48 protein-coding genes are annotated in these 42,183 nt (G+C 58.0%); 46 read left to right on the plus strand and 2 right to left on the minus strand.

Going from position 1 to position 42,183, the window contains the following annotated elements; all coding sequences use genetic code 11:
* Positions 1 to 609 precede the first annotated feature (609 nt).
* The 27 genes from RBR25_RS11925 to ahcY all read left to right on the plus strand — a co-directional run bounded on the left by RBR25_RS11925 (position 610) and on the right by ahcY (position 23,409).
* On the plus strand, positions 610 to 1,275 hold the full coding sequence (locus tag RBR25_RS11925; protein WP_432819777.1) for a DUF3047 domain-containing protein: 666 nt from the start codon (positions 610 to 612) through the stop codon (positions 1,273 to 1,275).
* 209 nt (positions 1,276 to 1,484) lie between these two features.
* On the plus strand, positions 1,485 to 1,706 hold the full coding sequence (locus RBR25_RS11930) for a VTT domain-containing protein (RefSeq protein WP_432819822.1): 222 nt from the start codon (positions 1,485 to 1,487) through the stop codon (positions 1,704 to 1,706).
* Between the two features lie 188 nt (positions 1,707 to 1,894).
* On the plus strand, positions 1,895 to 2,572 hold the full coding sequence (locus RBR25_RS11935) for a TIGR04283 family arsenosugar biosynthesis glycosyltransferase (RefSeq protein WP_432819778.1): 678 nt from the start codon (positions 1,895 to 1,897) through the stop codon (positions 2,570 to 2,572).
* Complete coding sequence (locus tag RBR25_RS11940) at positions 2,569 to 3,228, plus strand: TIGR04282 family arsenosugar biosynthesis glycosyltransferase (protein WP_432819779.1); 660 nt, start codon at positions 2,569 to 2,571, stop codon at positions 3,226 to 3,228. The genes RBR25_RS11935 and RBR25_RS11940 overlap by 4 nt, the downstream gene beginning before the upstream one ends.
* A gap of 213 nt (positions 3,229 to 3,441) precedes the next feature.
* On the plus strand, positions 3,442 to 3,948 hold the full coding sequence (locus RBR25_RS11945; RefSeq protein ID WP_432819780.1) for a CreA family protein: 507 nt from the start codon (positions 3,442 to 3,444) through the stop codon (positions 3,946 to 3,948).
* 71 nt (positions 3,949 to 4,019) lie between these two features.
* Entirely contained in the window at positions 4,020 to 4,778 is a 759-nt protein-coding gene (gene kdsB / locus RBR25_RS11950) for a 3-deoxy-manno-octulosonate cytidylyltransferase (protein WP_432819781.1), read from the plus strand.
* 111 nt (positions 4,779 to 4,889) lie between these two features.
* On the plus strand, positions 4,890 to 6,494 hold the full coding sequence (locus RBR25_RS11955; protein ID WP_432819782.1) for a CTP synthase: 1,605 nt from the start codon (positions 4,890 to 4,892) through the stop codon (positions 6,492 to 6,494).
* Between the two features lies 1 nt (position 6,495).
* Positions 6,496 to 7,320 carry a 3-deoxy-8-phosphooctulonate synthase gene (gene kdsA / locus RBR25_RS11960; protein WP_432819783.1) on the plus strand — a complete coding sequence of 275 codons (825 nt, stop codon included), beginning with the start codon at positions 6,496 to 6,498 and terminating at the stop codon, positions 7,318 to 7,320.
* A 12-nt stretch (positions 7,321 to 7,332) separates the two neighbouring features.
* Entirely contained in the window at positions 7,333 to 8,295 is a 963-nt protein-coding gene (locus RBR25_RS11965) for a KpsF/GutQ family sugar-phosphate isomerase (protein ID WP_432819823.1), read from the plus strand.
* A complete protein-coding gene (locus RBR25_RS11970) occupies positions 8,295 to 8,816 on the plus strand; it encodes a KdsC family phosphatase (protein ID WP_432819784.1) in 522 nt (173 codons plus the stop codon). Before RBR25_RS11965 ends, RBR25_RS11970 begins: the two co-directional genes overlap by 1 nt.
* A 91-nt stretch (positions 8,817 to 8,907) precedes the next feature.
* On the plus strand, positions 8,908 to 9,480 hold the full coding sequence (lptC, locus tag RBR25_RS11975) for an LPS export ABC transporter periplasmic protein LptC (RefSeq protein ID WP_432819785.1): 573 nt from the start codon (positions 8,908 to 8,910) through the stop codon (positions 9,478 to 9,480).
* On the plus strand, positions 9,477 to 9,992 hold the full coding sequence (lptA, locus tag RBR25_RS11980) for a lipopolysaccharide transport periplasmic protein LptA (protein ID WP_432819786.1): 516 nt from the start codon (positions 9,477 to 9,479) through the stop codon (positions 9,990 to 9,992). The genes lptC and lptA overlap by 4 nt, the downstream gene beginning before the upstream one ends.
* A complete protein-coding gene (gene lptB / locus RBR25_RS11985) occupies positions 9,989 to 10,717 on the plus strand; it encodes an LPS export ABC transporter ATP-binding protein (protein WP_432819787.1) in 729 nt (242 codons plus the stop codon). Before lptA ends, lptB begins: the two co-directional genes overlap by 4 nt.
* Positions 10,718 to 10,778: 61 nt before the next feature.
* A complete protein-coding gene (gene rpoN, locus RBR25_RS11990) occupies positions 10,779 to 12,230 on the plus strand; it encodes an RNA polymerase factor sigma-54 (protein WP_432819788.1) in 1,452 nt (483 codons plus the stop codon).
* 91 nt (positions 12,231 to 12,321) lie between these two features.
* Positions 12,322 to 12,870 (plus strand): ribosome hibernation-promoting factor, HPF/YfiA family, encoded by a 549-nt coding sequence (hpf, locus tag RBR25_RS11995; RefSeq protein ID WP_432819789.1) that lies wholly within the window; start codon positions 12,322 to 12,324, stop codon positions 12,868 to 12,870.
* Between the two features lie 84 nt (positions 12,871 to 12,954).
* Positions 12,955 to 13,413 carry a PTS sugar transporter subunit IIA gene (locus RBR25_RS12000; RefSeq protein WP_432819790.1) on the plus strand — a complete coding sequence of 153 codons (459 nt, stop codon included), beginning with the start codon at positions 12,955 to 12,957 and terminating at the stop codon, positions 13,411 to 13,413.
* A 52-nt stretch (positions 13,414 to 13,465) separates the two neighbouring features.
* Positions 13,466 to 14,440, plus strand: a complete 975-nt coding sequence (gene hprK, locus RBR25_RS12005) for an HPr(Ser) kinase/phosphatase (RefSeq protein WP_432819791.1) — start codon at positions 13,466 to 13,468, stop codon at positions 14,438 to 14,440.
* The gene (gene rapZ / locus RBR25_RS12010; RefSeq protein ID WP_432819792.1) at positions 14,433 to 15,311 is read left to right on the plus strand and encodes an RNase adapter RapZ; all 879 of its coding nucleotides are present in this window, start codon (positions 14,433 to 14,435) and stop codon (positions 15,309 to 15,311) included. Before hprK ends, rapZ begins: the two co-directional genes overlap by 8 nt.
* A gap of 1 nt (position 15,312) precedes the next feature.
* Positions 15,313 to 15,714 carry a PTS sugar transporter subunit IIA gene (locus tag RBR25_RS12015; RefSeq protein WP_432819793.1) on the plus strand — a complete coding sequence of 134 codons (402 nt, stop codon included), beginning with the start codon at positions 15,313 to 15,315 and terminating at the stop codon, positions 15,712 to 15,714.
* Positions 15,715 to 15,732: 18 nt separating this feature from the next.
* On the plus strand, positions 15,733 to 16,221 hold the full coding sequence (locus RBR25_RS12020; protein WP_432819794.1) for a PTS system mannose/fructose/N-acetylgalactosamine-transporter subunit IIB: 489 nt from the start codon (positions 15,733 to 15,735) through the stop codon (positions 16,219 to 16,221).
* A gap of 1 nt (position 16,222) precedes the next feature.
* Positions 16,223 to 16,915, plus strand: coding sequence for a PTS sugar transporter subunit IIC (locus tag RBR25_RS12025; RefSeq protein WP_432819795.1), 693 nt, complete (start codon positions 16,223 to 16,225; stop codon positions 16,913 to 16,915).
* Positions 16,915 to 17,649 (plus strand): PTS system mannose/fructose/sorbose family transporter subunit IID, encoded by a 735-nt coding sequence (locus RBR25_RS12030; protein ID WP_432819796.1) that lies wholly within the window; start codon positions 16,915 to 16,917, stop codon positions 17,647 to 17,649. The genes RBR25_RS12025 and RBR25_RS12030 overlap by 1 nt, the downstream gene beginning before the upstream one ends.
* A 39-nt stretch (positions 17,650 to 17,688) precedes the next feature.
* Positions 17,689 to 17,955 carry an HPr family phosphocarrier protein gene (locus RBR25_RS12035; RefSeq protein WP_432819797.1) on the plus strand — a complete coding sequence of 89 codons (267 nt, stop codon included), beginning with the start codon at positions 17,689 to 17,691 and terminating at the stop codon, positions 17,953 to 17,955.
* Positions 17,936 to 19,720, plus strand: a complete 1,785-nt coding sequence (gene ptsP, locus RBR25_RS12040; RefSeq protein WP_432819798.1) for a phosphoenolpyruvate--protein phosphotransferase — start codon at positions 17,936 to 17,938, stop codon at positions 19,718 to 19,720. The genes RBR25_RS12035 and ptsP overlap by 20 nt, the downstream gene beginning before the upstream one ends.
* A 98-nt stretch (positions 19,721 to 19,818) precedes the next feature.
* Positions 19,819 to 20,988 carry a methionine adenosyltransferase gene (metK, locus tag RBR25_RS12045; RefSeq protein ID WP_432819799.1) on the plus strand — a complete coding sequence of 390 codons (1,170 nt, stop codon included), beginning with the start codon at positions 19,819 to 19,821 and terminating at the stop codon, positions 20,986 to 20,988.
* Between the two features lie 175 nt (positions 20,989 to 21,163).
* Positions 21,164 to 21,895, plus strand: a complete 732-nt coding sequence (locus RBR25_RS12050) for a hypothetical protein (protein ID WP_432819800.1) — start codon at positions 21,164 to 21,166, stop codon at positions 21,893 to 21,895.
* A 68-nt stretch (positions 21,896 to 21,963) separates the two neighbouring features.
* Positions 21,964 to 23,409 carry an adenosylhomocysteinase gene (gene ahcY / locus RBR25_RS12055; RefSeq protein WP_432819824.1) on the plus strand — a complete coding sequence of 482 codons (1,446 nt, stop codon included), beginning with the start codon at positions 21,964 to 21,966 and terminating at the stop codon, positions 23,407 to 23,409.
* Between the two features lie 70 nt (positions 23,410 to 23,479).
* Here the strand turns inward: ahcY and lptG are convergent, their stop codons facing one another.
* Both lptG and lptF read right to left on the minus strand, forming a co-directional pair.
* A complete protein-coding gene (lptG, locus tag RBR25_RS12060) occupies positions 23,480 to 24,562 on the minus strand; it encodes an LPS export ABC transporter permease LptG (RefSeq protein ID WP_432819801.1) in 1,083 nt (360 codons plus the stop codon).
* Complete coding sequence (gene lptF / locus RBR25_RS12065) at positions 24,559 to 25,728, minus strand: LPS export ABC transporter permease LptF (protein WP_432819802.1); 1,170 nt, start codon at positions 25,726 to 25,728, stop codon at positions 24,559 to 24,561. The genes lptG and lptF overlap by 4 nt, the downstream gene beginning before the upstream one ends.
* Positions 25,729 to 25,951: 223 nt before the next feature.
* On the opposite strand from lptF, the gene rpsB reads away from it, so the two are divergent.
* From rpsB to RBR25_RS12160, 19 genes are all read left to right on the plus strand, one after another.
* A complete protein-coding gene (gene rpsB / locus RBR25_RS12070) occupies positions 25,952 to 26,719 on the plus strand; it encodes a 30S ribosomal protein S2 (protein WP_432819803.1) in 768 nt (255 codons plus the stop codon).
* Positions 26,720 to 26,850: 131 nt separating this feature from the next.
* Positions 26,851 to 27,765, plus strand: coding sequence for a translation elongation factor Ts (tsf, locus tag RBR25_RS12075; RefSeq protein ID WP_432819804.1), 915 nt, complete (start codon positions 26,851 to 26,853; stop codon positions 27,763 to 27,765).
* Between the two features lie 56 nt (positions 27,766 to 27,821).
* Positions 27,822 to 28,547, plus strand: a complete 726-nt coding sequence (pyrH, locus tag RBR25_RS12080; protein WP_432819805.1) for a UMP kinase — start codon at positions 27,822 to 27,824, stop codon at positions 28,545 to 28,547.
* A gap of 5 nt (positions 28,548 to 28,552) precedes the next feature.
* Positions 28,553 to 29,110, plus strand: a complete 558-nt coding sequence (gene frr / locus RBR25_RS12085; protein WP_432819806.1) for a ribosome recycling factor — start codon at positions 28,553 to 28,555, stop codon at positions 29,108 to 29,110.
* Positions 29,111 to 29,151: 41 nt separating this feature from the next.
* Complete coding sequence (locus RBR25_RS12090) at positions 29,152 to 29,310, plus strand: DUF362 domain-containing protein (protein WP_432819807.1); 159 nt, start codon at positions 29,152 to 29,154, stop codon at positions 29,308 to 29,310.
* A 168-nt stretch (positions 29,311 to 29,478) separates the two neighbouring features.
* The gene (gene rimP / locus RBR25_RS12095) at positions 29,479 to 29,967 is read left to right on the plus strand and encodes a ribosome maturation factor RimP (protein ID WP_432819808.1); all 489 of its coding nucleotides are present in this window, start codon (positions 29,479 to 29,481) and stop codon (positions 29,965 to 29,967) included.
* A 92-nt stretch (positions 29,968 to 30,059) separates the two neighbouring features.
* Positions 30,060 to 31,349 (plus strand): transcription termination factor NusA, encoded by a 1,290-nt coding sequence (nusA, locus tag RBR25_RS12100; RefSeq protein WP_432819809.1) that lies wholly within the window; start codon positions 30,060 to 30,062, stop codon positions 31,347 to 31,349.
* Between the two features lie 11 nt (positions 31,350 to 31,360).
* Positions 31,361 to 31,957, plus strand: a complete 597-nt coding sequence (locus RBR25_RS12105) for a DUF448 domain-containing protein (RefSeq protein WP_432819810.1) — start codon at positions 31,361 to 31,363, stop codon at positions 31,955 to 31,957.
* On the plus strand, positions 31,957 to 34,812 hold the full coding sequence (gene infB / locus RBR25_RS12110) for a translation initiation factor IF-2 (protein ID WP_432819811.1): 2,856 nt from the start codon (positions 31,957 to 31,959) through the stop codon (positions 34,810 to 34,812). Before RBR25_RS12105 ends, infB begins: the two co-directional genes overlap by 1 nt.
* A gap of 13 nt (positions 34,813 to 34,825) precedes the next feature.
* The gene (locus RBR25_RS12115) at positions 34,826 to 35,113 is read left to right on the plus strand and encodes a DUF503 domain-containing protein (RefSeq protein ID WP_432819812.1); all 288 of its coding nucleotides are present in this window, start codon (positions 34,826 to 34,828) and stop codon (positions 35,111 to 35,113) included.
* A gap of 12 nt (positions 35,114 to 35,125) precedes the next feature.
* Positions 35,126 to 35,503 (plus strand): ribosome-binding factor A, encoded by a 378-nt coding sequence (locus RBR25_RS12120; RefSeq protein ID WP_432819813.1) that lies wholly within the window; start codon positions 35,126 to 35,128, stop codon positions 35,501 to 35,503.
* The gene (locus RBR25_RS12125; protein ID WP_432819814.1) at positions 35,475 to 36,431 is read left to right on the plus strand and encodes a DHH family phosphoesterase; all 957 of its coding nucleotides are present in this window, start codon (positions 35,475 to 35,477) and stop codon (positions 36,429 to 36,431) included. The genes RBR25_RS12120 and RBR25_RS12125 overlap by 29 nt, the downstream gene beginning before the upstream one ends.
* A complete protein-coding gene (gene truB / locus RBR25_RS12130) occupies positions 36,432 to 37,346 on the plus strand; it encodes a tRNA pseudouridine(55) synthase TruB (protein WP_432819815.1) in 915 nt (304 codons plus the stop codon).
* A 97-nt stretch (positions 37,347 to 37,443) separates the two neighbouring features.
* On the plus strand, positions 37,444 to 37,710 hold the full coding sequence (gene rpsO / locus RBR25_RS12135) for a 30S ribosomal protein S15 (protein ID WP_432819816.1): 267 nt from the start codon (positions 37,444 to 37,446) through the stop codon (positions 37,708 to 37,710).
* A gap of 223 nt (positions 37,711 to 37,933) precedes the next feature.
* Positions 37,934 to 40,033 (plus strand): polyribonucleotide nucleotidyltransferase, encoded by a 2,100-nt coding sequence (gene pnp, locus RBR25_RS12140; protein WP_432819817.1) that lies wholly within the window; start codon positions 37,934 to 37,936, stop codon positions 40,031 to 40,033.
* A gap of 117 nt (positions 40,034 to 40,150) precedes the next feature.
* On the plus strand, positions 40,151 to 40,609 hold the full coding sequence (dut, locus tag RBR25_RS12145) for a dUTP diphosphatase (RefSeq protein ID WP_432819818.1): 459 nt from the start codon (positions 40,151 to 40,153) through the stop codon (positions 40,607 to 40,609).
* Entirely contained in the window at positions 40,596 to 40,862 is a 267-nt protein-coding gene (locus RBR25_RS12150) for a YbeD family protein (protein ID WP_432819819.1), read from the plus strand. Before dut ends, RBR25_RS12150 begins: the two co-directional genes overlap by 14 nt.
* Before the next feature lie 125 nt (positions 40,863 to 40,987).
* The gene (locus RBR25_RS12155) at positions 40,988 to 41,602 is read left to right on the plus strand and encodes an L-threonylcarbamoyladenylate synthase (protein ID WP_432819820.1); all 615 of its coding nucleotides are present in this window, start codon (positions 40,988 to 40,990) and stop codon (positions 41,600 to 41,602) included.
* Between the two features lie 35 nt (positions 41,603 to 41,637).
* Positions 41,638 to 42,030 carry a hypothetical protein gene (locus tag RBR25_RS12160; protein WP_432819821.1) on the plus strand — a complete coding sequence of 131 codons (393 nt, stop codon included), beginning with the start codon at positions 41,638 to 41,640 and terminating at the stop codon, positions 42,028 to 42,030.
* Positions 42,031 to 42,183: the final 153 nt, after the last annotated feature.

Genomic DNA, 42,183 nt, shown 5'->3' on the forward strand with positions numbered 1-42,183 from the left:
AGCGGGGTTGGTCTCCTTAATTGACCACCACCGTCGCTTTCAGAACGTCACGTGAACCGCCGTGTACGGAACCGTACGCACGGTGGTGTGGGAGGACGGCGGGGGCAACCCCGCCTCCTACCCGATCAGAGGCCTGTTCGTGAATTTTTCGCCGATTTTCGTTTAGAAGGCTCGCTGACTATTACGTTATAACGCCTTCGACAAAACTATCATAAAAGTGAATGGTTTCAGGCTGTCCCGCAATGTAGCACCGTTCTTTCGCAAGTTCTTACGAATTTTTCCGAGAGACTCAAAATCCTGCTGGACGATAAGCAGAAGGTCATTCTGGTGGACATCCAGCCTGCCGCCGACTTTGAAACAGCATCTGCCCGCGTCCATCGAGACCAACGCGTTTCCCGACAAGACCGCCGGAGGACAAGGCGCGTCTGGACGAGGCGCTGGCGGTTGTTCAGGTGTCTGCTGATGCGGTCGTCATCCTCTGTCCCCGGGGGAAATCCGGGGCGCAAAACAGCTACGACTATTTGTGGCGGACCTGCTGGCCGGTTTCACGGACTTTTCCTCCAGCCCGACATCAGCGCTTCAACGTTGGCTCAATCGACTGAAGTTACAATGGGGGAAAATCATCTGAAACATCTGTGCCTGATCCTTCTGACTTGCTTGCTGGGGGTGTTGCTCCCTTCCGCTGCTTGGGCCGATGACCTGGTCGTTTCCCGTTTTGCCACGGAAGGGACTGCGGGTTGGGAAAGCAAGCGTTTCAAAGGGACAACCCGTTATCGCATCGTCCAGGCGGATGGCCGTACCGTGCTCGAAGCTCGGGCTGAAGCGGCTGCTTCTGGCCTGACCAAAAAAATAACGTTCAACCCTCGTACGCATCGCTACCTAAAGTGGCGCTGGAAAATCTCCGCCACCGTGCCCGGTGGCGATGCAAGAATGAAGCAGGGGGATGATTATGCCGCCCGGCTTTACGTGATTTTCCCGGATCGTTTCTTCTGGCGGACCCGGGCGCTCAATTACATATGGGCCAACAAACTGCCTGTGGAAGAATTCGTTCCCAACGCCTTCACGGCGAATGCTATGCTCCTGGCTGTGGAGTCGGGGCCCGCCAAGGCCGGTCGGTGGGTTGAGGAAAAACGGGACATCTTGGCGGACTTCCGGCGGGTCTTCGGGGAAGATCCCCCCGAGGCCGGCGGCATCGCCATCATGACCGACACGGACAATACGGGCGCTGAAGCAACCGCCTGGTACGGTGATATTCTGATTTCAACCGAGCCATGAATCAAAAGAAATGGATGATTCTGCTGTTGATCCTGTTCGGGCACTGGCTGGGAACCGTCTATGCGGTCTCGGTCGCCACCCTGGGAGCCGTTCTTTCGTTTTTGACGACACGTTAGCTTCTGCGCGAGGCGGTATTCCGGTGCTTTGGTCACCGACTGGAGAGGCTCAATGCCGAGCTTGACCAGCGTGGGCTCAGCTATCTGCTCTTTCTGCGGCTGATCCCTTTTTTCCCGTTTTTTCTCATCAATCTGGCTGCCGGTCTGACGTGGCTGCCTCTTCGCACCTTTATGCTGGGTACTTTCTTCGGTATCATCCCGGTGGATTTGTCTATGTCAATGCCGGCGTCGGTTTGGCCACCATTCATGCGCTCAGAGATATCGCCTCACCGCTTGTGCTCGGCTCCTTTGTCCTGCTGGGACTGTTTGCCCTGATCCCGGCGTTGTACGCAAAATTCAGAATCAGGAACGTCGCTTCTCATGACCTTTTACCCCTCCCGCTGGACCCGTTTTGCAGTGCAAGATGCCGCCATTTGGCTCTGCCCGGATCGGCCGGAGGTCCGGCCTTTTGCCTGCGCACAGCGAGACCGCAACCCTGAGTGCCTGGGCTGGGAATGTCCGCTGTGGCCTTGAATCTTTCCGTCGTCATCCCCGTATGGCACGAGCAGGAACGGATCAACGACCTGATAGGCCAGCTTCGCGATCAGGATGCCGCCAGCGAAATTATCGTGGTGGACGGGGATCGCGCCGCTTCCACCCTGGCGGTCATTGGGGATCCTGATGTCCTTCGGCTGACCGCGGTGAAAGGGCGTGGTTCACAGTTGGCTGCCGGTGTCGCGGCAGCCACTGGCGATACGATTCTGCTGCTTCATGCCGACTCCCGACTGCCGGACCAGGGCTTGTCCCTGGTTGGGAAGGCCGTTGTCCAAGGGGCCGCCTGGGGAGCGTTCCGCCTCGGGATTGAGGCCGGCGGGTTGCATTTCCGGCTTATTGAGCGCGGTGTTGATCTGCGCTGTCGGATTTTTTCCTTGCCCTACGGTGATCAAGGTATTTTTGTGCGGCGCTCGGTTTTGCATCAGGTAGGGGGGATCCCGCCACTGCCCATCATGGAGGATGTGGCTCTGGCGCGGCGTTTGCACCGGTCATGCGGCCCCTGCCGACTGCTGGCCGCACGCCTGCGAACCTCGGCCCGGCGCTGGCGGCGGGATGGCCCTGGGCGACGCACACTGAAAAACTGGTGGCTGCTACTGCGCTACCTGGCCGGCGCCGATCCCGTCGAGTTGGCACGGGAGTACCGATGAGCGCGTCGGCGGTCATCTGTCTTTTTGTCAAGCCGCCTGTACCGGGTCGGGTCAAAACCAGGCTGGCTTCCGATGTGGGCGTTGAGCCGGCTTGTCGGATCTACGTGCGGCTGGTTGAACGGATTCTGGCCCAGTTTCGCGCCGGCGGTTTGCCCTGGGCGCTGTTTTACGACGGGGACGATCCGGAAGAACTGCCCAAAACCTGGCGCTCAGACGCCGTCTGTTGTTGTCCCCAGGAGGGGGACGACCTGGGGGCGCGTATGCAGAATGCCTTTCGGCGCCTGTTCGCCGCGGGATATTCATCCGTTCTGCTGTGCGGCAGTGATGTTGTCGGCTTGGATGAGCCCTATTTGCGGCAGGCCGCCGCCGTTCTCGTGCGGGCCGGCATGGTGATCGCCCCGGCCGTCGATGGCGGCTATTGTCTGATCGGCTTTACCGCCGAGCACTTCAGGCCGCAGGTGTTCGACCGGATCGCCTGGAGCACCGGAGAGGTGCTGGCGCAAACCCTCGCACGATGCCGGGAGGTGGGATTGAAGCCCCTGTTGCTGGACAGGTTGCGGGATATCGATACGCTGGCTGACCTGATCCAGGCGCAACAGACCGAGTTGTTGACATTGGTCGAGGGGGACCGTCCCCCGACTTGCGAAGAGCGATGAATCGCGACTTTTCGCGGCATCACGTAAGGGGGAAAAACGTATCGAGATCTACCAGCGGGCCGAAAATTTGAATAGGGTCTTTGCCGAACCCGTGCCGCGGGATTGCGATGAACACGGAACACCGCCACACGATCGTCGCCGGATCCTGCGCACTGTGCGCAGATCAGTGCTATTCTTCAGAAAATCTTTTCTCTGTCCATTTTGAGGTGAACGATGAAACGTCTGGCTCTGTTGTTCGGGGTTTTTCTGCTGCTGGTGCTGGTGGGGTTCGGGGTCTGGATTTTCAGCCGGCCGGAGCGGGGCGAGACGGGGGCGGTAAGTACTCGTTTCCGCTGGCTGGGGCCGAACGATAAGATCGTCATCGATGGCTTCGACGACCCGAAGGTCGAGGGGGTGGCCTGTCACATCAGTCGGGCGCAGACCGGCGGGGTGAAGGGGGCCATGGGTGTGGCCGAGGATGTCAGCGATGCCGCCATTGCCTGTCGGCAGGTCGGACCGATCCGTTTTCTCGGGGAACTCAAGGACGGCGAGGAGGTTTTCGACGAGCGCCGCAGCCTGCTTTTCAAGGAACTGCACGTCGTACGTTTCTTCGACCGCGAGCGCAATGTGCTGGTTTACGTTGCTTACAGCGACCGGGTCATCGAAGGGAGTCCGAAAAACAGCATCAGTACCGTTCCCGTCATGCCCTGGCCGGGCAAGGATGAAGCCTCCGCGCCTTGACTTTGCCGGGGGTTTTTTCTAATTTTCGGGCGCTCCACCCTTCTTTTCCTCTCTTTTGAAAGGATTGTCGCATGCGCGTCACCGCGATCATTCCCGCCCGCTATGCCTCGACCCGTTTTCCCGGCAAACCCTTGGCCGAGATTCTCGGCAAGCCGATGATCCAGTGGGTCTATGAGCGTACCGCTCGGTCAACCCGGGTCGACCGGGTCATTGTCGCCACCGACGATACCTGCATTTTCGAGGCGGTGTCCGCTTTTGGCGGCGAGGCCTGGATGACCCGCGTCGACCATCCCACCGGCACCGATCGCCTGGCCGAGGTCGCCGAGGGGATCGCCACGGATATCGTCGTCAACGTGCAGGGGGACGAACCGCTCATCGACCCGCGCATGATCGACTTGGCGGTGGCGCCCCTTGTGGAGGACGCCTCTATCCCCATGGGGACGCTGATGACCCCCCTCGCTTCGGTGCAGGAGTTTCTCAATCCCAACGTGGTCAAGGTGGTAGTCGATGGCCGGGGTTTCGCTCTCTATTTTTCCCGAGCGCCCATTCCCCATCCCCGTGATCATGCCGAGACCCTGGCTGAGAATTTTCACGCTCTGGGCGGCTACAAGCACATCGGTCTCTATGTCTACCGCAAGGAATTTCTTCTTTCCTATCCCAAGCTGTCGGCCACCCCGCTGGAAAAGACCGAAAAACTGGAACAGTTGCGGGCGCTGGAGCACGGCTATAAAATCCGGGTGACGGCGACCGACCTGGTTTCCCAGGGGGTCGATACCCCCGAGGATCTTGAGCGGGTGCGGGATCTGCTGGCAGCGGGCGGAGGGAGTTAGGTTGGGGGAATTTGGGGTTTTCTTTTTGCGGGCGGCGGTGTAGTATCGGCACTTTGATTTTTCTCTCGCGGGGTGCTCTTCGCCTCCTGCGAGATCGCTAAAGGAGCCAGGATGAAAACCAAGTTCGTATTTGTCACAGGGGGGGTGGTTTCCTCCCTCGGCAAGGGATTGGCCGCTGCTTCCATGGGGGCGCTGCTGGAGGCCCGGGGGTTAAGGGTGTCGATGCAGAAACTCGACCCCTACATCAACGTCGATCCGGGGACGATGAGCCCTTTTCAGCACGGTGAGGTCTTTGTCACCGACGACGGCGCGGAGACCGATCTCGACTTGGGGCATTATGAGCGCTTCACTACCGCGACCCTCTCCCGCAAGTCGAACTTCACCACCGGCCAGGTCTACGATTCAGTCATCCGCAAGGAGCGCCGCGGCGACTATCTCGGCGGCACGGTCCAGGTCATCCCCCATATCACCAACGAGATCAAGGCGAAGATCCTTGAAAACGCCAAAGGGGTTGACCTGGCCATTGTCGAGGTCGGCGGCACCGTCGGCGATATCGAGTCGCTCCCCTTTTTGGAGGCGATCCGCCAGTTCCGCACCGATCTCGGGCATGAGAACACCCTCTACATTCATCTGACCCTGGTTCCCTATATCCCCACCGCCGGCGAGCTGAAGACCAAGCCGACCCAGCACAGCGTCAAGGAACTGCGGGAGATCGGTATTCAACCCGACATCCTCCTCTGCCGCTGCGATCGGGAAATCCCCCGGGAAATGAAAGCGAAGATCGCCCTCTTCTGCAACGTCAAGGAAGAGGCGGTCATTACCGCCCGCGATGTCGGCTCCATCTACGAGGTGCCGGTGGCTTACCACGAGCAGGGGCTCGATGAGCGCCTGGTCGATTACTTGAATATCTGGACCAAGACGCCGGATCTCTCCGAATGGCATCGGATCATCAAGCGGATCAAGGAACCGTCCTCGGAAACGACCATCGCCATCGTCGGCAAGTACGTGGAGCTGACCGAGAGCTACAAGTCCCTGGCTGAGGCGCTGATTCACGGCGGCATTGCGAATGACTGCCGGGTCAACCTTAAATATGTCGATTCCGAGTCCCTGGAGCGACACGGTATCGGCAACGCCTTCGACGGCATCGATGGCATTCTCGTCCCCGGCGGCTTCGGCGAGCGAGGGAGCGAAGGGAAGATCGCCGCCATTGAATTCGCCCGCCGGAACAAGATTCCCTTCTTCGGCATCTGTCTCGGCATGCAGATGGCGGTGGTGGAATTTGCCCGCCACGTCTGCGCCATCGAGGATGCCTATTCCGCCGAGTTTCGCGAAGGGGCGAAGAATCCGGTCATTCATATCATGGAGGGCCAGAAATCGGTCAAGGGCAAGGGCGGCACCATGCGTCTCGGCGCCTATTCCTGCGATTTGGCCGACGGCACCCGGGCGCGGCGTATTTATGGTCAGAAGAAGATTTCCGAGCGCCACCGACATCGTTATGAATTCAACAACGCCTACCGCAAGCCGCTGGAAAAATGCGGCCTGATCTTCTCGGGGATCAATCCTGAAGGGGATCTGGTGGAGATTGTCGAGTTGGCCGATCACCCCTGGTTTCTTGGTTGCCAGTTCCATCCCGAGTTTCGCAGTCGGCCGATGAGCCCGCATCCGCTCTTCGAGTCCTTTGTCGGTGCCTGTCTCAAACAAAAAGGAGATTCCTGACGTGGTGCGTGAAGTCTCCGTCGGCAACGTGATCTTTGGCGGTAATCGGCCCCTGGTGCTGATCGCCGGGCCCTGCGCCATTGAAAATGAGGATCTGACCCTGCGCATCGCTGCCTATCTCAAGGAGCTGACCAGCTCTCTGGGGATCGGCCTGGTCTTCAAGGCGTCTTACGACAAGGCCAATCGGACATCGGTCGATGCTTTTCGCGGACCTGGGATGGAAGAGGGCCTGCGAATTCTCGGCCGGGTCAAGCGTGAGTTCGAGCTGCCGGTCATATCTGATGTGCACGACATCAGCCAGGTCGCTCCGGCGGCCAAGGTTCTCGACATTATCCAGATTCCGGCCTTTCTCAGTCGCCAGACTGATCTGTTGGTGGCGGCGGCGCGCACCGGCAAGGTCGTCAATGTGAAAAAGGGCCAGTTTCTCGCCCCTTGGGACATGAAGAACGCCGTCGGCAAGATCGAAGCTGGTGGCAATCGCAATATTCTGCTCACCGAGCGAGGCGCTTCCTTTGGCTACAACAACCTGGTGACGGATATGCGCTCGCTGGTCATCATGCGCGAAACGGGTTGCCCGGTGATATTCGACGCGACCCATTCGGTGCAGCTGCCCGGCGGTGCCGGGACCGCTTCGGGCGGGCAGCGCCAGTATGTCGGCGCCCTCTCCCGAGCGGCGGTGGCGACGGGCATCGACGGCCTCTTCTGGGAAGTGCATGAAAATCCCGACCAGGCTCTGTGTGATGGTCCCAACTCCTTGCCTCTCGGCGATCTGCCCAGTATGTTGCGGCAGATGCTGGCCATCGACGCCATCGTCAAGGGGCGCTGAACCATGAGTGAGATGATCGAAACGGCCAAACATGTGCTCAGGGTTGAGGCGGAGGCGGTCCTGGCCCTGCTTGACCGCATCGATTCACGCTTTGTCACAGCGGTGGAAATGATGTTGGCCTGCAAGGGGCGGGTCGTCATCACCGGCATGGGCAAGTCGGGGCTGATCTGCCAAAAGGTGGCGGCGACTATGGCGTCTACGGGAACCCCGGCCCTTTTTCTCCATCCGGCGGAAGGGATTCACGGCGATCTCGGCATGCTCATGAAGGGGGATGTCGTGATGGCCGTTTCCAACTCGGGTGAAACCGAGGAGATCACCCGCATTCTGCCGGTGATCAAGCGCATGGGATTACCGCTCATCGCCATGACCGGCAATCCCGCCAGTACCCTGGCCCGGGCCGGCGATGTCCTGCTCGATATCTCCATTAAGGAGGAGGCCTGTCCCCTGGGGCTGGCGCCGACCGCCAGCACTACGGCGACGGTCGCCATGGGGGATGCCCTTGCGGTAGCTCTGTTGGAGCGGCGCGGCTTCAAGGAAGAGGACTTCGCCCTCTTTCATCCCGGCGGTACTCTGGGCAAACGGTTGCTGCTGCGGGTCGAGGATCTCATGCATATCGGGGAGGCCATTCCTCGGGTCTTTCCGGAGATGCCCCTTAAGGAGGCGCTCTTTGAGATCACCAGCAAAAAACTGGGGATCACCGGGGTTTGCGATGACCGGGGGGAACTGCTCGGGGTCTTTACCGACGGCGACCTGCGCCGTTCTATCGAGAAGGGGCTCGATGCCCTTAACCGGCCGATTTGCGAACTGATGGCGGTCAATCCTAAGCGGATCCTCCGTTCCAATCTCGCGGCCAAGGCCATGCAGAAGATGGAGCAGCATTCCATCACCTCTCTGTTTGTTTTCGAGACGGAAGAGAGCCGTGTGCCGGTGGGGATCATTCACCTCCATGATCTGCTCAAAGCGGGGGTGGTCTGATGCTGAAAAATCTTTCCGATATCCGCCTGCTGCTGCTCGATGTGGACGGCGTGCTCACCGACGGGCGCATCATCTACGACCATCACGGGGTGGAGACCAAGGCTTTCGACGTCAAGGATGGTCACGGTATCAAGATGATCCAGCGGGCCGGCATCGAGGTCGGCATTATCACCGGTCGCACCTCCGAGGTGGTTGAAATCCGCGCCCGGGAATTGGGGATCACGATTGTCCGTCAGGGCGCGACGGAAAAGCTTGTTCCCTATCGGCAAATTTTGGCGGAAAGAAATCTGAACGACGCCCAAGTGGCCTACATGGGGGATGACGTAGTCGATCTGCCGATTCTGTGCCGGGTTGGTTTCGCGGCGACAGTGGCTGATGCCGTCGACGAGGTCAAGCCGCTGGTCGACTATGTTGCCAGGCGGCGCGGCGGGCGGGGGGCTGTACGGGAAGTCTGCGATCTGCTTTTGAAGGGGAGCGGCGCCTGGGAGCGGATTACCGCTCGCTATTTCGGCGAAGCATAGACGTGATAACGGTTTCTCTTTCAAGTCTCGTGCCAATGGCCAGGTTTCGTCTTTACTCTGTTCCGGCGAGATGCTATACTGGCGAAAAGTTATGAAAAACAAGATAACTTCCCGAAATCTTTTAGGTTTATTTATCGCCGTGCTGTCGTCGGTGTTGCTGGTGACGGTCCTTGTCAATTACCGGGATCAGGCTCCCGAGGAACTGATCGCGTCCTTGCCGAAGGACGTCGATATCGCGGTTAAAGGGATCGATTACACGGAGACCAGCGACGGCGTCCGTCGGTGGCACCTGTTGGCCGATTCGGCCGATTACAGTGTCAAGGACGGATTCACGCTGATCCGCGATGTCTTTATGACCTTCTTTGATGACCAGGGGGCAGAGGTCGCTACACTAAGGGCGCAAACCGGAGAATTGTCCAGCGAAACTAAGGTAGTCAACGCCAAGGGGGAGGTTGTTATTGAGAGTGTGCGCGGTTATGTATTTTACTCCGACTCTCTCGTTTTTTCCGAAGCCGACCGTCTCGTCAGCACCGATGCCCCGGTTCGCATGCTCTCTGATGAATTGGAAGTGACCGGAACGGGGTTGAAGTTCGATGTAGACAAGCACGTCTACCAGATTTCCGGTCCGGTCAGGGCGCGGATCCAGAAGGTTGTCAAGCCATGAAAGCTTTCATTCCATTGAGAAGCCTGTTGTTGTGTCTCTTTCTTCTGGCCGTGGGTGCTGTTGCCGGCGCCGCCGAAAAGACTTCGGCTCTGGGTGCTTTCGACAATTCCCAACCGATTGAAATCACTTCCGATCGGCTGGAGGGAGATGACCCGGCGGGATTCGCCAAGTTCAGTGGTAGCGTCGTTGCCAAACAGGGGGATGCCACCATCTACGCCGATGAAGTGACAATCCATTATTCCCCAGGGAAAACGCGGGATATCGATCAGGTCGTGGCGGTGGGCAACGTGCGCATCGTCCAGGGTGAACGAACCGCTACCGGAAACAAGGCGGTTTTTTACAATCGGGAAAGTAAGGTGGTTCTGACCGGTTCTCCCAAGGTCCACCAGGGTAAGGATTCCGTCGAGGGGGATGAGATCACCGTCTTTCTCAATGAAGAGCGCAGCGTGGTCACCGGCAAGGAGGGGGGGCGGGTTAACGCCGTCTTTCATCCTCAGGGGGGGGGAAAGTGAAAAGCCGCCGTCTGAGTGCCCGTGAGTTGAACAAGGCCTATCGCGGGCGGCAGGTGGTGCGCGACGTCGATCTGGAACTTGTCTCCGGGGAGGTCATCGGTCTGCTGGGACCGAACGGTGCCGGCAAGACGACTTGCTTTTACATGATGGTGGGCTTGGTTCGACCTGATCGCGGGCAGGTCTTTCTTGACGATCTTGAGATTACCCAGTTTCCCATGTACCAGCGGGCGCGGGCCGGGATTTCCTATCTGCCTCAGGAAGCTTCGGTTTTCCGCAAATTGACGGTGGAAGAGAATCTGCTGGCAATTCTGGAAACCCTGGATCTGACTCCCGGTCAGCGGGTTGAGCGTGTTGCCGAGTTGCTGGAAGATTTCCGACTCGGGCATGTGGCCAAATCCTACGGCTACGCCCTCTCCGGAGGAGAGCGCCGGCGCTTGGAGATTGCCCGGGCGCTGGTTATCGAACCGGTTTTCATTCTCCTCGATGAACCCTTTGCCGGTATTGACCCGATCGCGGTCATGGATATCCAATCGATCATCACCTCGCTGCGCTCCCGGGGGATCGGGGTGTTGATCTCCGATCACAACGTACGCGAGACCCTCGGCGTTTGCGACAAAGCCTATATCCTCAACGAAGGGGCCGTTCTCGAATACGGTGTCCCCGAGGAAATCGCCGCCAGTTCCGCGGCCCGGGCCATCTACCTGGGAGAATCCTTCCAGTTGTGAAAACCGCGCAATGAACAGTCCCGTGTTTCGGCACCCATCCCGTAACCAAGCGAGTCGGTAGATGGCTTTAGAGATCCGTCAACAACTCAAGCTCAGTCAACAACTGGTGATGACCCCCCAGTTGCAGCAGGCGATCAAGCTCCTCCAGCTGTCGCGGATGGAACTGGTCGACATGGTGCAACAGGAGCTGGAGGAAAATCCGGTTCTCGAAGAAGCCACGGAAGTTCCCGAGGAAAAGGAGTTTGAAGAGGTCGCCGCCGGTGAAGTCTCCGCAAGCGATGTCCCCGTCGATGAGGTTCGGGAAGTGTCCGGCGAAAACGAAGGCGTCACCGATATCGACTGGCAGACCTATCTCGAAGGTTACAGTCTTGGTGGCTCGACGGCGGATTTCTATGAAGAAGACGAGGATCGGCCCTCTTATGAAAATCTGCTGACCAAGAAAGGGAGCTTGTCCGATCACCTTCTCTGGCAGCTCAACCTTTCGCGTCTGGATGATGAAATCCGTCGGATTGCCGCCGAAATCATCGGCAACCTCGATGATGACGGCTATCTTCAGGCGTCTCTGGAAGAGATCGCTGCGACCTCCGGCGCTTCCCCGGAAAAGGTCGGTCGGGCTCTAGAGGTGGTGCAGGATTTCGATCCTCCCGGGGTGGCTTCCCGCGATCTGCGCGAGTGCCTCCTCCGTCAGATTCGCTATCTGGGCATGGAAGGGAGTCTGGTCGAGGCGATTCTGCTCAACCACATTCCTGATCTTGAGGTACGTAAATACTCGGCCATTGCCAAGGCCTTGGGGGTGACTCTCGATGAGGTTCTCGGTGCGGCCAAGATCATCTCGGGGCTTGATCCCCGGCCCGGCAGCATTTATACCCAGGAGGAGGTCCATTACATCACTCCCGACATTTTCGTCTACAAAATCAATGACGAATATGTCGTCGTTCTTAACGACGAAGGACTCCCCAATTTGCGCATTAATGCGTTTTATCGCAATGCTCTGGCGGGCGGAGAGGGGATTGACGCCCAAGCCGGGGAGTACATTCAGGACAAGATGCGCGGCGCCATCTGGCTGATCAAGAGCATTCATCAGCGTCAGCGGACCATCTACAAGGTGACCAAGAGTATCGTCAAATTTCAGCGGGAGTTTTTCGACAAAGGGGTGGCTTATCTCAAGCCTCTGGTGTTACGCGATGTGGCCGAGGATATCGAGATGCACGAGTCGACTATCAGTCGCGTTACCACCAACAAGTATGTTCAGACCCCGCAGGGGCTGTTCGAACTCAAGTACTTCTTCAACAGCGGGATCAACACCACCGAGGGGGACTCCATCGCCTCGGAGAGTGTCAAGAGTAAGATCAAGGAGATTATTGCCGGCGAAAATCCCAAAAAACCCTATTCCGATCAGAAAATCGTCGATCTGCTACTGGAGCAGGGAATCGACATCGCCCGTCGGACCGTGACCAAGTATCGCGAGATGCTTGGCCTCGGCTCTTCCACGGAGCGCAGACGACATTTTTAATTCTCCAGGCTGGCTAAGCTTCCAGGAATCGATATACTGGACAACAAGCTGGTTTCACCGGGAGAAACTTAATCATCAGGAGGTTTCAACCATGCAGATTGATGTGACATTCAGACATATGGAAGTCAGCGAGCCGGTTCGCGCCTATGTCGCGGAGAAGCTGGAACGGGTCAAGAAATATATTGACGAGCCGATTGACTCCCAAGCCTTTCTTTCGGTGGAAAAGAAAATCCGTCATAAGGCGGTGGTGACGATCAGCGCCAAGGGCGTCACCATCAAGGCTTCCGAGGAAACCAACGACATGTACGCCGCCATCGACGCGGTGATCGACAAGATCGAGCGGCAGCTCAAGCGCTACAAGGAAAAGCTGAAAAAACACAAGCCGGCCGCCGGTAAGGAGCGGCAGATCCAAAAGACCGTTTTCGCCGCCGAGAGTATCGATCTCGGATCTCCCGAGCCGACCATCATTCGCAGCAACAGTTTTTCGGTCAAGCCGATGGCCGTGGAGGAAGCGGTCATGCAGATGGATCTTCTCCACAAGGACTTTATCGTCTTTACCGATTCGATTACCGACGAGATCAACGTTGTTTATCGGCGCAAGGACGGCAACTACGGTTTGATTGTCCCCCAAACCAAGTAAATTCCTGGCGCGGCCCGACGATGAAACGTTTATTTTTATCGTCGGGCCGTTTCCCGTTTACCAACCCGATATGAAGTGCAGGTCATGAAGATTGCGGAACTACTGAATCCGAAGGCGATTGCCGGCGAGTTGCGGGCATCCGGAAAGGGTGAGGCCCTTGGTGAGTTGACTGACGTTCTCGTCAGCGCTTCCGACAACCTGGACGCCGAGGAGGTTCTGCGCGTTCTCCATGAGCGGGAAGCTTTGGGGAGTACCGGTATCGGCGAAGGCGTGGCCATTCCCCATGGCAAGCTGGCTCGGCTTGACCGGTTGCTTCTCGCTTTTGGGCGCAGCCGCCAGGGGGTTGATTTCGATTCGATGGATGGCCGTCAGGCCCATCTCTTTTTTCTCCTGGTCGCCCCCGAAGAATCGGTGGGGGTGCATCTGAAGACCCTGGCCCGAATTTCCAAACTGCTGAAGAACCCTTCGGTGCGGCGTCGTCTTATCGAAGCTCCTTCGGAACAACTCTATGACATCATCGTCGAGGAAGAAGACCGGATGTAGCAGGTTTTTTCCCTTTTGCTGTTCATCGCGAACCCCAGGTTAGTTCAAAGGCATGGCTGGTCTGAGTATCCAAGAGTTGCTGGCCGAGAAAGAAGCCGGGCTTGATCTCGAATTGTTGGCCGGTGAGCGCGGTCTTGACAAATGTATCCAGGTGCCCCGCATCCAGAAACCCGGCCTGGCTTTCGCCGGCTATACCACCAATCTTCATCCCGACCGCATACAGGTTCTCGGTTCCACGGAATTAAGCTACTTGGATCAGCTTGATCCCCGGATCGCTGAACGTCATCTACGGCGGCTTTGCGAACTCGATATCTCCTGTTTTATCATCACCAAGGGGCAACAGCCCCCCCGGCTGTTGATCGATTGTGCCGAGCAGTACGCCATTCCTCTGCTGCGTTCGCGGCATCAGAGTTCCCGTTTTATCTCCCTGATTACCCAGTTTTTGGAAGAACGGCTGCTTCCTTCCACCACCGTCCACGGGGTTCTGGTGGATATCCTCGGCGTCGGCGTTCTGCTTCTGGGGAAGAGCGGTATCGGCAAGAGCGAATGCGCCCTTGATCTGGTTCTCAAGGGGCACAAGCTGGTGGCCGACGATGTGGTCAAGGTGCGTATGAAGCTGCCGGCCGTTCTTTTTGGCGAGGGCAACGACCTGCTTCATTATCATATGGAGATTCGGGGTTTGGGAATCATCAATATCCGCCACCTCTTCGGGGTTGCCGCCACGCGTGAGCGCAAGAAGATCGATCTGGCCATCGAACTGGTGGAATGGCAGGAGGGCGCCGCATACGACCGGCTTGGACTCGAAGAGTTGCGTTATGAAATTCTCGGGCTGGAAATCCCCTTGATGAAGGTCCCGGTGCGCCCCGGGCGCAACATTACCACCATTATTGAGGTCGCGGCCCGCAATCAACTGCTCAAGGAGATGGGCTACCACAGCGCCCGAGAGTTTCAGGACCGTCTCGAAAAACGTATGGCCGAAACCGCTTGGTTGCATGCCCATTCCATTATTGGAGACAACCTTGAATAACAACCGTAAACGGGTCATCATCATCACCGGGCTTTCCGGTTCCGGCAAGAGTTCGGCGGCTCGTGCCTTGGAGGACGAGGGCTTTTTCGTGGTGGACAACCTGCCTTTGGCGCTGTTACCCAAATTTCTCGGCCTGGTCGAACAGGGGGTGCGTTTTACCTCCGAAGTGGCGGTGGTCATCGACATCCGTAATCGCGGTTTTCTGGCGGAATTCGAAACGACTCTGGAAACGGTGCGACACGCCGGTTATGAACTGGAAATCTTCTTTTTTGAGGCTTCCGATGAGGCCTTGACCCGTCGTTATTCGGAAACCCGGCGTCGTCACCCTCTTGCCTTGGCGGGAGGAGTGGCCGAGGGGATTCGCCAGGAACGCCTTCTGCTGGCTCATTTGCGCGGCCGGGCCACGGCGATCATCGATTCCTCCCGTCTGACGCCCCATCAACTGCGGGATATGGTGGTGCGTCGGGTGCGTGGCACCGGGGAAGCCCTCCCTTTGGTGGTGCATTTGCAGTCCTTCGGCTTTCGCTACGGATTGCCTGCCGAGTCCGACCTGGTGATGGATGTGCGTTTTTTGCCGAATCCCCATTTCGTCCCCGAATTGCAGCCTTTGACCGGGCGCGATCCGCAGGTTCGCGATTATGTCCTCGCGCAGCCGGAGACTCGCGAATTTCTCGAACGATTTGAGTCCCTGTTCGCTTTTTTGCTTCCCCAATACCGGCGCGAGGGGAAGAGTTATCTGACCGTTTCCATCGGTTGCACGGGGGGGCAGCATCGCAGTGTCGCTATCGTCGAGACCCTGCGCGACCGTTTCGCCGCGGCGGAAGTTTCCCTTGAAGTGGTGCATCGCGATATCAGCAAAGGGCAGAAATAAGATGATAGGACTGGTAATCGCTACCCATGCCCACCTGGGTGAGGAGTTTCTTCGTGCGGCGGAGATGATTGTCGGGCCGACTGAACAGGCCCGCGCCGTCAGTATCGACATGGGCGACAGTGTCGATTCCATCCGGGAAAGGATCGCGACGGCGATCGGCGAGGTGGGAAGCGACGGCGAAGGGGTCGTCATCTTGACCGACATGTTTGGAGGAACCCCATCCAATATCAGCCTGGCCTTTCTCGAGCAGCAACGGGTTGAGGTCGTGACCGGCGTCAACCTGCCCATGGTTCTGAAATTTTTCAACAGCGGCGAGGGCCTTGCCCTGGAAGAACTGGCCGCATTGCTCAAGGCTTGCGGCGAACAGGGAATTTTTCTCCCCAGCGAGCTGCTGAAAAAGTAGCCGATGATGTGAAGGACCATGAGCATCGTTCTTGCCCGCATCGACAATCGTTTGATCCATGGTCAGGTTCTGGAATCCTGGGTGCCCCATGTGCATGCCGATTGCCTCCTTGTCGCCAATGACGGCGTCGCGGGTAATCCCATGCGGAAAATTCTTATGGCCGCCGCGGTTCCCAAGGGCCTTGGGGTCTTCATCGAAACCCTTGCCGGCGCCGCCGATCTCTTTGCCGGAGGCAGGCTGATCGACCGCAAGGTTCTGCTTCTTGTCGCCACGTCCGAGGATGCTTTGGCGCTTTATCGGCTCGGCGTGGCTTACGACAAGCTCAATCTCGGCAATCTCCATGGCGGAGAAAACCGCCGCCGGGTTTCCTGCACCATTGCCTTCGCTCCCGAAGACTTCATCAACCTTGGGCACTTGGAAGCGGCCGGAGTCCAAGTTGTCGCCCAGTGTATTCCCGCAGACCGGGAACGGGACTGGAAGAAACTCTCCCCGCAACGGGAGGGTTGAGATGGCCTTTTCGCCGGATTACCTTTACGCCGGACTGATTTCCCTGCTGGTCGGGCTGGATCGCACCGCCGTTCTGCAACTGCTCATCTGTCGGCCGATCGTCGCCGCGCCCCTGACCGGCTGGGTTCTGGGGGATTCCCAACTCGGCCTGCAGGCCGGAATCCTGCTGGAACTCCTGTGGCTGGGGCGGCTGCCGGTGGGAGCGGCGATCCCGCCGGATGACACGCAGATTGCCGTGGGGGGGACGGCTTTGGCCCTGGTGATGGGTGCCGGAGGCGTCGAGGATCTGCCCTTGCTTCTGCTCTCCCTTCTGGTCGCCTTGCCGTTGGGCAAGTGTGGTCAATTCTTCGACCATCTCGCCCGCTTGGGGAATGGCCGGTTGCTGGTTTGGGCGGAGAAGGATCTCCACCTCGGCCGCCCTCTGGCCGCGACCCGTTGGCATCTTTTGGGACTGGTTTTCTTCGCCCTGGCGTCCCTGGGAACCTATCTCGGGATTGTTCTCCCCGGCTCCCTGCTCCTGCCCTGGCTTGCTCCGTACCTTCTGCCCCAGGTCGGGGAAAGTGCTCCCTGGCTGTTTCTGGCCTTTCCGCTGGTGGGGACGGCGGTTTTTCTCGGTACCTTGCGCAGCCGGCGTATCCTGGCCCTGTACCTGCTGGCTTTTTTTGCCGTCTATCTGCTCCGGGAGGGGTTCTGATGCTCCCCCTCGGCGTTCGCGTGCGTGTCCTGTTACGTCTCCCCCTGCTGCAGGCGAGCTGGAATTACGAGCGCATGCAAAGCCTCGGTGTCCTCTACATTCTCTTCCCGGCCTTGCGGCTCATCTATCGCGACGAGGATCTGGTTCGGGCCTGCCAGAGGCATTTGGCCTATTTTAATACCCATCCTTTCATGGCCGCACCCCTTCTCGGTACGGTGCTCGCCCTTGAAGAGGGGGGAGAGACGGCCGTCGGGGGCGCTATGGATGTGGATGAATTCAAGGCGATGTGCATGGCGCCCTTTGCGGCCATGGGGGATGCCCTCTTCTGGGGTGGTCTTCGTCCCTTTGCGGCTGTGTTGGCCCTGTTGCTGGCCGTGAGCGGTTTCTGGTGGGCTCCCCTGGCCTTTCTGTTGCTCTTTAATCTCCCCCATGGCGTTGCCTTTATCGCCGGGCTGGGCGGCGGTTATCGGCAGAGGCTGGGAATGATCGAGCGGATTCAGGGGTATCGTCTTCCTGATCTGGCGGTGCGCTGCAAAGAGGGTACCGGTTTGCTTCTCGGCGCTCTGTCCGCCATCCTTGTCGGCGATACCTTGACCTTGGCGGAAGTCCCGCCGATCTGGGGGGCCGGTGTGCTTCTGAGCGTTCTTCTACTGGGCGGACTTGGCCGCTTGGGCGTCTCTACCCTGATTCTGATCCTGTTTATGTCGGCGGCACTGATGATCGTTTGCGGCTGATTCCGCCGGTGGACCATGTTGCTTTTGGGGATAAAAAAGATGAAAAAACAACGTTTTACCATTGTCAACCGCCTCGGTCTTCATGCCCGCGCCGCCGCCCAGCTGGTGCAGACGGCCAATCGCTATCAGTCAGACGTGACCGTCGAGAAGGAGGGCATGGAAGTCAACGGCAAGAGCATCATGGGAATTCTCATGCTGGCCGCCCCCAAGGGGTCTCAGATCGATATCAGCGTCTCCGGTCCCGATATGGAAGAGGCCTTCGCGGCCATTGCCCAGCTGGTGGAAAATGGCTTTGGTGAAGACTGACATCCCCGAGGATACCCTGCTCGTCGGTGTGGCGGCGTCTCCGGGCATCGCTCTGGGCCGTACCCACGTCATCGACCGGCAGCGTCTTTCCGCCATTGAACGGCGGGTCGCCCCCGGGGAGGTCGCCGGAGAGATCGCGGCGTTCAAGGCGGCGGTAGAAAGTTCCAGGCGCCAGCTCAACGAAGTTCGGGAAATGGCCTCTTCCCGAGAAATGGCCGAGCATCTCTACATCATCGATACTCACCTGCTGATTCTTGAGGACCGTCTTTTGCTGGAGGGCGTCACGAAGTTGATCCGGAACGATTTTCTCAATGCCGAAGGGGCGCTAAAGCGAACCCTTAAGAAGTTTCGAGAGGTTTTTGAGGCGATTGAGGATGAATATCTCCGGGAGCGGCGTTCCGATATCGACTCGGTGGGAGAACGACTGCTGCGCAATCTCAAGGGATATACCCAGCAGCCGATCGCCGTGATTTCCGATCAGGTGGTGGTGATCGCCCACGACCTTTCGCCCGCCGATACCATGCAGATGGACAAGGCCCGGGTGATCGGTTTTGCCACCGATCTCGGCGGGCGGACCTCCCATACGGCGATATTGGCTCGTTCCCTCGGTATTCCCGCGGTGGTTGGCCTGGAAACTCTTACAGTGCGCGTTCCCAGCGGACTCTCCGTCATCGTCGATGGTTTCCTCGGTATTCTCATTCTTAATCCGTCCTCCGCCACCATCGCCGAGTATCGTCGCAAAGAGCAGGCGCAGGCGCTGCGCGAAGAAGAGCTTCTCGGCCTCAGCCAATTGCCGGGGGAGACCTTGGATGGTGTTCGTATCCCGCTGCGGGGAAATGTCGAGCTGACCGAGGAACTGCCCCTGGCCCTGCGCCACGGCGCCGAGGGAGTCGGTCTTTTTCGTTCTGAATTTCTCTATCTTAATCGCTCCGCTCCTCCTTCCGAGGAGGAACAGTTCAATGCCTATCGGGCGGTTTTGGAAGCGATGGCGCCGCAGCCGGTGACTATTCGTTCCCTGGATCTCGGCGGCGACAAGCTGGCTCCGGAAATCAACATCTCCGACGAGCTCAATCCCGCGCTCGGACTCCGCGCCGTGCGTTTCTCCCTGAAGGAGCGGCGGCTCTTCAAGACCCAGCTGCGGGCGATCTTCAGGGCTTCGGCTTTTGGTCGGGCGCGGCTGATGTTGCCGATGGTCTCTGGCGTCGCTGAGCTGCGGGCCTGTCGGGAACTCTGCACCGAGGTTCAGGCCGAGCTGGCTGCGGAAGGGGTGGCGCACGATGCCGCATTGCCCGTTGGGATCATGGTCGAAGTTCCCTCGGCAGCACTCATAGCCGACCTGCTGGCACGGGAGGCCGATTTTTTCTCCGTCGGTACCAACGATCTGATCCAGTATTTTCTTGCCGTCGATCGCGGGAACGAACATGTCGCCTATCTCTACGAGCCGCTGCATCCCGCCATTCTCCGCGCTCTGAAGCTAATCTGCCAGGCGGCCCGACAGGCTTCGATCCCTGTGGGGATGTGCGGGGAAATGGCCGCCGACCCGCTCTATACCCTGATCCTCCTCGGGCTGGGTTTCGATGAACTGTCCATGAATCCGCCAAGTATCCCCCGGGTCAAGGAAGTGCTGCGTCGGATTCGGCGATCTGAGGGAAAGGAATTGCTTGAACGGCTCTTGAGCTTGACGACCGCTTCCGAGATTAATCGCTGCCTGGAGACCGAGATGACCCGACGTTTTCCCGAGCTGTTTCGCCCCCCGGAACCCTGACTGCCCGTTTGTAGTTGATTCTGATGCCGGAGCTTGTTATAAGACGTATTTTCGAACCGGATCATGAATTTCCGTTATTTCAAGGGAGAAGAAAGCCCATGGCTATGACCGATTTCCTTTTTACTTCCGAATCCGTAACCGAGGGGCATCCCGACAAGGTCGCCGACCAGGTTTCCGACAGCATTCTCGACGCAATCCTCGAACAGGATCCCCGCTCCCGGGTGGCTTGCGAAACCCTGGTCACCACCGGCATGGCGATGATTGCCGGTGAGATTACCACCAGTGCCCGCATCGACTATCCGGTCATCGTTCGTGAAGCCATCAAGGAAATCGGTTACAACGATTCGGCCATGGGGTTTGATTGGGAAACCTGCGCTGTTTTGACTTCCATCGACCGGCAATCGCCGGATATTTCCCAGGGGGTGACCGAAGGGGAGGGGTTGCACAAAGAACAGGGGGCCGGCGACCAGGGACTGATGTTCGGCTATGCCTGCAACGAAACCCGCGAGCTCATGCCCATGCCCATTACCTTTGCCCACAACCTAGCCAAGCGTCTCAGTGAAGTGCGTAAAAACGGGCTGCTCCCTTTTTTGCGTCCCGACGGAAAATCCCAGGTTTCCATCCAGTACATCAATGACAAGCCGATTCGCGTCGATGCCATTGTCGTTTCTTCTCAGCATGCCCCCGACGTCAGATACGAGACTCTCAGGGAGGCAATCATCGAAGAGGTCGTCAAAAAGGTTATCCCCGACAATCTCCTGGATGAAAAGACTAAATATTTCATCAACCCAACCGGTCGCTTCGTGGTCGGCGGGCCGATGGGTGACTGCGGACTGACCGGGCGCAAGATCATCGTCGACACCTATGGAGGCCAGGGTTCCCACGGCGGCGGCGCTTTTTCCGGCAAGGATCCTTCGAAGGTCGACCGCAGCGCTTCCTATATGGCGCGCTATGTGGCCAAAAATATCGTCGCTGCCGGTCTTGCCGATAAGTGCGAGGTACAGGTGGCCTACGCCATTGGCGTGTCCGAGCCGGTTTCGGTCATGATCAATACTTTCGGCACGGGCAAGCTCCCCTCCAATGAAATTGCCCGCATCGTCCGGGAAGAGTTCGACATGCGTCCCCGTGCCATCATCGAAACTCTTGACCTGCTCCGTCCTATCTATCGGAAGACCGCCGCATACGGCCATTTCGGTCGTGAACTGCCGGAATTTACCTGGGAACGCACCGACCGGATTGATTCCCTGCGCAGTCGTGCCGGCCTCTGATCGAGACCGGAAAGGAAACCTGAAAAGGCGAACCGCAAGGTTCGCTTTTTCTTTCCCCGTTTCCGCAGTTGATGCCGATCCCCTTACGTTTGGGGCATCTTGGTTTTTCGATTGTCGAAGCGGGGGAAGCTGCTAGACTTTAAAGATAAATGCGTTGATCACGAAGGAGGTCGATATGTCGCATATCAGGACAATCCGCTTGTTTTTTTTGCTCGTCATGTTTGCGCTGGGGGGGTGTGCCTCCTATAAGAGTCAGGAGGTTCCATTCCGTCCGCCCGCTGCTTATGCCGGTATGCAACTGGTGGCGGGAGCCCAAGTCGCCGCCGAGGCTTATGCCGACAGCGCCGTGGCCCGGGAAAATTTCGGCTTCGATATTCGTGGGGCGGGAATTCTTCCGGTGCAGGTCATCATTGACAATGTTGGTATCCATCCTCTGTTGATCGTGCCGGACCAGACCTTCCTGATCGACAGCGAGGGGCGTTACTGGAATGTCCTCGATAACCGCACCGCCTATGAACGTCTTGAGACCAGTTCCGAATTCGGTGAAATCGCCAAAGGCGTGGGTAAGGGTTCATTCATCGGCGCGGCCGGCGGCGCGCTGCTCGGTGCCGCCATCGGGATCGTCGCCGGGGAGAATGTCGGCACCGCCGCGGCTAAGGGCGCGGCTCTGGGCGCAGCCGGAGGTGCGGTCATCGGCGGTACCCAGTCGGGAACATCCGGCGATGCCGGTCGGCAGATATCCCGCGATCTCGCCAACAAGCATCTGGAAAACCGGAGTATCGCCGCCGGTACCCTGGGAAGGGGGTTTCTGTTCTTTCCCGCTGAGGCGACTTCGGCCCGCGAACTGCGGGTGCAGTTCCGGGAAGTGGATACCGGACAGCTCCACTCGCTGGTCTTGCCTCTGTGATGCTTCATTGATTCAACCGTTCCCGTTCAACATATAAAGGAGTTTCATGCGTAATGAGCGAAAAAAAAATGGATTTTAAAGTCAAGGATCTGCAACTGGCGACCCTCGGGCGTAAGGAAATCGAGCTGGCCGAGGTCGAAATGCCGGGTCTGATGGCTCTGCGTGAGGAATATCGCGGACAATATCCGCTTAAGGGGGCGCGAATTACCGGTTCGCTGCACATGACCATCCAGACCGCCGTGCTGATCGAAACCCTGGTTGCCCTTGGCGCCAAAGTTCGCTGGGCTTCCTGTAATATTTTTTCCACCCAGGACCAGGCGGCGGCGGCGGTGGCCGTCGGCCCCGAAGGGACTGCGGATCGCCCGACGGGAATCCCGGTCTTCGCCTGGAAGGGGGAAACCCTGAGCGAATACTGGTGGTGTACCGAGCAGGCTTTGTCCTGGCCCGATGGGCAAGTGTCGAATATGATCCTCGACGACGGTGGTGATGCCACTCTGATGGTCCTTGAAGGGGCTAAATGGCAGGAAGCAGGCGTTCCCGAAACGAGTCAGGATGATCCCGAGGACTGGGTCGAACTGATCAAATGTTTGCGTGCGTCGATCGCTGCTCGACGCAACGACTGGGTGGAAATTCGCAACTCCATCCGCGGCGTCACCGAAGAGACCACCACCGGCGTGCATCGCCTTTACCAGTTACAGCGCGATGGGCTGCTTCCCTTCCCGGCGATGAACGTCAACGATTCGGTGACCAAGAGCAAGTTCGACAATGTCTACGGCTGTCGCCACAGCCTGGTCGACGGCATCATGCGCGCCACCGATGTCATGCTTTCCGGCAAGGTGGTCGTCGTTTGTGGTTACGGCGATGTCGGCAAGGGATGCTGTCAGGCCCTGCGTGGCCAGGGTGCGCGGGTCATCGTCACCGAGATCGATCCGATCTGTGCCTTGCAGGCGCTGATGGAGGGCTACGAGGTCAAAACCCTGGAGGATGTGGTGGATACCGCCGACCTTTTCATCACCACCACCGGCAATCGTGACGTTATCCGCGCTGTCCATATGACGCGTATGAAGCATAACGCTGTTGTCGGCAATATCGGCCACTTCGACAACGAGATTGAAATGGCGGCGCTGGCTCGGGTTCCGGGGATCAAAAAGGTTAATATCAAGAATCCCAAGGAGCACGGTAATCAGGTCGACCAGTGGTACTTCCCCGACGGTCACGCCATCATTGTCCTGGCCGAAGGCCGGTTGCTCAACCTCGGCTGCGCCACCGGCCATCCCTCTTTCGTCATGTCCAACAGCTTTACCAATCAGGTTATGGCGCAGATCGAACTCTTCAATAATGACGGCCGCTATGAAAATCGGGTCTATGTGCTGCCCAAACAACTGGATGAAAAAGTCGCCCGGCTGCATCTCGGCAAACTTGGCGCCCGTCTGACTATCCTGCGCCCGGAACAGGCGCAATATCTTGGTGTTCCCGTGGAAGGACCGTATAAGCCTGATCATTACCGCTACTGAGATTGTTGTAATCCCAAACAAAAAACCCACCTCGTTGAGGTGGGTTTTTTGTTTGGGATTACATTCGGAGCTAATCCCGGGTCGAGAGGAGTAGCCAGACTGCCAGCAGAGTAAAGATCAAAAGTGCCGACCAGGCTGCGACGAAAGGGGGGACGACCGCTGAATAGCCGAGGGTGGTGAGCAGGGTCTGAAGGATGAAGAAGACCACGCCGACGGCTACTGAGAGGGTTACGCCGACGGCTAGGCTGGCAGAACGCCCCTTGCGCAGAGCAAAGGGGATGCCGAGCATGGTCATGGTCAGGCAGGTGAAGGGATAGGCCAGGCGGGCGTGCATATCCACCTGATAGTTTCGGGGGTTGTAGCCTTCGTTTCGCATCTTCTCAACAAGACTGCGCAGTTCGAAAAATCCAAGTTGCTCCGCCTTGTAGAGAGTTTCCGTAAAGTCCTCCGGCTTCTTGGCCAGGTTTATGGACTTTTGGGAAAATCTCGTTCGTTCGATAATCATGCTGGTGTCGGGGGCGTACCGGTAGCTGACCAGATTCTCGAAAATCCAGGAGCCTTCTGTGTAGCGGGCCAGAGGGGCGTCGCGGCGGCTGATCAGATGAAAGGATTCGTTGAATTCGAGGATGGTTACGCCGAGCAGAAGATTGTTTTCGGGTTGTGACTGGCGCACGTGGTAGATGGTGCCATTTTCCCGAAACCAGATATTATCTCGCTTGAAAAGGATCTCCTGCTTGCCGCGCAACTCGTTGCGCAAGAGATAGTGAATCTTCTTCTGGTTGACGGGGATCAGGAGCTCATTCACAAAGAAGAGTCCAATGGAGAGCAGCAGGCCCGAGGCGAGCAAAGGCAGCGTGATTCTCCAGATGTTGATTCCTCCCCCGCGCATGGCGGTCAGTTCATTGCTCTTCGACAACCCCCCCAGGGTGCCAAAGGCGGCAAGCAGGATCGCCAGGGGAATGACCTGGGCCGCGGCGATCGGAAACATGTTGAGCAAGTAAAGGATATAAAGGGAAGGCGCGGCGCCATGTTCGATAAAGTCGTCGACCTTTTCGAGAAAATCGACCAGCAAAAAAATGCCGACAAAGGCACCCAGGGACAAAAGAAGCAGACGGGTGAAAATGCTGAGAATGTAACGGTGCAGAAGACTCATGCCCCGACCCCCTTGCGTCCTTTCCGAAAAAGCAGCGGCAGGGTACCGAAGCTAAACGGTCGTTCCTGGGCGGCGCGCTGGAAGAGGTAAAGCCCGCCGACGAGAAAGATCAGACTGGGAACCCACAGGGTAAGGGCGACGGGAAAACCCGATTCGGCAACCAGGGTTTCCGCCAAGGAGAAGGAGAGATAGTAGCCGAGAAAGATCAGCAGTGCCACGGAGAAGTTGCCGCTGCGACCGGACCGCTGGGAATGTACTCCCAAGGGAACACCCACCAGAGCAAAAAGGAGCGGCGCCAGGGGGAAGATGAGGCGGCTGTGGAATTCAATGGAAAGCTTGGTCTTCTCTGACGGACTTTCGTTGTCGGAGAAGAGAACTTGCGCGAGCTCCCGGGAGCCGATCTCCGCCGGTTTCGGTGGCCGTTTTTCGGCTTGTTCCAGCTGCTGTCCCATGTTCAGATTCACGTCGTAGGTGGAAAAACGGATGATCTGATCCGCTTCTTTGCCCGGTGTGGCGCGGTGAATGGTCCCGTTTTCGATGCGCAGGGTGAGCATCAGAGCCTGGGGATCGGAAAAAATACGGCCCTGTTGTGCGAAGATGATCGATGGGCTGGAGCCGGTACGCTGATCGGAGATCATCACCCCTCGGAAGACGTTGCCCTTCTTATCGACGTCATCGATATAAAGAACAAGGTCGTCGAATTCGTCATTAAAGACATGAGGCTGAATGCCGACATTGGCCCGCTTGGCGGCGATATTGAAGATCTGCTCGCGAAAGGACCGGTTCCCGGCCGGCCCCAAAACAAGGGTGAGTAATCCGGTCGTCAGGGCCGTGAGAAAGGCCAGAACCAGTACCGGACGGAACATGTGATAGAGGCTGACCCCCGAAGACTTCAGGGCGATGATTTCACTGTCCGCACAGAGCCGTCCGAAGCCGAGCATAATGCCGAGCAGAAAAGCGAGAGGTAGGGTAATGACCAGAAAGGAGGGAATCAGAAACGAAAAGAGCTTGAGGATATCAAGCGCAGGAACCCCCTTGTTGATGACCAGTTCCATCAACTTGAGAATGCGCCCCATGAGCAGCACGAAGGTGAAGACAACCAGGGCGAGAAGGGTGGGAACACCGACTTCCCTAGCGATATATTTATGTATTCTCCGGATCGACATGGCTGCGAATCTTAGACCAACCGAAAGCGCTTGTAAACCTGATTGCAGGATTTTTTTCCTTGCTCCGACGGCGAAGGGCATGCTATAGACACCCGTTATCCAAAACATCACGCACGCTTCCGGACTTACCGGACGGTGTTCCGTCAATGGCTGACGGAAAATCCGGTGAGAAGGATGGAGGCGGAGGCATTCAACCAACGTCAAGAAGAAGGAGAAGTACCCCATGGCCCAGATTAGCATGAAGCAACTGCTGGAAGCCGGTGTCCATTTCGGACACCAGACCAAGCGCTGGAATCCGAAGATGAAGCCGTATATTTTCGGCGCGCGAAACGGCATCTATATCATCGATCTGCAGAAGACCGTTCGCTATTTCCGGACAGCTTACGACTTTATCAAACAGACCGTAGAGAACGGCGACAAGATTCTTTTTGTCGGGACCAAAAAGCAAGCGCAGGACGCCATTATGGAAGAGACCCTGCGCGCCGGGCAGTTCTATGTCAACAATCGTTGGCTTGGCGGCATGATGACCAACTTTTCCACCATCAAGGGGAGCATTGAGCGGCTCAAGAAGATCGAGGCCATGTCCCAAGATGGTACCTATGATCTGATTACCAAGAAAGAAGCGCTTCAACTCGAGCGCGAGCGCGCAAAGCTTGAAAAAAGTCTGGGGGGCATCAAGAACATGTCCAAGCTCCCCGGCGCCATCTTCGTCATCGATCCCAAGAAGGAGACGATCGCCGTCAAGGAAGCCCGCAAGTTGGGGATCCCCGTGGTGGCCGTGGTCGATACCAACTGCGATCCCGATGATATCGATTACATCATTCCCGGCAATGACGACGCCATTCGCGCCATTCGCCTTTTCGCTTCGAAGATGGCCGAGGCCTGCATCGAAGGGGGGCAGGCCCGGGAGAACACCATCCGCACCGACGCCGAAGGCGCCGATCAGGTCGAGGCGGCCGAAGTCGCGACCGAGCAGTCGGCCCAAGCCTGATTTTTACGCGTCATGATCGATATAAAGGCGCCCTTCGGGGTGCTTTTTTGAAGATTGAGCGATATATTACCGTTTCAACCAACCCGATTCTATCCTGTCCGCAGCAGGGACAGGTTGCTGGAGGATTGTCCGTGGCACAGATTACTGCATCAATGGTTTCGGAACTGCGCGCCAAAACCGGCGCGGGTATGATGGATTGCAAGAAGGCCCTGAGTGAGACCGGGGGCGATATGGAAGCGGCGATCGACTTTTTGAGGAAAAAAGGCCTGTCCGCCGCCGCGAAAAAAGCCGGTCGGGTTGCCGCCGAAGGGATGGTGGTTGCTGCCGGTCAGGGGCGCATTGGGGCGATCGTCGAAGTCAACGCCGAGACCGACTTCGTTGCCAAGAATACGGCCTTTCAGTCTTTTTCCGCCGGTGTGGGTGAGGCTGTTGTCGCCGGCGCTCCCAAGGATCTGGGTGAACTGATGGCCGCCACCTTCCCGGGGACCGGTCGTACTGTCGCCGAGGAGCAAACCCACCAGATTGCCACCATCGGCGAGAATATCAATATCCGCCGTTTTGCCCGCTTTGCCGTTGATTCCGGTGTGGTCGCCTCTTATGTCCATGGTGGCGGCAAGATCGGCGTCCTTGTCGAGTTGGCTACCGTCAGGGAAGATGACGAGCGGGTTCAGACCCTTGCCCGGCAGATCGCTATGCATGTGGCCGCCGCCAATCCCCAATATCTCGATCGTCAGGAGGTGCCCGCCGAGGTTATCGAGCGTGAAAAGGACATCATGCGCGTTAAGGCCAAGGAGAGCGGCAAGCCTGACCACCTGATCGAGAAGATTCTCGATGGCCAGATCAACAAGTTCTTCGGGGAAGTCTGCCTTCTTGAGCAGTCCTATGTCATCGACCCCGACCAGAAAATTACCAAGGTGGTCGAAGTGCTCGCCAAGGAACTCGGCGCGCCCCTCAAGCTGAATCGTTTTGCCCGTTTCCAACTGGGTGAGGGGATCGACAAGAAAGAAGGCGATTTTGCCTCGGAAGTCGCTTCTCTCGTCAAGTAGCATTTATCCTGACTCTATAAGGCCCCTCCTTCGAGGAGGGGCCTGGCGGAGAAACTATGACCGACGCAAAACCGGCATATCGAAGAATTCTTCTCAAACTCAGCGGCGAAGCTCTGGCCGGCAATCAGGGGTACGGAATCGATCCTGACGTCATTGTCAGCATCGCCGAGGAGATTCGCGAGGTTACGGCCTTGGGTACCCAGGTTGCGCTGGTCATCGGCGGCGGTAATATCTTTCGCGGGGTGGCCGCAGCGTCGAAGGGAATGGATCGGGCCAGTGCCGACTACATGGGGATGCTGGCAACGGTTATGAACAGTCTGGCCATGCAGGACGCTCTGGAGAAAGTTGGGGTAGCGACCCGGGTGCAGTCGGCGATCGACATGCAACAGGTGGCTGAGCCTTATATCCGCCGTCGTGCCGTGCGCCACCTGGAAAAAGGTCGCGTTGTTATTTTCGGTGCGGGTACCGGCAACCCCTATTTCACCACCGATACCGCCGCCAGCCTGCGCGCCATGGAGATCGGAGCCGAGGTGATTCTCAAGGCGACCAAGGTCGACGGGGTCTATACCGCAGATCCGGCTAAGGACAAGGATGCCGTCAAGTTTCCCTCCCTGACCTACCTGGATGTCCTGAAGCGAGGCTTGCAGGTCATGGACGCTACTGCCACTTCGCTGTGCATGGATAACCATCTGCCGATCGTGGTCTTTGATCTGACCTGCCGCGGCAACATTATGCGGGTGGTGCTCGGCGAAGCTATCGGTACGATCGTCAAAGGAGATTGAGTCCAATGACCAAGGATATTGTCACCAAAGCTTGTTCCTCCATGGACAAAGCCATAGAGGCGTTGAAAAAGGATTTTACCAAGGTGCGGACCGGGCGCGCCTCGGTCTCGTTGCTTGATGATGTCCGTGTGGACTATTACGGAACGCCGACTCCTCTCAACCAGTTGGGTACCCTGGCGATTCCTGAGCCCCGGTTGATTACCATCCAGCCTTGGGAAAAGAAGCTGCTGCCCGAAATTGAGAAAGCTATTTTCAAGGCCGATCTTGGGTTGACCCCCACTTCCGACGGCCAGTTGATCCGTATGGTTATTCCTGCTCTGACCGAGGATCGTCGCAAGGAGATGGTCAAGATGCTCAAGCGCATGGCCGAGGATGCCAAGGTCGCGGTGCGTAATATTCGCCGCGAGGCCAATGATGCGGTAAAAAAGCTTGCCAAGGACAAGGAAATTTCTGAAGATGACGCCAAGCGCGTCGAGAAGGAGATCCAGGATCTCACCGACAAGTTTGTGGCCAGGACCGATGAGGTCGTGGCGGTCAAGGAGAAGGAAGTGATGGAGATCTAACCCCTAACCACTCCATCCAAATCACCCAAGGAGGAAGTCTCATGAAGATCACTGATGAATGTATCGCCTGCGGCGCTTGCGCCGACACCTGCCCGGTCGGGGCCATTGTCGAGGCCGGTGACAAGTACAAGATCACCGACGATTGTACCGAATGCGGCGCCTGCGCCGATGTCTGCCCGGTCGGCGCGATCGTGGCTTAAAACCTTCCGAAAAGGCGCCTAACGGCGCCTTTTCGCTTTTCACCCTGCCGGTTTGCCTGTAAATTTCCCTTGCAATTCGCCCGTTGGCATGATAAGAATTCCCTGTTAATTTGTTCACTATGAAGAAAGTGAGCCCTTGCTCACTTTTTTTATTTGAGGGAAGGTAACGTGGCGCAACAGACCTTACTGGAACAGCTTACCGCCATCATCGATCCTATTCTCCAAGCCTATGGCCTGGAATTGGTTGATCTGGAATATAAACATGAAGGGCGGGACTGGTTTCTGCGGATTTTCATCGATAAGCCGGGAGGCGTGACCTTGGATGATTGCGCCGAGGTCAGTCGTGAGGTTGGGGCGGTCCTTGAAGTCGAGGATCTTATCCGCAACGCCTATCGCCTGGAGGTTTCCTCCCCCGGTCTTGATCGGCCTTTAAAGAAGATCGAGGACTATCGGCGTTTCGCCGGAAGTTTGGTCAAGGTAAAAACCTTTGAGAGCATGGATCCCGATCAACGGGGGCAGTCTCGCAAAACCTTTACCGGTACCTTGCTCGGGGTCGACGGGGATCGGGTTCGCATAGAACAACAGGATAAAAAGGGTGGTATTGTTGAGATCCCCTTTTCCGGGATCGCCAAGGGCCATCTTGAATTCGAATTTTAAACTGTCAACAAGGCCGGCGTTCCCGGCGGAAACCCACAGCCGGCATAGGGGCGCTAAGGCCCCAAGCGTTATGGATACAGGGGGAAGTTGAGATGGTCACAAATCTTAACCACATCATCGACCAAGTAGTGAAGGACAAAGGGATCGATCGGGCCGTACTGGTCGAGGCCTTGGAATCCGCCGTCCTCTCCGCGGCCAACAAGAAATACCGCAATACCCGGGATCTTGAGGCACACTACAACAATGATCTGGGTGAGGTAGAGGTTTTCGAATTCGTTACGGTTGTTGAGGAGGTTCAGGATTCCTACAAGGAAATCGATCTGGCCGAGGCGCGGGAGATCGATTCCGAGGTCGAGCTCGGCGACTCCCTGGGAATGAAGCTCGAAGCCAGTAATTTTAGCCGTATCGCTGCCCAGACGGCGAAACAGGTGATCATTCAAAAGGTTCGGGAGGCGGAGAGGGAAGGGGTCTTCAACGAATTTCAGGATCGTATCGGCGAGTTGGTTAATGGGATCGTCCGTCGTTACGAACGTGGTGACCTGATTGTCGACCTGGGCCGTGCCGAAGCCCTCCTCCCCCATCGTGAGCAGGTTCCCCGGGAAAATTACCGCCAGGGGGATCGGGTTCGGGCCTACATTTCCGACGTCAAGATGTCCACCAAGGGACCGCAGATCATCATGTCCCGTACCCATCCCGGTGTGGTTGCCGCGCTTTTTTCCTTTGAGGTTCCGGAGATTGCCGAGGGAATTGTCGAGATCAAATCGGTTTCCCGGGAGCCCGGCAGTCGCGCCAAGATCGCCGTTGTTTCTCACGATCCCGACGTTGATCCGGTCGGGGCCTGCGTCGGCATGCGCGGTTCGCGGGTGCAGAATGTCGTGTCCGAACTGCGCGGCGAGAAGATCGATATCATCCCCTGGTCCCCCGATATTGCCCGTTTTGCCTGCGCGGCTCTGGCTCCAGCCGAGGTGACCCGGGTCTATGTCGATGCCGATGAGCAGGCCCTTGAAATCATCGTTCCCGATGATCAGCTGTCCCTAGCTATTGGTAAGAAGGGCCAGAATGTCCGACTTGCGGCTAAACTGACCGGCTGGAAGATCGATATCAAGAGCGAATCGCGGGCCGCTGAAATCGAGCAGGAAGAGTCCGCCCGCGGAGAGGATGAGGAGGGCGCGGCTTTGGAGCCGGCGGAGTCGGTGGAGACGGATGCAGCTACCGCCCTAGCAGTGCGTCATACTCGTGACGAGCTTTACGAAATGGCCAAGGATTTCGATATTCCAGGGCGTAGTTCCATGACCAAGGAAGAATTGGCCCGACATCTCGCTCCTTTTGTCGCGGGTGAAGAGTCCGCTCCATCCGATGGTCCCCTTTCCGAAGAGGGGTAAGCGGTTACGGCATGATCGCAACGCGGCATACCCCCAAGCGCACCTGTCTCGGTTGCCGGCAGGTTCTTGAACAGCACGAGTTGGTCCGCTATGTTCTGGCCCCCGATGGTGAGCTTCTGGTCGATTACCGCCATCGTCTCCCAGGTCGGGGTGTATATACCTGCATGAATCCGCAGTGTATACGTCAGGCAGTACAGCGCCGGCAGTTTCAACGGGCGTTTCGCCGGGAACTCCTGGCCATTGATCCGGAGCGCTTGAACGCTGCCCTTCGCGCTGCGATTGAGACGAAAATCATCAGTCTTGTGGGGATGGCTCGGAAGTCGGGGATTGTTCTCTCCGGAGCCCGGCTGGTTCTGGATGCTCTGGCGATGCCGGGGCAGATCGCGATTGTGATGCTGGCCGGGGATGTTTCTGCGGGCATTGCCGATAAGGTTGTTGCCAGTGCCTCGTACCGGGGGATTCCCATCTGGCGGTTGCTCGACAAGGAGCAGCTCGGTAGGATGCTGGGTAAGGAGGAGCGTAGCGTGATCGCTCTTAAAACGGGTGCGTTGGCCGAATCGGTTAAGACGGAAGTATTACGATACAAGCAGATGGCAGGGGAGATTTGATGGGAAAGACAAAGGTTTTCGAATTGGCGCAGAAGTTGGGCCTGGAGCTGAGAACGGTCATGGACCGGCTGCGGAAAGCGGGAGTCGAAGTGAAGAGCGAGAAGAGCTTTCTCGATGACGATGACCTGCGGAAGTTTGAAGCCCAGGATTCGGCACAGGCCGAGGTTGTCGAAGAAGAGCGGATTACTTCCGGCGTGATCCGCCGCCGGCGCAAGGATGTTAAGCCTGCTGTCGAGCCCGTTGCCGTCGAAGTCCCCGCGCCGCCCGCTTCCGTTTCCGTTGAGACGCGGATCGAAACACCTCCCGTCTCGACCAAGGTCGAGGAGGAGCCTGCAAGCGAACCTTCTGTTGTTCTTTCCGAGAAGAAGGCCGAGCCGCCCGTGCCGCCGGCTCCTGAGATCGGCGAGATGGGCAAGAAAGCGGTCGTTGAAGTTGCGGTTTCGCCTCCACCGGTTCAGGAGGTGGTGCCGCCGACAGCTGATGTGTCAGCGGAAAAGCCTAAGAAAGAATCCGTGGCGCCAGTAACTTCCCCTCCCGCCGCCGTCGTCTCCAAGGTTGTGGGGAAGATGCCGGAAACCAAGGCTACGCTTACCCCCCGGCCAATGACCGAGAGTCGGGAGCGCGAACCACAGAAGGCTAGTCCGTCCCGGGCCAAGATCCTTGGTCGGGTGGAGTTGCCCGTTGCCGCGAGACCTGAGACCCGCGGTCGTGACGCCGGTCGGCCCGAACGCCCGGCCACGCCGCCGGGACGGCGCCCGAGTGCCCCCCGCGAAGATCGTTCCGCTACTGGCGAGGGTGGTGCCGGTCGTTCTTTCGGCGGCCCGACCGGGGCTCCCCCCCGGAGTGGGCGTGGCCCCTCGATTCCGGCGCCTTCCACGGAAGTTTTCCCGACCAAGGAAGCTCGTGGCGGTAAGAAGAATAAAAAAGGCAAAGGGGCAGATTACAGCGACGGGGATTTTGCCGCAGGTGGAGCGAAGCGCCGCCAAAAGCGCGAGGTTTTCGAGCCGGAACGGGGGGACAAGCTTCGTCGTGGCCGCAAGGGGGCCAAAGTTGTCAAGAAAACGGAAGTCACCGTCTCCAAGGCCATCAAGCGCATCATCCGCATCAGCGATGTCATTTCCGTAGGTGAACTCGCCAAGCGTATGGGGGTCAAGGCCAACGATCTCATCAAGGAGCTCATGCGTCAGGGGACGATGGTCACCATCAACCATCCCCTCGATTATGAAACCGCTGCTCTTTTGGCCAATGATTTCAATTACGAGGTGGAAAACGTCGCCTTTGACGAGGAAACCGTTCTTGAACATGCCGGCACCCGCGCCGGCGAGGCAGAGTTGTCCGAGGGTTTGGTGGCCCGGCCGCCGGTCGTCACCATCATGGGCCATGTCGACCACGGCAAGACCAGCTTGCTCGATGCTATTCGGGCCACCAATGTTACCGAAGGTGAGGCCGGCGGCATCACCCAGCACATCGGTGCCTATGATGTCGAGCTCGACGGCAAAAAGGTCGCTTTCCTCGACACTCCCGGTCATGAGGCTTTTACCGCCATGCGGGCGCGGGGGGCCAAGTCCACCGATATCGTCGTTCTTGTCGTGGCTGCCGACGATGGCGTGATGCCTCAGACCAAGGAGGCGATCAATCATGCCAAGGCCGCCGAGGTTCCGATTCTGGTGGCAATCAACAAAATCGACAAGCCCGACGCCAATCCCGACCGGGTTAAGCAGGAATTGACCGAATTCGGCATGCTTCCTGAAGAATGGGGGGGAGAGACGATTTATGTCGAAGTTTCCGCCAAGCAACGGACCAATATCGACCAACTTCTGGAGATGATTCTGCTCCAGGCGGAGGTCATGGATCTCAAGGCCAACCCCAACAAGCGCGCCAAGGGCGTTATTGTCGAGGCCCGTCTCGATCGCGGACGCGGTCCGGTGGCCACGGTCCTGGTTCAGGAAGGAACCTTGCGGGTCGGCGATCCGATCGTTACCGGCGTGCATTTCGGTCGGGTACGGACCATGGTCGACGACCGGGGGGGGCGTGTCGAGGCCGCCGGGCCATCCTGTCCGGTGGAGGTGACCGGTCTCTCCGGGGTGCCCGAGGCTGGTGACAGCTTTCACTCGGTGGAGGATGAGAAGACCGCCAAGGAAGTCGCCCAGCACCGCGCCCAGAAGGTGCGCGAAGCCGAACTCGCCAAGACCAGCAAGATTTCCCTGGAGCAACTCTACGCCCGCATCAAAGAAGGGGATGTCAAGGAGCTCAAAATCATCATCAAGGGGGATGTCCAAGGTTCTGTGGAGGCGGTCAAGGATTCGCTGCTCAAGCTTTCTACTGACGCCTGCCGCCTGATTGTCATCCATACCGGCGTCGGCGGCATCATTGAGAGCGACATCACTCTGGCCTCGGCTTCCGATGCCATCGTTCTTGGCTTCAATGTCCGTCCCGAACCGAAGGCTGCGGCCATGGCCGAGGCGGAAGGGGTCGATATCCGCCTCTACAACATCATCTATGACGCCGTGGCCGACATCCGCGACGCCATGGAAGGTCTGCTTGCTCCGACTTTGCGGGAGAAATATCTGGGCCGGGCGGAAGTCCGCGATACCTTTGTCGTTTCCAAGGTCGGTACGATCGCCGGTTGCTATGTGGTCGACGGCAAGATTGTGCGCGGTGCCAATGTCCGTCTGGTGCGGGACAATGTCGTGGTCTGGGAAGGGCGGATGAGTTCCCTCAAGCGCTTCAAAGACGATGTCCGCGAGGTGGCGAACAACTACGAGTGCGGTATTGGCCTGGAAAACTACAACGACATCAAAATCGGCGATGTGATCGAAGCCTTCGAGATGGAGTCGGTCAAGACGTCGCTCTAGAGGAAGGGCGCGGATGGTCGTCGGCGTTCTGCATCTGGAAATCCTGCTTCACGCGCCCCAGTCTATCAAGGAAAAGCGCAGTCTGGTGAAAAAGCTGCTGGCGCGCTGCCGCAACAATTTTCCCGTATCCGCTGCCGAGGTTGGGGCGCAGGATCTCTGGCAGCGTACCCATCTTGGATTCGCCATGGTTCATCACGATGAGAAGGCGATTCATCAGGTTTACGATCGTCTTGACGAGTCCATAGAAGAGACCGGTTTCGCCGAAATTGTCGATCGTTTCATCGAGATTCTTCATTACTGACAGGAAAACTGTTTGGAATTTCAACGTTCACATCGTGTGGCCGAGCAGATCCACAAGGAAGTATCGGCCCTTCTTATCAAGGGGCTGAAGGATCCGCGTATCGGCTTTGTGACCATCACGGCGGTGGAGGTCACCCCTGATCTGCATCTGGCCCGGATCTACTTTTCCGCCATCGGTTCCGACGTCGAGGTGAAAAACACCGAAAAGGGGCTGAAGAGTTCCGTTCCTTACCTGCGGCGGGAGCTGGGCAAGCGTTTGCGCATGCGCTACGTTCCTGATCTGCTTTTTTTGTTCGACCACTCCCTGGCCTACGGCAATCGTATCGATACGTTGTTGCGCCAAGTCAGCAGTGAGCATACGGATGATCAGGACGATTCTGGAGAAAATTGAGGCGGGCGCGAGCTTTCTGGTGGCCTCCCACGAAAGTCCCGACGGCGACGCTATGGGTTCGACTCTGGCTCTGACCCATTTTCTGCGGGAATGGGGCAAGGAAGTCCTCCCCTATAATCGTGACGGGATCCCTCGGGATTATGCCTTTCTGCCTGGTTCCGAAAGAGTGGTTTCCGAGATACCTCCCGGTGCGTCCTTTGATGTCGGTTTTATCCTCGATGCTGGGGAATTACGGCGTGCCGGCAGCGGGCTCAAGGACGTCTGCCGGTCTCTTGTCAATATCGATCATCACCCTTTTTCTGAAAATTTTGGCGATGTTTATTACGTTGACGAAGAGGCCTGCGCCACTGGCGTCCTGATCTATCGTCTGGTGAAGGCCTCGGGACGCCCCATTTCCCACAATGTAGCGCTCTGTGTCTATACCGCCATTCTTGCCGATACCGGCTCCTTCCGTTATTCTAACGCCAATCCCGAAGCCTTTGCCGCCGCTTCGGAGTTGGTGGCCCTGGGGATCAATCCCTGGGATGTTGCTTCCGCTCTTTACGAGAGTCAGGACGAAAAGCGCTTGCGTCTGCTCGCCCAGGCTTTGGCGACCTTGACCGTTTCTTCCTGCGGACGCTATGCATCGGTGGCGGTAACCCAGTCGATGTATGAGCAGGCCCGGGCCGGCGCTGAGCATACCGACGGATTCGTCAACTATCCCCGTTCGGTGCACGGGGTCGAGGTGGCGATCTTTTTTCGCCAGATTTCCCCGACCTCGTTCAAGGTAGGTTTCCGCTCCAAGGGGCGCATCGACGTTGGCGCTCTCAGTCGGGAGTTCGGTGGCGGTGGCCACCACAATGCCGCCGGCGCCGTCGTTGACGGTCCCCTCGACGAGGTTCGGGCCACGGTCTTTTCCCGTCTTGACGATCTGCTCGCCGCTTGTTAAATGGACGGAATCCTCGTCATTGACAAGCCGCAGGGGGTCAGCTCCCATGACATTGTTCGGCAGGTGCGACGCCTCTGCCGTCAACGCCAGGTCGGGCATGCCGGAACTCTTGACCCCATGGCCACTGGAGTTCTGCTGGTCGGTGTCGGTCAGGGAACACGCATTATCCAGTTTCTCATGGATGGCCGCAAAGCCTATCGCGCTACACTGAAGCTGGGGGAAAGTACCGATACCCAGGATGCCGAGGGCCGGATTTTGGAACGCCGTCCCTGGTGGGGTGTTTCCCCCGAAGGGGTGAGAAGGGCTTGTGAAGCGCTGACGGGGACGATTCTCCAGACCCCTCCCATGTTTTCGGCCCTGAAAAAAGAGGGTGTTCCCCTTTACAAACTGGCCCGTCAGGGGATTGAAGTCGAGCGGGCAGCCCGCGAGGTTACCATCCACCGGATCGATATAGAATCCATCGAACTGCCTTTGGTGACGTTGTTGGTGGAGTGTTCCAAGGGTACCTATATCCGCACCCTGGCCCATGATCTGGGGGAGGATCTTGGCTGCGGCGCCCATCTTACGGCATTGCGCCGCACCCGCAGCGGTTCTTTCGATGTGCGCGACGCGATTCGCCTTGAGGATTACCGGGAACGACCCGAAGACCTGCCGTTACGGCCGCTTTTGGAAAGCCTGGCTGAATTCCCCAGGCTGAGCTTGGACGAGTCAGCTGCGAGTCGACTGCGCAATGGCATCCCGCCGGCCCGCGCCGAAATCATTGACGGCAACTTGCCCGAGGAAGGAGGACGAGTTCTGCTGCTCGATCACGGAGCTCTGCGGGCGGTAGCCCGGTTCGATCCCCGCAGGGAACGGGAAAAACGCGGAGACTTCGAGCTGCTGCGGGTTTTCCCTGCCAATAACGATACGCTATAGAGTCTTTACAACCCGCCGGGTTTATGCTACTAATTCGCAAATTAACGTCTCAAGTCCAGGGACATTCCTGGCATATTGATTGAAAGGAGATGGCACAGTGCTGGCCACGGAACGCAAACAGGAACTTATCGACAAATTCAAGACTCACGAGGGGGACACCGGTTCTCCCGAGGTGCAGGTTGCGCTTCTTTCCGAGCGGATTACCTATCTCACCGAGCATTTCCGCACCCACAAAAAGGACCACCATTCCCGCCGCGGACTGCTTAAAATCGTTGGTCAGCGCCGGCGTCTGCTCGATTATCTGAAAAATAAGAATGTCGAGCGGTACCGTAACCTGATCAAGGAATTGGGGATTCGCAGATAGTCTCGGGCAGCGCGCTTTTCGTTTCGGCGGAAAGCGGCTGCCTTTTGTTTTCTGGTTGATGGCTCTGGAGGTTGTCCGGAGAGAGCTTCCGACGTTCTGAAAGGATGACGGAGGCTGTCTCAGGCCTGCCTCCTGTGCCATTTTTTGTACACAACAAGCAAGGCACATCAGTGTGCCGTCGCGTTAAGCCCCGGGGGCAAGCGGCGGCAAAGGAGTGAAAAACATGGCTTATCACAAGGTCGAAGTACAGTTTAACGGGCAACCCCTGACCATCGAAACCGGTAAGATGGCCCGTCAGGCCGATGGCGCGACCGTGGTTACCTACGGGGAAACCAAGATTCTTTGTACTGCGGTTTCCGCCAAAACCATGCGGGAGGGGCAGGGTTTCTTCCCGCTTACCGTCAATTATCAGGAAAAATTCTACGCCGCCGGCAAGATTCCCGGCTCTTTCTTCCGCCGGGAGCGCGGCGCTTCTGAACGGGAAACCCTCATCTGCCGCTTGATCGACCGGCCCATGCGGCCGCTTTTTCCTAAGGGCTACCTCTACGAAACCCAGATCATGCCGACCGTCATTTCCGTCGACAAGGTCAACGATCCCGATACCCTGTCGATCGTAGCCGCCTCGGCGGCCGTTCAAGTCTCCGACATTCCCTTCGCGGGGCCCATCGCCGGGGTACGGGTCGGTCGCGTTGACGGCCGGTTTATTGCCAATCCGACCCTGCAGCAGATGGCCGAGAGTGATCTCGATATTGTCGTCGCCGGATCTCGGGACGCGGTCATCATGGTCGAAGGGGAGGCTGACTTTCTTCCCGAAGCAGATCTGCTTGAAGCGATCTTCTTTGGTCACGATGCCATGCAGCCGTTGATCGACGCCCAGATCCAACTGGCCGAAATGGTCGGTGTGACCAAGCGTGTTTTTGAAGCGCCGGTGGTTGATGAAGAACTCAAAGACAAGGTCGTCGCCCTTGCCGAGCCCAAGGTCCGCGCCGCCGTTGCCCTTCGTGCCAAGCAGGATCGCCATGCCGCCCTGGAGCAAGCGCAGGCCGAGGTGCTGGCCGAACTGGGTGAGGAGTACGCCGAACGCAAGGGGGAAATCGCTGCAATCTTCGGCGGCGTCGAGAAGAAGGTGGTGCGGCGCATGATCATCGAAGACAAGGTGCGTATCGATGGTCGCGACGTGGCTACCGTACGTCCCATCACCTGCGAGGTCGGCATCCTTCCCCGTGCTCACGGCAGCGCCCTCTTCACCCGCGGCGAGACTCAGGCTCTGGTAGCGGTGGCCCTCGGTACTTCCATCGACGAGCAGCGCATGGATAACGTGCAGGGGATGGAATTCAAGAAATTCCTCCTGCACTACAACTTCCCCCCTTTCTGCGTCGGTGAGACAAGCATGCGTCTCTTTCCGGGGCGCCGGGAAATCGGCCACGGCTATCTGGCTGAGCGCAGCGCGTCGAAGATTCTCCCCAAGCATGAGGACTTCCCCTACACCATTCGCGTCGTTTCCGACATTCTCGAATCGAACGGCTCCTCGTCCATGGCCAGCGTTTGCGGCGCCTCTCTTTCGCTGATGGATGCCGGCGTGCCTGTCAAGGAGCCGATTGCCGGCATCGCTATGGGCCTGATCAAGGAAGGGGATGACGTGGCCGTGCTCAGCGACATTCTCGGTGATGAGGACCATCTCGGCGACATGGACTTCAAGGTGACCGGTTCGCAAAACGGCGTTACCGCGCTGCAGATGGACATCAAGATCACCGGGGTCAACCGCGACATCATGCGTACCGCCCTAGCCCAGGCCCGCGACGGTCGTATCCACATCCTCGGCAAGATGGCCGAGGCGCTCAGCGCCCCCCGCGCCGAGCTTTCTCTCTATGCGCCGCGCATCACCACCATCTACGTCAAGCCCGACCAGGTACGCACCGTTATTGGCTCCGGCGGCAAGAACATCCGCGGCGTCATCGAGGCCACCGGCTGTACCGTCGATATCGAGGATGACGGCAAGATCAATATCGCCTCGGCCGACGGCGAGGCCTGCAAGCGCGCCATCAAGATGATTCGCGACCTCACCCAGGAAGCTGAGGTCGGCAAACTCTACATGGGGACGGTCAAGAAGATCATGGAATTCGGCGCCTTCGTCGAAATCTATCCCGGGACCGACGGTCTGGTGCACGTTTCCGAACTGGCCAAAGAGCGTGTCAAGGCTGTGACCGACGTTCTCAACGAAGGGGACCAGGTACTGGTCAAGTGCATCGGTATCGACAAGCAGGGCAAGATCAAGCTCTCCCGGAAGGAAGCTCTCGGCGAGAGTCTGCCGGAACAAGCCTGATTCTTTTATAACAACCCTGTCACTGTTACAGGATAGACCGGTTTGGGGCCGGGGGTGCGGATTCGCCCCCCGGCTTTCCGCTTTCGTAAACCATATCGCTCAGCCCGGGAGGATGTCATGGAAGATGTTGCGGTGGAAATCAAACGCCTGCGCGAGAAGGCGCGCCTTCCCCGCTATATGACTGAACACGCGGCAGGGATGGATATTCATGCCTGTCTTGACGCCCCGCTGACCCTGGCCCCGGGGGATCGGGTCTTGATTCCTACCGGTTTGGCCCTGGCCATTCCGCCGGGGTATGAAGGACAGGTGCGCCCCCGATCCGGTCTGGCGCTCAAACAGGGGGTGACTCTGGTCAACAGTCCCGGCACTATTGATGCCGACTATCGGGGGGAGTTCGGGGTGATTCTCATCAACCACGGCCAGGAGGCGGTCTCCATCGCCGATGGCGACCGGATTGCCCAACTGCTGATTGCGCCCGTCTGTCGGGCAACACTGTGCGAAGTTTCGGAACTTTCCGCGACCGTCCGCGCTTCCGGCGGGTTCGGGCATACGGGGCTCGGCGATGTTGAACGATAAGGATTTGCACATCGAGTTCCCCTGCGATCATATTTTCAAGGCCTTCGGACCCAACGACGGTAAATTTGTCGCGGCGGTTCAGCTGGCGGTCGCCTCGGTCACGCCCGTGGCCGCTGACTCCCTGAAGGTTCGTCCCAGCAGCGGCGGCCGCCACCAGTCCGTTTCGGTGCTGGTTCGCCTCCATAATCTTCAGCAACTTCACGGCATTTATGCCGCTCTGAAGGATGTTCCACGTCTCAGCTATCTGCTCTGAAGCCCGCTTCGATTTTTACATCGCGTTTCCGGACGACATTCTTAGCTCTTTCGCCCGTGCGGGGCTTGTGATATGATCCATGCCCGGTTAAAGTACGTTCATATTGCCGGAGCAAGGAGTTTCCCGTGATTCTGGTCATCAATCCTGAAAATCCCCAGAAACGTCTGATTGCCCAGGTCGTCGAGTGTCTCCGGGAGGGGGGAGTGATTGTCTATCCCACCGACACCACCTACGGCATCGGTTGCGACATCTTCAATAAAAAGGGGGTCAAACAGATCTATCAGATTAAGCAACGCGATCCGCGCAAGCCTTTCTCCTTCATCTGCGCCGATCTCTCCGATGTCGCTAACTACGCCCAGGTCAGCAATTTTGCCTTTCGCACCTTGAAGCGTAATCTTCCCGGCCCCTATACCTTCGTTCTTGAAGCGACCCGCATCGTTCCTGATACCCTGACCACCAAGCAGAAGACCGTCGGCATCCGCATTCCCGACGATCCCATCGCCCTGGCCATCGTTCGTGAACTCGGCCATCCCTTGGTGACGACCAGCGCTAATCTCACTGGAGAGGAGCCGCTGGGGGATCCGTCGTTGATTCACGACTCCCTCGGGCGACAACTCGATCTGGTGGTGGATGGCGGCATCCGCATGGGCGATCCGTCGACGATCATCAGCCTGATCGGCGACCGGGTGGAAATTCTGCGCCAAGGCAGCGGCGACACGTCTTGGATTCACCAACTCTGAGGTTCGGCTTTGTGTCTTTGAAGGGGGAGGAGTAAATGGACACCAAAGAGATCACCGTGGTTTTTTGTGGCCGCTACAACCCGCGAGATGACTGGGACTTTCCCATCGACGAGGGGGCCATCACCGGATTCCTCACCGACGCCCAAGAGGAACTGGCTCGTTACGGCGTGACCTTGTGCCATCATGAGGAACCGGAAATGGTCATCGTCATCAACGGCTACGGCGATATTCTCAACTCGATCCGGTTGCGTTCTCCCCGTGACGGCTTCGTCAATCTCTGCCTCGGCAACGTCATCGGCACCAGCCCCAATCGCGATTTGATCGAAGATCTCAAACGTGGCATCAATCGGGTCGCCTTCGCCCCGGAGACGATTGCGCCTGAGGATCACAACAAGCACGTCTGCCATAACTGCGGTTGCGGCTGCTGAGAATCTTTTCCAGGCGGTATTGAAATATCGAGTAGGGTGAGGCGAGCAGATCAAGCTCGCCTCATCCCTCTCACAGAACCGTACGTACGGGCCTCGTATACGGCTCCTGTCCATTCTTCCCCTCAGTACGTCTGAGGCAGGTACCCGGTTTGC

Source organism: Trichloromonas sp. (assembly GCF_034006665.1).
Classification (GTDB): Bacteria; Desulfobacterota; Desulfuromonadia; order Desulfuromonadales; family Trichloromonadaceae; genus Trichloromonas.

Excerpts from the sequence above, each read along its gene's own strand:
- RBR25_RS11965 (WP_432819823.1), top strand. The coding sequence starts at position 7,333 with ATGATCGAAACGGCCAAACATGTGCTCAGGGTTGAGGCGGAGGCGGTC.
- RBR25_RS11945 (WP_432819780.1), top strand. The coding sequence starts at position 3,442 with ATGAAACGTCTGGCTCTGTTGTTCGGGGTTTTTCTGCTGCTGGTGCTG.
- RBR25_RS12015 (WP_432819793.1), top strand. The coding sequence starts at position 15,313 with ATGATAGGACTGGTAATCGCTACCCATGCCCACCTGGGTGAGGAGTTT.
- RBR25_RS11970 (WP_432819784.1), top strand. The coding sequence starts at position 8,295 with ATGCTGAAAAATCTTTCCGATATCCGCCTGCTGCTGCTCGATGTGGAC.
- frr (WP_432819806.1), top strand. The coding sequence starts at position 28,553 with ATGACCAAGGATATTGTCACCAAAGCTTGTTCCTCCATGGACAAAGCC.
- infB (WP_432819811.1), top strand. The coding sequence starts at position 31,957 with ATGGGAAAGACAAAGGTTTTCGAATTGGCGCAGAAGTTGGGCCTGGAG.
- lptF (WP_432819802.1), bottom strand. The coding sequence starts at position 25,728 with ATGTCGATCCGGAGAATACATAAATATATCGCTAGGGAAGTCGGTGTT.
- rpoN (WP_432819788.1), top strand. The coding sequence starts at position 10,779 with ATGGCTTTAGAGATCCGTCAACAACTCAAGCTCAGTCAACAACTGGTG.
- RBR25_RS12150 (WP_432819819.1), top strand. The coding sequence starts at position 40,596 with ATGTTGAACGATAAGGATTTGCACATCGAGTTCCCCTGCGATCATATT.
- RBR25_RS12090 (WP_432819807.1), top strand. The coding sequence starts at position 29,152 with ATGAAGATCACTGATGAATGTATCGCCTGCGGCGCTTGCGCCGACACC.
- RBR25_RS12025 (WP_432819795.1), top strand. The coding sequence starts at position 16,223 with ATGGCCTTTTCGCCGGATTACCTTTACGCCGGACTGATTTCCCTGCTG.
- ahcY (WP_432819824.1), top strand. The coding sequence starts at position 21,964 with ATGGATTTTAAAGTCAAGGATCTGCAACTGGCGACCCTCGGGCGTAAG.
- RBR25_RS12030 (WP_432819796.1), top strand. The coding sequence starts at position 16,915 with ATGCTCCCCCTCGGCGTTCGCGTGCGTGTCCTGTTACGTCTCCCCCTG.
- lptC (WP_432819785.1), top strand. The coding sequence starts at position 8,908 with ATGAAAAACAAGATAACTTCCCGAAATCTTTTAGGTTTATTTATCGCC.
- pnp (WP_432819817.1), top strand. The coding sequence starts at position 37,934 with ATGGCTTATCACAAGGTCGAAGTACAGTTTAACGGGCAACCCCTGACC.
- RBR25_RS12125 (WP_432819814.1), top strand. The coding sequence starts at position 35,475 with ATGATCAGGACGATTCTGGAGAAAATTGAGGCGGGCGCGAGCTTTCTG.
- RBR25_RS12020 (WP_432819794.1), top strand. The coding sequence starts at position 15,733 with ATGAGCATCGTTCTTGCCCGCATCGACAATCGTTTGATCCATGGTCAG.
- nusA (WP_432819809.1), top strand. The coding sequence starts at position 30,060 with ATGGTCACAAATCTTAACCACATCATCGACCAAGTAGTGAAGGACAAA.
- metK (WP_432819799.1), top strand. The coding sequence starts at position 19,819 with ATGGCTATGACCGATTTCCTTTTTACTTCCGAATCCGTAACCGAGGGG.
- RBR25_RS11940 (WP_432819779.1), top strand. The coding sequence starts at position 2,569 with ATGAGCGCGTCGGCGGTCATCTGTCTTTTTGTCAAGCCGCCTGTACCG.
- RBR25_RS12000 (WP_432819790.1), top strand. The coding sequence starts at position 12,955 with ATGAAGATTGCGGAACTACTGAATCCGAAGGCGATTGCCGGCGAGTTG.
- hprK (WP_432819791.1), top strand. The coding sequence starts at position 13,466 with ATGGCTGGTCTGAGTATCCAAGAGTTGCTGGCCGAGAAAGAAGCCGGG.
- RBR25_RS12035 (WP_432819797.1), top strand. The coding sequence starts at position 17,689 with ATGAAAAAACAACGTTTTACCATTGTCAACCGCCTCGGTCTTCATGCC.
- RBR25_RS11955 (WP_432819782.1), top strand. The coding sequence starts at position 4,890 with ATGAAAACCAAGTTCGTATTTGTCACAGGGGGGGTGGTTTCCTCCCTC.
- RBR25_RS12050 (WP_432819800.1), top strand. The coding sequence starts at position 21,164 with ATGTCGCATATCAGGACAATCCGCTTGTTTTTTTTGCTCGTCATGTTT.
- lptA (WP_432819786.1), top strand. The coding sequence starts at position 9,477 with ATGAAAGCTTTCATTCCATTGAGAAGCCTGTTGTTGTGTCTCTTTCTT.
- dut (WP_432819818.1), top strand. The coding sequence starts at position 40,151 with ATGGAAGATGTTGCGGTGGAAATCAAACGCCTGCGCGAGAAGGCGCGC.
- hpf (WP_432819789.1), top strand. The coding sequence starts at position 12,322 with ATGCAGATTGATGTGACATTCAGACATATGGAAGTCAGCGAGCCGGTT.
- kdsB (WP_432819781.1), top strand. The coding sequence starts at position 4,020 with ATGCGCGTCACCGCGATCATTCCCGCCCGCTATGCCTCGACCCGTTTT.
- lptG (WP_432819801.1), bottom strand. The coding sequence starts at position 24,562 with ATGAGTCTTCTGCACCGTTACATTCTCAGCATTTTCACCCGTCTGCTT.
- ptsP (WP_432819798.1), top strand. The coding sequence starts at position 17,936 with ATGGCTTTGGTGAAGACTGACATCCCCGAGGATACCCTGCTCGTCGGT.
- RBR25_RS12105 (WP_432819810.1), top strand. The coding sequence starts at position 31,361 with ATGATCGCAACGCGGCATACCCCCAAGCGCACCTGTCTCGGTTGCCGG.
- truB (WP_432819815.1), top strand. The coding sequence starts at position 36,432 with ATGGACGGAATCCTCGTCATTGACAAGCCGCAGGGGGTCAGCTCCCAT.
- pyrH (WP_432819805.1), top strand. The coding sequence starts at position 27,822 with ATGACCGACGCAAAACCGGCATATCGAAGAATTCTTCTCAAACTCAGC.
- rpsB (WP_432819803.1), top strand. The coding sequence starts at position 25,952 with ATGGCCCAGATTAGCATGAAGCAACTGCTGGAAGCCGGTGTCCATTTC.
- RBR25_RS11925 (WP_432819777.1), top strand. The coding sequence starts at position 610 with ATGGGGGAAAATCATCTGAAACATCTGTGCCTGATCCTTCTGACTTGC.
- RBR25_RS12160 (WP_432819821.1), top strand. The coding sequence starts at position 41,638 with ATGGACACCAAAGAGATCACCGTGGTTTTTTGTGGCCGCTACAACCCG.
- RBR25_RS12115 (WP_432819812.1), top strand. The coding sequence starts at position 34,826 with ATGGTCGTCGGCGTTCTGCATCTGGAAATCCTGCTTCACGCGCCCCAG.